Raw genomic sequence first — 50583 nt, forward strand, 5'->3', positions numbered from 1 at the left:
GCGTGGGGGTTGTGGCGGGCCACCTCGCCCAGCGCCATGGCCATGCTGTGCGCCGAGAACCCGCGTCCGGTCGGCGGCGGCGAGGGCGTCGCCGACCCCGGCTCCCGTGCCGAGGCGTGGCAGTATCGCACCCTGATGCGCGACCAGTGGCGCACCACGCCGGGGGCGCTTGACTGGCTGCAGGCGCGGCTGGACGGCTGAGCGGCGATCAGGCGCCCTCGGGCGCCGGCACCAGCTCGCGGTCGCGGCTGATCCAGATCGCCAGCAGCACGGCCGGCAGCCCCAGCAGCGTGGAGATCAGGAAGAAGGTGGCATAGCCCTCGCCGCTGACCACCAGGCCGCCGAACCCGCTGAGGAACTTGCCGGGCAGGGTCATCAGCGACGAGAAGAGGGCGTACTGGGTGGCCGTGTAGGCGCGCGAGGTGAGGCTCGACAGGAAGGCGATGAAGACGGCGCTGGCCAGGCCATTGGCCAGGTTGTCGCCGATGATCGCCATCACCAGCATCGGCAGGCTCTGGCCGGCCAGCGCCAGGGCCGCGAACAGCAGGTTGGTCAGCGCCGCGGCCACCGCCCCCAGCACCAGGATCGGCCCGATGCCGTAGCGGGCCACCAGCAGCCCCCCCAGGATCCCGCCGCCGATGCTCATGGCGATGCCGAAGACGTTGGTGACATTGGCGATGGTGGCCAGCGTGAAGCCGAGGTCGATGTAGAGCGGGTTGGCCATGGAGGCCATGGCCAGATCGCTGATCCGGAACACCGCCACGAACAGCAGCAGCCACAGCGCCTTGCGGCGGTGGCGGGTGAAGAAGTCGGTGAAGGGACAGACGATCGCCCCTATCACCCAGGCGCCGAGCCGCCGCAGCGGCTTCGCCCGACCGCGGGAGGCGCGCAGGAAGGCGCGCACCCGGGGCTCGTGGATCAGCTGGGTGGTCAGCGAGAGTCGCTCGGGTTCCGGACGCAGCAGCACCGTGATCACGCCGATGCCCACCAGCGCCGCCATGGTCAGGTAGGCCGCCTCCCAGGAGGCCAGCGAGGCGACGTAGAGGGCGCCTGCCCCGGCCGCCAGCAGCCCGCCGCGATAGCCGATGATGTAGGTCGAGGCCATGGCGGCCTGGACATCATCCGGGGCGGACTCGATGCGGAAGGCATCGATGGCGATGTCCTGGGTCGCGCTGCCGAAGGCCACCAGCAGGGCGAAGGCGGCCACCAGGGGCAGGTGGCCCACCGGGTCGACCCCGGCCAGTCCCACCAGGCCGGCGGCGATCATGCCCTGGGCCAGCAGCATCCAGCCGCGGCGCTGGCCGAGGGTGCGGGTCAGCAGCGGCAGGGCCAGCCGGTCCACCACCGGGGCCCAGAAGAACTTGATCGAGTAGAGCATGCCGATCCAGGCGAAGAAGCCGATGGCCGCCACCTCGACCCCGCTGCTGCGCAGCCAGGCCGAGAGGGTCGAGAAGACCAGCAGGAAGGGCAGGCCGGCGGAGAAGCCCAGGAACAGCATGGTGATGACCGGTGCACGCAGGTAGATGGCCAGGGCGTCGCGCCAGCTGCGACGGGGGGTGGGAGACGGCATGTCGGGCAGCACTCCTTGCATGGGACTCGACGGGGCCACGCAGGCCTCGACCATCGATGGTAAAATCCTGGATCGGCAGCCGGGCAGCGTCCGATCCCAGTCATCCGAGCCGTGCCAGCCGGGCTGGCATGCGGTGGGATTGTTGCAGAGCCCCGGCAGTGATACCAGGCGCCTGTCGGACTTGTCACCGATCTGCTGCGAGATCCGTCACCTCCGACAGGCGCCTTGCAGGAACCCTTATCAGGAGCGACATGAGCGATTCCGAGATTCGCCAGGCCGAGGCCGACGATGCCGTGCCCCGCTGGTACGTGATCCAGTGCAAGGGAGGAGAGTCCTTCCGCGCCGCCGAGCACCTGGCCAACCAGGGCTACGAGATCTTCCACCCCGTGCTCCAGGTCCAGAAGAAGCGCCGCGGCAAGCTCGAGTGGATCAGCGAGCCGCTGTTCCCCTACTACCTGTTCATCCGGCTAGACCGCCTGGCCAGCAACTGGCGGCCCATCCGCTCGACCCGCGGCGTGCTGAAGATCGTCACCTTCGGCCTGGACATGCCGGTGCCGGTCAGCGACGAGCTGGTCGAGACGCTGCTCACCCACGGCAGCGGGGAGGAGGACGCGACCTCGAACGTCTACTTCCGCGCCGGCGAGGCGGTGGAGATCACCGAGGGTCCCTTCAAGGACCTCCAGGCCGTGTTCGCCAGCCACAAGGGCGAGGAGCGCGCCATCGTGCTGCTCAACATGCTGCACAAGCAGCAGCGCCTGGAGATGCCCGTCGGCCAGCTGCGTCGCCGCGACTAGGCGGCGCGCCTCTCTCACTCAGCCACTCGCCTCAGGAGACCCCATGACCATCGCCCCGCAACGGGTCGTGACCCTGCACTATGTGCTCAGCGACCGGGACGGCAGTGTCCTCGACGACTCCCGTGCCCGCCGGCAGCCCCTCGAGTACCTGCATGGTCACGGCAACATCATGGCCGGCCTGGAGAACGCCCTGGCGGGCCAGGACGCCGGCGCCCAGCTCTCCGTCACCCTGATGCCGGCCGAGGCCTATGGCCTGCGCGACGAGGCGCTGGTGCGCGAGGTCGGCCGCCATGCCTTCCCGGTGGAGGAGGTCGCGCCGGGCATGCGCTTCCAGACCCCGGGTGACGACGGCCCCGAGATCGTCACCGTGCTCGAGGTGCGCGATGACGCCGTGGTCATCGACACCAACCACCCGCTGGCCGGGCAGGTCCTGCGCTACCGCCTCGAGGTGCTGGAGGTGCGCGACGCCACCCGTGCCGAGCTCGCCAAGGGCCATCCGCTGCCCCCGGGCACCGATCCCGGCGAGGTCGAGGACAAGAAGATGCCGTGAAAACTGACCTGGATCAACGGATTTCCCGCGACTCGGCGAGGCCGCGGAGAAACTTGATGCAGGTCAGCTTTCCTCCCCACGTGACGGGCTACAGTTCACTCATCACATCGGGACGGGAGGACACCACCATGTATCTGGATGACGCCGTAATCTTCGGGCTGGTAACCGTCGCGATGATGGTCGCTTTCATGGGGGGCTGGGTCGCGTTCATCGTCCGCGACCACCATCGCAAGAAGAAGCACTGATCCAGCCGCTTCAAGAGTCGTCAGGGGAGGGGGGAGCTTTCCCCCCAGTAGCCGGCCCGCTTGGGTCGGCTTTTTTTCGTCTGCATGGTGCACCTGCCTGTCCGCAAGGCCAGCCGATGTCCGGGAAGGAGCGATGCGCGAGTGGCCGGCCGAGGCCGAGCCGGTCGCCCCGGCCCGAGGTCAGCGCTCGGCGGTGGTGCGCACCGGGGCGGGACTCGCCGGCGACCAGTGGCGGGCCAGGGCCCGCATCACCCGCTCCGGGTACCAGGTCTTGCCCAGGCTGCCGTTGTAGCGAGCCAGCGCCCGGGTCAGGTCGCCGTCCTCCACGGCCAGGTAGTGGGCGAGGATCGTGCAGCCATAGCGCAGGTTGCGACGCGGGTCCTTGAGGTCGTCGGCGGGAAGGCCCAGCTCGCGGATCCAGAACGGCATGATCTGCATCAGGCCCACGGCGCCGGCCGAGGAGACGGCCTCGGCCTGGAAGGCGCTCTCCACCTGGATCACCGCCAGCACCAGCTCCGGTGCCAGGCCGGCCAGGCGCGCCTCATGGTGGATGCGCCCCAGCAGCTCGCGGCGCCGCGCCGGGTCCGGCAGGTAGCGGGCAAGGCGCGGCTCCATGTCATTGAGCCACTGGCGGGCGGCCCAGATCTCGGCGGGCGCCACGGGTGCGCCGCGAATGCTGTCGAGGGTGCCGCGCAGGCTGGCGGGGGCCTCCGGCAGGGCCCGCACGACGGGTGCGGGCCGCTCGGGCGCGAGCGAGGCGGGCAGGGCGGCGATGAAGTCCCCGTCGCCCTGGGCCAGCGCGGCGGTGGTGAAGAGGGAGCAGGCCACTGCCAGGGCGGCGGCCCGGCCGCCCTCAGCGAGCGACCTTCTCGCCCAGGAAGTCGAGGATCTGCTCGGCCGGTACCATGGTAGCGTCACTGTCACGGCGTCCCTTGTACTCCAATTCCCCCTTGTCCAGGCCGCGGTCGCCGACCACCAGGCGGTGGGGAATGCCCATCAGCTCGTGGTCGGCGAACCGCACGCCGGGGCGCAGGTCGCGGTCATCCAGCAGCACCTCGAAGCCGGCGGCGGTGAGGGCCTGATACAGCCGCTCGGACTCCTCGCGCACCCGCTGCGACTTGTGGGCGTTCATCGGTACCATCGCGATCTGGAAGGGGGCGATGGCATCCGGCCAGATGATCCCGGCGTCGTCGTGGTTCTGCTCGATGGCGGCGGCCACCACGCGGGTCACCCCGATACCATAGCAGCCCATCCAGGGATGCACGGCACGACCTTCGTCGCCGAGCACGGTGGCGTTCATCGCCTCGCTGTACTTGCGTCCCAGCTGGAAGACGTGGCCCACCTCGATGCCGCGCTTGATGGAAAGCGTGCCCTTGCCGTCTGGTGAGGGGTCGCCCTCCACCACGTTGCGGATGTCGTACGCCGGGGGCAGCGCCACGTCGCGCTCCCAGTTGATCCCGAAGTAGTGCTTGCCATCGACGTTGGCACCGGCGCCGAAGTCGCTCATCAGGGCGACCGAGCGGTCAACGATGATCGGCATGTCCAGATTCACCGGGCCGAGCGAGCCGGGGCCGGCGCCCACCGCAGCGCGGATCTCCTCCTCGCTTGCCATGGTCAGCGGGGTGGCCACCTCGGGGAGGTTCTCGGCCTTGACCTCGTTGAGCTCGTGGTCACCGCGCACCAGCAGGGCGATCAGGCCACCCTCGGCGGCGTGGACCATCAGTGTCTTGAGGGTCTTCTCGATGGGCAGGCCATGCTGCTCCACCAGGGCGGCGATGGTGCGGGCATTGGGGGTATCGACCAGCCGCAGCTCCTCGCCGGGGGCCGGGCGCTGGAGGTCGCTGCCCAGCGGGGCGGGCAGCGCATCGGCCTTCTCCATGTTGGCGGCGTAGTCGGACTCGGTGGAGAAGACGATGTCATCCTCGCCGGAGTCGGCCAGCACGTGGAACTCGTGGGAGCCGGTGCCGCCGATGGCGCCGTTGTCGGCGATCACCGGGCGGAAGTCCAGGCCCAGGCGGGTGAAGATGCGCACATAGGCGTCATACATCACCTGGTAGGTCTCCATCAGCGAGGCCTCGTCCACGTGGAAGGAGTAGGCGTCCTTCATGATGAACTCGCGGGAGCGCATCACCCCGAAGCGGGGCCGGATCTCGTCGCGGAACTTGGTCTGGATCTGGTAGAAGTTGGCCGGCAGCTGCTTGTAGCTGGCGATCTCCTTGCGCACCAGGTCGGTGATCACCTCCTCGTGGGTGGGGCCGACGCAGTAGTCGCGCTCGTGACGGTCCTTGAGGCGCAGCAGCTCCGGGCCATACTGCTCCCAGCGGCCCGACTCCTGCCACAGCTCGGCGGGCTGCACCGCCGGCATCAGCACCTCCTGGGCGCCGGCGCGATCCATCTCCTCGCGCACGATGCGCTCCACCTTGCGCAGGGTCTTGAGGCCCAGCGGCAGCCAGGTGTAGAGACCGGAGGTGAGGCGGCGGATCATCCCCGAACGCAGCATCAGCTGATGGCTGACGACCTCGGCGTCGGCGGGGGTTTCCTTCAGGGTGGCGATCAACAGTTGGCTAGCGCGCATGGGTCCGGCGGTTCCTCGAGCGTGTTCGTGCGGGTGACGGAAGCGGGGCCGCGCAGGTCGGCGGCAATGACCGAGCATTGTACGGCCCGCCGTCCGGGGCGGCAAAAGCTTGTGTCTTCCCGGTGCGGCGGCCGGGGCCGTCGGCCCGTTCAGCCTTCGAGCAGCAGCAGGCGCACCAGCATGCCCAGCACCAGGGTGGTGGAGACGCTGAGCAGGGTGCCGAGCAGCACGTACTCGGTGAGCTTGCGGTCGCGGGAGTCGCGCAGGTCACCGAAGCGCAGCACCGACTTCGCGGCGAGCAGGAAGCCGACCGCGGTGAGCTGGTCGAGCAGCACCAGGGTCAGCACCAGCAGCCGTTCCAGCACGCCGATGCGCGCCCCGGCGCTGGCCAGGGTGCCGGTCTCCTCGAGCTGCTCGCTCCAGCGCTGCATGACCAGGGCGATGGCGATCGACAGCGGACGCGTCACCAGCAGGTAGGCGGCCGCCATCCCCAGCACCGTGGGCGAGGCGAGCCAGGCGGCGAACTCCCGCAGCGGGGCCAGGCTGCCGAGCCAGGCCAGCCAGAGCCCCAGCAGCACCAGCAGGTGGGCGGCCTGGTCGAGCAGGAACCAGCGCAGCTCGCCGGCCGGCAGCCGGGCCTTGGCCAGGTCGATCAGCCAGTGGCTGGCGGCCACCGCCAGGGCGCCGAGCAGCACCGCGGCCAGGCCCCGGGGCATGGTCGCACTCGCCACCAGCAGCACGCCCCCGGCGAGCAGGCCGTGCAGGCCGGCATGCTGGAGCAGGTGCTTCGAGCGGTGGCGCAGCCGGTAGCGCTCCTCCACCCAGTGCCGCGGCTGCAGCAGGAAGTCGCCGATCAGGTGGGTAAGGACCAGGCCCATCAGCAGCGACAGGGCATCGGCGCTCATGGCGTGCCCTCCTCGTCGGCGAGGCGCTCTCGCAGGTAGTCGAGGGTGTCGGAGAGCAGGGACCAGCGGGCGGCGCGCAGGCGCTTGTGCACGCTGGGCTGACGGATGCCGAGACGCTCGGCCAGGGCCTGCTGGGAGGCGTCATGGCGCAGGCTCAGGCCGACGACCTCGGCGGAGTAGGGCGACCAGCCGTCGAGCAGGTCGTCGATGAAGCGCACCAGCAGGGCGAGGCCGGGGTCCTCGGGTGCCTCGAGCCGGGTCAGCGACAGGTGGGCGCTGGTATCGGCCAGGGCATCCAGGGCGCGCCCCGAGGCCACGAAGGTGGCGCCGTCGGCTGCCGCGACGCCGCGCTCCGCCTGCCCGACCGCCACGGCGATCCGGGCATCCCAGCGCTGGTCAGGCTCGGAGTGCTCGATCAGCCCCGCTCGCAGGGCCACGGCCGCCTCCATGGCCGGCGCCGCCCGGGGCAGGGCGAGCTGGAAGCCGTCGCCCCGGAAGCGTTCGCCGTGGCCGCCATGCCGGGAGGCCAGCTCGGCCAGGCTCTCGTCCAGTAGCCGGTAGAGACGAGCTCGGTCCTCGACCTTGCGCGAGTCGATCACGTCGCCGGTCAGCACCGCGATGCGCTGTGGCATGGGGTTCCTTCCTCCTCCGGTGGCGTGCCTCGAGTATAGCCCTTAAGGGCTATTTGTCACCTCGATAGCCTTTAATGGCTATATTTGTGATAAATAGCCCATAAGGGCTATTTCTTGCTACCGGGCCAGCTCCCGCATGGCATTCTCCAGCCCCTCGAGGGTCATGGGGTACATGCGCTCACTGATCAGCTCGCGGATCAGCCGGGTGGAGTGGGTGAACTCCCAGGCGCGCGGCGGCATGGGGTTGAGCCACGCCAGGCGCGGGAACTTCTCCACCAGGCGCCTGAGCCACACGGCCCCGGCCTCGTCGTTGAAGTGCTCCACGCTGCCGCCGGGGTGGGTCACCTCAAACGGCGACATGGCGGCGTCGCCGACGATCACCACCTGGTAGTCGTCGCCATAGGTGTGCAGCACGTCCATCGTCGGGATGCGCTCATGATGGCGACGGGAATTGTCGCGCCACAGCCCCTCGTAGAGGCAGTTGTGGAAGTAGTAGGCCTCCAGGTGCTTGAACTCCGAGCGCGCTGCCGAGAAGAGCTCCTCGCAGGTGCGGATGTGGTCGTCCATGGAGCCGCCCACGTCGAGCAGCAGCAGCACCTTCACCGCGTTGTGGCGCTCCGGGCGCATCTGCACGTTGAGCAGGCCGGCATCCCGGGCGGTCTCGCGGATGGTGGCGTCCACGTCGAACTCCTCCGCGGCCCCCTGGCGAGCGAACTTCCTGAGCCGGCGCAGCGCCATCTTGATGTTGCGGGTGCCCAGCTCCAGGGAGTCGTCGTAGTCGCGGAAGCGGCGCTCGTCCCACACCTTCACCGCCCGGCGATGGCGGGAGCCCTCCTGGCCGATGCGAATCCCCTCGGGATTGTAGCCGTAGGCGCCGAAGGGGCTGGTGCCGCCGGTGCCGATCCACTTGTTGCCGCCGGCGTGGCGCTCCTTCTGCTCCTCGAGGCGCTGCTTGAAGGTCTCGATCAGCGCCTCGAGCCCGCCCAGGGACTCGATACGGGCCTTCTCCTCCTCGGAGAGCTGCTTCTCGAATTCCCGGCGCAGCCAATCGTCGGGGATCAGCGCCTCGATGGCGGCATCCATGTCCTCCAGCCCCTCGAACCAGGCGGCGAAGGCGCGATCGAAGCGGTCGAAGTGGCGCTCATCCTTGACCATCACGGTGCGGGCGATGCGGTAGAAGGCTTCCATGTCGGCGAACACCACGCCACGCTCCACCACCGCGTGGAGGTCGAGCAGCTCGCGCAGCGACACCGGCACCCCGGCGCGCCTCAGGGTCTCGAACAGGCCGATGAACATGCGTCAGCGCCTCGCGTTGCCCTGGCGGCGCATCATGAAGGCCAGCCGTTCCAGTAACTGCGTATCCTGCTCGTTCTTGACGAGTGCCCCGGCCAGCGGCGGGATCGCCCTGGCCGGGTCGCGCTGGTAGAGCGCCTCCCGGGCCAGGTCGTCGGCCATCAAGAGTTTCAGCCAGTCCACCAGCTCCGAGGTGGAGGGCTTCTTCTTCAGGCCCGGGGCCTGGCGCAGGTCGAAGAACACCTCCAGCGCCTCGCCGACCAGCTGCGGGGCGATCTCGGGGAAGTGCACGTCGACGATGGCCTGCATGGTCGCGCGGTCGGGAAACTCGATGTAGTGGAAGAAGCAGCGACGCAGGAAGGCGTCGGGGAGCTCCTTCTCGTTGTTGGAGGTGATGACGATGATCGGGCGGTGCCTGGCGCGGATGGTCTCGCCGGTCTCGTAGACATGGAACTCCATGCGATCCAGCTCCTGGAGCAGGTCGTTGGGAAATTCGATGTCCGCCTTGTCGATCTCGTCGATCAACAGCACCACCCGCTCGTCCGCGGTGAAGGCCTCCCACAGCTTGCCGGGCCGGATGTAGTTGGCGACGTTCTCCACCCCTTCGACGCCCAGCTGGGAGTCGCGCAGGCGGCTCACCGCATCGTACTCGTAGAGCCCCTGGGCGGCCTTGGTGGAGGACTTGATGTGCCAGGTGTGCAGTCGCGTGCCCAGAGAGGCCGCCAGCTCCTCGGCGAGCAGGGTCTTGCCGGTGCCCGGCTCGCCCTTGATCAGCAGCGGGCGCTCCAGGGTCACGGCGGCGTTGACCGCCTGCTTGAGGGCCTCGGTGGCCACGTAGGTGGAAGTGGAATCAAATGCCATGGGGCTTGCCTCGGCTGGGGAAACACTGCACAAATGTCTGCACGGGCGAATCGCTTCGTTGCGCGCTGCTGGTTCGCCAGCCCGGTCGACATCCTCACCTAGTACCGCATAGGCTCCGGCGTCTGCGCTGCGGGCGCCTTGCGCTTCATTCGGGGACGCCTAGTCCGCTCGCCGATTTGTTCAGCGTTTCCCTGAATCGTCGGGAAATGTTCGTAATCAAACGAGTGTACGGAAGGGGGCAAGAGGCGACAAATCCTGGCGTCTCACTCCGCGTAGATCATTCGCCGGGTCATGCCGCCGTCCACCACCAGGTTCTGGCCGGTGATGAAGCCCGCCTGGTCGGAGAGCAGGAAGGCTGCCATGGCGGCGATATCCTCGGGGCGGCCGACGCGCCCGACCGGGTGCTGGTCGCGGTCGATCTCGCGATGCTCGACCGGCGTGCGACTGGCGGCCTTCTGCCAGTCGCCGACCTCGATCCACCCCGGGCTGATGGCGTTGACACGGATCTCGGGGCCGAGGCTCACCGCCAGGGCATGGGTGAGCGCGACCACGCCGCCCTTGCTGGCGGCATAGGCCTCGGTATCGGGCTCCGACTGAAGGGCTCGGGTGGAGGCCATCAGCACCATGGCGCCGCAGCTCTCGCGCAGGTGGGGCGCGGCATGCTTGGCGCAGAGCATCGCGCCGGTGAGGTTGGTGTCCAGATAGGCCTGCCAGGTGGCGAGCGGCAGCGATTCCACCGGACCCTGAAAGGGGTCGGCCAGGCCGGCATTGTGGATGACCCCGTCGAGCCGGCCGAAGCGTGCCACCGTCGCCTCGAGGCTCTCCGCGACCCGAGCCTCGTCGCGCACGTCCGAGACCATGGCCAGCAGGCGTTCGGCATGACCCAGGTGCTCGCGGCACTCGGCCAGCGCCTCGTCGTCGATGTCGGTCAGCGCCACGCAGTCACCGCGGGCCAGCAGGTGCTCGGCGATGCCCAGGCCGATCCCCTGGGCGCCGCCGGTGAGGTAGACCACCCTGGGCGCGCTCATGCCTCATCCCCCTCGCCGACGGGGCGGTAGGCCTCCACCAGGATCGCCGGGTCGTGCCCGGCGTGGCCGCGCCCGGCATGGGCGCGCATCAGCTGGGCGGCCAGGCCGCTCATGGGGGTGGCGCTGTGGCTGCGCTGGCTCTGGGCCACCGCCATGTCCAGGTCCTTGAGCAGGGTACGCAGGTGCCAGGACGGGTCGGCGAAGTCGCTCGCCGCCATGCGCGGGGTGAGGATCCGGAAGGGGGTCGAGTCGGCGAAGCCGCCGGAGAGCGCCTCGACGAGCCGGGTGGCGTCCACGCCGCTCGCCTCGGCGAGGGCCACCATCTCGGCCAGCACCGCCGCCTGGCAGCCGACCACCATCTGGTTGCAGACCTTGGTCACCTGGCCGCTGCCCACCGGGCCCATATGGGTCACCCGGGCGGAGAGGGGCGCCAGCACCGGCCGGAGCGCCTCGATATCCTCGGCGTCGCCGCCGCACATGATGGCCAGGCTGCCTGCCTCGGCGCCGGCGACGCCACCGGAGACCGGCGCATCCACCCAGTGCATGCCGCATTCGCTCTCGAGCCAGTCGGCGAAGTCACGCGTCGCGGCGGGGTCGCTGCTGGAGAGGTCGACCAGCCGCTGGCCGGCACGGCCGTGCTGGGCCACGCCCCCGTCGCCGAACACCACGTCCTCCACCACGGCGGTGTTGGCCAGGCAGAGCAGTACCACGTCGACTCCCTCCACCAGTTCGGCGATGGAGCCGGCCACCCGGGCGCCGGCCTCGCCCAGGGGGGCAGCCTTGGCGGGGGTGCGGTTCCATACGGTCACGTCGAATCCCGCGGCCAGCAGTCGGCGCGTCATGGGGTTGCCCATCAGGCCGATGCCGATGAAGCCGAGGCGAGGCTGGGTCATGGAGGGTCTCCTGGCGAAGTGGACTGGAGAGGCAGCATGCGCGATGGACGGGTTTTTCAGCAACTCGGCTTGTCGGGCGCGGCGGGAATGTGCGAGAAGCGAAGGGGGCCGGCGGCAGGGCCGGGGAAGGCAAGACCTCGACAGGGAGAGGTGCCATGCAGCGACGGCGGTGCCAGAGGCCATCGGAGAAGCGCACCAGCACGCGCCTGGAGCCCTCGCCATGAGCGGGGAACCTCGCCGCGAGCCCGCCTGGTACAGCCAGGCGCCCGCCGCGGTCCTCGCCGGGCTCGAGGCCTCGGAACGGGGCCTGACCGCCGAACAGGCAGCGGATCGGCTGTCGCGCCACGGCCACAATCGCCTGCCGACGCCACACCGCAGCGGCCCGTTGCGTCGCTTTCTGCGGCAGTTCCACAACGTGCTCATCTATGTGCTGCTGGCCGCCGCGCTGGGCACGGCCCTGCTGCAGCACTGGGTCGACACCGGGGTGATCCTGGGGGTGGTACTGATCAACGCCATCGTCGGCTTCCTCCAGGAGGGCAAGGCGGAGCAGGCCCTGGCGGCGATCCGTGGCATGCTCTCGCCCCGGGCCCAGGTGCTGCGCGACGGGCAGCGACGCACGGTTCCCGCCGAGGAGCTGGTCCCCGGCGACCTGGTGTTCCTCCAGGCCGGGGACCGGGTGCCGGCCGACCTGCGCCTGCTGAAAAGCCACAACCTGCGCATCGACGAGGCCATGCTCACCGGCGAGTCGGTGGCCGTGGACAAGCAGACCGCGGCCGTGGAGGCGAAGGCCGACCTGGGCGACCGGCGCTGCATGGCCTTCTCCGGCACCCTGGTGGCCTTCGGCCAGGGACGGGGCGTGGTGGTGGAGACCGGCGCGGACACCGAGATCGGACGTATCTCGGCGCTGCTCGGCGAGGTGGAGACCCTGACCACGCCGCTGCTGCGCGATATTGCCACCTTCGGGCGCTGGCTGTCGGGGGCCATCGTGGTGCTGGCCCTCATCACCTTTGCCATCGGCTACGGGCTGCGCGACTACGACCTCGTGGAGACCTTCCTGGCCGCCGTCAGCCTGGCAGTGGCGGCCATCCCCGAGGGCCTGCCGGCGATCATGACCATCACCCTGGCCATCGGCGTGCAGCGCATGGCGGTGCGCAACGCCATCATCCGCCGCCTGCCGGCGGTGGAGACCCTGGGCTCGGTCACCACCATCTGCACCGACAAGACCGGCACCCTGACCCGCAACGAGATGACCGTGAAGACCCTGCTCACCGCCGAGGAGCAGTTCGAGGTCAGCGGGGTCGGCTACGAGCCCCGGGGTGGCTTCAGTCGCGCCGGCGAGGCGGTGGAGGTCGCGCACTACCCGGTGCTGGCCGAGGCGCTTGAGGGCATCCTGCTGTGCAACGATGCCGAGCTCCAGCAACGGGACGGTGCCTGGCAGCTGGAAGGCGACCCCACGGAAGGGGCGCTGGTGGTCGCCGGGCTCAAGGCGGGGCTGGATGCCCGGGAGGTCGCCAGGCGCTATCCCCGTACCGACGTGATCCCCTTCGAGTCCCTCTACAAGTTCATGGTCACCCTCCACCAGCACCACGAGGGCGATCATGGCCTGCTGTTCCTCAAAGGGGCACCCGAACGCGTGCTGGCCGTCTGCGACCATGAACGCACGCGGGAGGGCGACCGCCCGCTCGACCGGCCCTCCTGGGAGCGACGCATGGAGGCGATCGCCTCCCACGGGCAGCGGCTGCTGGCGGTGGCGGTCAAGCGGGTGGATGCGGATCAGCGCACCCTGACCTTCCCCGACGTCGAGCAGGGTGGCCTGAGCCTGGTGGCGGTCTGCGGCCTCATCGACCCGCCCCGTGAGGAAGCGATCGCCGCGGTGAAGCAGTGCCAGCAGGCCGGCATCTTGGTGAAGATGATCACCGGCGACCATGCGGTCACCGCCCGGGCCATCGCCGACGAGCTCGGCATTGCCACCGCGGGCGGGGTGATCCCGGGGCACGCCCTGGAGCAGGCCTCCGATGCAGACCTCGAGCGCCTGGTGCGCGAGGTGGACGTCTTCGCCCGCGCCACGCCGGAGCACAAGCTGCGCCTGGTGCGCGCGCTCCAGGCGGGCGGCCAGGTGGTGGCCATGACCGGCGACGGCGTCAACGACGCCCCGGCCCTCAAGCGCGCCGACGTGGGGGTCGCCATGGGCATCAAGGGCTCCGAGGCCGCCCGGGAAGCCGCCGCCATGGTGCTGGCCGACGACAATTTCGCCTCCATCGCCCATGCCGTGGAGGAGGGGCGCACCGTCTACGACAACCTGCGCAAGGCCATTCTCTATATCCTGCCCACCAGCGGCGGCGAGGCCCTGACGATCCTGGCCGCCGTGCTGCTGGGCATGACCCTGCCGCTGCTGCCGGCCCAGGTGCTGTGGGTGAACATGGTCACGGCCGTGACCCTGAGCCTGGCCCTGGCCTTCGAACCCGCCGAGCCCGGCGTCATGCGCCGTCGCCCGCGGGACCCCGGCACGCCGATCCTCTCCGGCTTCCTGATCTGGCGGGTCCTCTTCGTCTCGCTGCTGCTGCTGGCGGGAACCTTCGGTCACTTCCTGTGGATGGAGCAGCGGGGCGTGGAGATCGAGCTCGCCCGAACCGTGGCCATCAACGCCCTGGTGATGGGGGAGGTCGCCTACCTCTTCAACAGCCGCTACATCCTCGAGCCCGCCTGCAACCGCACCGGCCTGCTGGGCAGCCGAGCGGTGCTGGTGGCCGTGGGCGTGCTGGTCATCCTGCAGGCGCTCTTCACCTATGCCCCACCACTGCAGTTCCTGTTCGGCACCGCCCCCCTCGGCGCGATGGAGTGGGCCAGCATCCTGGCCTTCGGCGTGGTGCTCTTTGCTCTGGTAGAGCTCGAGAAGGCCCTCTTCAGGCGTCGTGAGCGAGGCGCTCCCGTGGCGTGAAGGGGCGAGGCCGGCGAGGGAGGCATTGCCCATGGCACCGGCCAGGATTCCGGGCTAATTTCATGAGAACTAGAAAAGTGCGTGGCAAGTCTTGATGCCACTCAAGGCCTGCCGCCAACGCCATGGCGCGGCCAGATCCCGCTGATACGCCATGCCCGCCAGTCGAGGCGGCACCGACCGGCCACCCAGACAAGGAATTCCTCATGCCGCCTGACATTCGCCCCTTGCCGCCACTTGCGCCTGTGAGTCATCACGCCCACGGCCCCTGCGGCTGCGGCTCACCGCTGCTGCAGCGTTTCCATGAGCGCATGATGGCGGAGATCAGCCGCCGTCACTTCCTGGGCGGGACGGCCGCCCTCATGGCGCTCTTCGCCGGCCTTCACGCCCCCTTCGCGGTGGGGGAGCAGCCACGGGAGCGCGAGGGGCCGCTGCTGCTGACCCACCTGCGCCTGTTCGACGGCAGCGGCTCCTCGCTGCGCGATGACGTGGCGGTGAGGGTGGAGGAGGGGCGCATCGCGGCCCTCCTGCCCGGTGATGCCGACGCCGATGGGGCCGAGGTGATCGACTGCGGCGGGCGGGTGCTGATGCCGGGGCTGATCGATGCCCACTGGCACACCACCCTGGCCGCCATCACCCAGGTGGCGGCGATGACCGCCGATGTAGGCTATGTGCACCTGGTGGCGGCCCGGGAGACGGAGCGCACCCTGATGCGCGGGGTGACCAGCGTGCGCGACGTGGGCGGGCCATCCTTCGCGCTCAAGCGCGCCATCGACGAAGGCATCGTGGCCGGCCCCCGGATCTTTCCCGCCGGCGCCATGATCTCCCAGACGTCGGGCCATGGCGATTTTCGCATGCGCCACGAGGTGCCCCGCGGCACCGCCACGCCGCTCAGCGAGCAGGAGCGTCAGGGGGTGGCGGCGATTGCCGACGGCGAGGCCGAGGTGCTGCGGCGCACCCGGGAGCAGCTGATGCTCGGCGCCTCCCAGATCAAGCTGATGGCCGGCGGCGGGGTCGCCTCCATCTACGATCCCCTGGACAGCACCCAGTTTACCGAGCGCGAGCTGCGCGCCGCGGTGGAGGCCGCAGACGACTGGGGCACCTACGTGACGGTGCACGTCTACACGCCGCGGGGGATCCAGCGCGCCCTGCGGGCCGGGGTGCGCTGCATCGAGCATGGCCAGCTGGCCGACGAGGAGAGCGTGCGCATGATGGCCGGGCAGGGCGCCTGGTGGAGCCTGCAGCCCTTCCTGCAGGACGAGGATGCCAATGTCTATCCCGACGAGGCGCGTCGTGAGACCCAGCGCCAGGTCACCGAGGGCACGGTGCGTGCCTACGAGCTGGCGCAGCGTTTCGACGTCCAGACGGCCTGGGGCACCGACATCCTCTTCAGCCCCCAGAACACGCCGAACCAGCTGCGCCACCTGGCCAAGCTCACCCGCTTCTACGACCCGCTGACGGTGCTGGCCATGGCCACCGGGCGCAACGGCGAGCTGCTTGCCCTCTCTGGCCCGCGCAACCCCTATCCCGGCACGCTCGGTCGCATCGAGCCCGGCGCCCTGGCGGACCTGCTGGTGGTGGATGGCGACCCGAGCCGTGACCTCGATTTCCTGCACGACCCGGAGCGCAACTTGCGGCTGATCATGAAGGGCGGTCGCATTCACAAGGACCGCCTGGAAGAAGGCTCATGACGACTCGACATGTTCCACTGGCCCTTGGCCTGGTGCTTGCGGTACAGGGCATGGCATCCGAGGCTCGCGCTGCCGACGATGGCTGGCGCTACCAGCTGACTCCCTATGCCTGGATGGCTGGCGTGTCGGGTGACGTCCGTCCCCTGGCGGGCGCTCCCACCGTCAGCACCTCGCGCTCCTTTGGCGATGTGCTGGACGACCTGGAGGGCGCCTTCTTCCTGGCCGGCAGCGCGCGGCGCGATCGCTGGGTACTGTTCGGCGACCTCACCTGGGCCTCGCTGAGCCACGAGAGCACGCTGGCGCCTGGGGTCGCCGTCCAGGGCAAGCTGCGCCAGCGCTCGCTCACGGCGGCGGCGGGTTACCAGGTGGTCAGCGAGCCCGACCATCGCCTGGACCTGCTGGCGGGCGCACGGGCCTGGCGGATCGAGGCCGAGGTGGGCGTACCGGCCCTGGCGCTCGGTGCCCGCGACACCGAGCGCTGGGTCGACCCGATCCTCGCCGCGCGGCTGCGATCCAGCTGGCGCCCGGCCTGGACCACGCTGCTGCACGCCGATGTCGGCGGCTTTGGTGTCGGCGCCGACAGCACCTGGCAGCTGGTGGCTACCGGCAACTACGCGGTGAACGAGACCCTCTATCTCTCCGCGGGCTATCGCCACCTGGCGGTGGATCGTGACGAGGCGGGCACGCGGCTTGATGTGGCGATGAGCGGCCCGCTGTTGGGGGCCACCTGGCGCTTCTAGCGCGAAGCGCCTGCCTCGCCATGGCGCATCCATCTGCCGGAAGGTGCTCGTATGGTGCAGTGCCGCATGGCTGTCGCCGGGTGCAGGAGAGGCTAAACACCTCGATGATTCCATAACCCTTTGTATTTTAAATAACTATCAAATTGGTGGCCTGATCTTCGCAAGTAGTCAGGCATGATCGCCGAATCAGGTGGCGATTCACCGAGTGAGCTGGCGTGCTCCAACTGGTCCCCTTCGGGGGGCCTTTTTTATGTGTCCCCTCTTAAGATAATCCCATAGGGTGGCGTGCGATAATTGCGGGTCTGCGTGGGATTGCACGGGTTCTCATGGGATCAGAAACGAAATGACGGTTTCAGTTTTGCGGGGTGCGATGAGGGGCCGCAGATATAGCCTCAAGCAGCTGGCCAGGCGGTCAACTCGCTCGACCCTTCCAGCGGCGCTTGAGCGCCTGCCACCTCACTGAGCACCGGGCGCGAAGCCCGCACCACCCTCCCCAGGCTGCGACTGCAGCAAAGCCACACACGGCCAGGGCGTCCAGGAAGTCGAGTGAGGTTCGGCTACTGGTGGCTGCGGCCGTCATAACGACCGCTGAACACGCGATGATCAAGCCCAGCACGAAGCGCTCGTATTGCCGCCGATCTCGTTCGGCTGCGATGGCGCGTTCCAGGGCGTAATTGTACCCGCACTTCCCGCACTGAGGGGCATTCACCGCCACACCGTGCCAGCCGCAGGCCTTGCAGGGCTGGAGGTAAGGGCTATCGGCCGGCGGTGTGTACTCCTCGCGGGTATGGTTATGGATGTCGTTGCCGGCGATCTGATGCCCCTCGCCCTGGATAACCTGATGGGCGCCAGCCTTTGGCCGCTCCTCTCTGGTCACTCCTTGAATCTCATGCCGATGCTCACGCCGCAGTTGTTCTCGATGTTGCCGCCAGCAATCTGGTGCCCCTCACCACCGATCTCCTGGTGGGCTCTTTCTCCGCCCGCCCCCGAAGAGCTCTTTTGATCATCAGGAACTTGTTGATTCCCGGAACCCTTGCTGGGCCTATTCTCCCCCTGGGCGGCGGCACCCCCGCTACCATTCTCGGAGTCGGCATCCCGGCGCAGCGAGGGGGTTAGCTGCCTTTCATAATCAAGCTTAACGATCTCAATAATGTGCTCAATCTCTCTATCGAGCGCGGGAGTCCAGATGTGGCCAGGAGGAAACTGGTCGATAGTGCGATTATAAACTATTGCTGCATAAGCAAAAATCTGCGGACCCTTCATGAACCCCTCGTAATCGGGGCCATTTTCTGCCTTGACCTGATTCACAGCATCCAGCAGAGCGTCACCAATCACCTCTAGTTTCTGTGCGCTAACGCGATTGCCTTCGACGGGAGTCTCTATCGAGCGCGGCTCCTCCCCCCAAAGCAAGTAATTGAGAGACACGTCCTCTGAGCTCTGCGCGAATTCTACGAGCTTCTCGTATGGGATGGTGCCCCGCTTGCGCCAGCCAGAAAGCACCTGTCTAGAGGTGCCAAGCACGTCCGCTAGCGCGGCATCCGTCTGGGCTCCGGTTAGGCGAGCCAGGCGATCCAGCACCGCAATGATATCCACGCCTTGGCGTTGCGGGTCAGCGCAATGTGTTGACATGAGTAATCACCATGCTTACATTAAGTACGCACGGCGCTTACGTACGCCATGCAGTTACACCAAAGGATACCGGAGAGACCGCGATGAATGACAGCAGGTATGCCCCAGGGCCCGAGCTGTACCTCAGCGTCAGGGCAGGCTTCGTCACTCAAGGCACATCCCTGACCAGCTGGTGCCGCAAGCGAGGAATCAATGCCTCAAACGCACGTGCAGCGCTAGCAGGTGCCTGGAATGGCCCTAAGGGCTCCAGGCTTCGCAGGGAGCTGCTCGAAGCTTCTGGGGTCATCGAACCCAGTACCGCCGATCTGGCCCAGTAACAACAGGCTAGACGGCGGGCTGGATAGCGCATAGAGCCAAGGCAGTTCTTTGTTTGGATGGCATGGTTAAGGGGATAGGGCAATGACGAGGCGAAGTTGGAAGCACCGGCAGCCAGGCTCATTGCGACAAGCAATGGAATGGAACCTGGAGCACGCCCGAGTGAAGCATCAGCGTTCAGTGGACCGCGTCGCCGACCTGATGGGCCTGCCCAGCAAATGGGCGCTTTACAAGTGGCTGGAGAATGGCCGGATGCCGGCGATCCTGATCCGTCCCTTCGAGCAGGCCTGTGGGATCGATTACGTGACGCGCTTCATCGGCCACTCCGGCCACAAGCTGTTGATCGGTATTCCGACTGGCAAGAAAGCCAGCGGCACCGATATCAATGCGCTGCAGTCGAGCTTCACCGAGGCGGTGGGCCTGCTGCTGCGCTACTACGACGGCCAGGCGGAGGCCGAGGACACGCTGGGGGCGCTTTACACCACCATGGAGCAGCTGGCCTGGCACCAGGGAACGATCCAGCGGCACCGCCAGCCGGAGCTCGATTTTGGCACAGAGATGGGAGGCGCGGTGTGATGTTGAACGCAGCGGAGCTGACCCGGCGGCGTAACCGGGTGCTAGGAGCCATCGACAAGCTGACAGTCGCCGACGCATTGGCGGTGATGAGCGCGGCGATGCATGAGCTAGCAGAGAAGGAGGCGACCGATCGGCCCGTAGCAGCCAACGACGCCGAGCCTTTCAGCGTGGACCTGATCCTGGAGGGAGAGGGAGAGGCGCGCCGCCTCAAGGTCGATCGCGACTCCGAAGTACGGGACTTCATTCATGGACTACGTGGCCTGCTCTCGATTAGTCAGATCCAGATCAAGTGCCAAGAGCGATTCGGCGATAGGGCTCCCAGCAGCAGTAGCCTGTATCGCTATTTCGACAGCCTGAAGTACCGCCGTGGAGACGGAGGTAAGCGGGATGAATGAGGCACTGAATCAGTCCGTCGACAAGGCATTGACGCTGTTCGAGGCACTGCTTGCCGATGGCTTCCAGGGCAAGCCGCTGCTGGACGTGGCCGCCGGCGCCGGCGTCAGCCCGACCACAGCATGGCGGCTGCTGAAAACGTTAGAGGCCCATGGCTGGGTCGTCGAGGTGCCGGTGGCCGGCAGCAAGCGGTCGCAGTGGCGCGTGGCGACTCGCCTGGCTGGAGTGGCCCATGCCTATCAGCGGGATGCGCTCAACCGCTTGCAGGCGGTGCGCCAGGAGTATCGAGACGTGACAGGAGAGGAGTTGGTGCATGGGTAAGCAACCACAGACGCACGAAGAGCTGCAGGATCAGCTGGAGCAGGCCGACCTGACCGAGCGGCAGTTGGAGGAGCGCGCTCTGACCGAAGGTGCCGAGAAAGCCGAGCTCGCGCGTTATACCGTAGCTCGGGATCAGGCCAATCAGCTGTTGGGTCAGGCTCGGACGGCGCAGTCGTTCGCAAAACTGGCGACCGTCGTCACTTTGCGCACCCTGGCCGAAGTAAAGGAAACCAAGGCATATCGCGAACTTAAGGGCGTGCCCGGCGTTGATCCTCAAGGCAACAAAATAGACGACGTCGGCACTTGGGATGGTTACTGCCGAGCGATTGGACGCTCTAAGACATCTGTGGATGAGGATCTCCGCAACCTCGCCACCTTCGGCGAGGAGGCACTGGAAAGCCTTCAGGCTGTCGGCGCCGGGTACCGCGAGCTGCGCAAACTCCGACAGCTACCGGAAGAAGAGCGCGAGCTGATCATTCAGGGCGAAGCGGTACAGATCGAAGACAAAGATGCCCTGGTCGAGCTGATCGAGGACATGGCCGCTCGGCACGCCAAGGAGAGGGAGGCGCTGAAACAGCAAGCCGAAGATAGTCGTCAAGAGCTGGAGGCTTCCCGACGGGTCACCCAGGACAAGTCCAGCAGGATCGTTGAGCTAGAAGAGCAGCTGCACCGCCGCCAGCATATGACGCCCGACCAGCGGGTGGAGGAGTTCTCGGATCGCCTCGAGGCCGAAGGGTTCAAGGCCCGCAGCCTGCTGTTGCCGCTGCGCGCAGTAATGGTCGAGATCCTAGATTGGGAAGATGCGCCCCGCGAGCTGAAGCACGCCTGCGCCCAGCAGGTGGCCCGGCTGCGCATCGAGCTCGACCAGCTGCAGATTGAGCTGGGATTGGAGGCGGTCGACCTGGACGTCGACGACAGCTGGATGCAGGAGGTCGCGCCGTCATGACCGCCTTCAGCGCCGACGAACTTCGCCATTTCGACCGCGTCGCCCAGGAGCTTCGCGAGGCACCGCGCGGCCAGAAAGGCCAGATCGTGGCGCGGGCCGCTCAGTTCCTGAGTTGCTCTAAGGACCGGGTCTATCGCGGCCTGAAGGCTGCTGGCTGGGACGCACAGCGGCAGCGCCGGCGCGACCGCGGGGCCAGCCAGGTCAGCCGGGAAGAGGCGGCCACGGTGGCCAGCATCATGCGCCAGAGCACCCGCGACAGCGGCAAGCGGCTGCTGTCGGTCGAAGTCGCCCTGGAGATCGCTCTGGCGAACCCCGCCAGCGGTGTCACTACGCGGGCTTCGGCAGATACCTATGCCCGGGTGATGCGCGAGCAAGGCCTGCACCCTGACCAGGTGAGCCGGGCCACGCCACATACCCAGATGCGCAGCCAGCACCCCAACCACGTGCATCAGTTCGACGTCTCGGTCTGCGTGCTCTACTACCTCGACAAAGGCGGCCTGGCGGTAATGGATGCTAAGCGCTTCTACAAGAACAAGCCGGAGAATGCTGCCAAGGTGGTCAATCAGCGGGTGCTGCGCTACCTGATCACCGACCATTACAGCGGCGCCTTCTACGTCGAGTACTTCCTGGCCGCTGGTGAGGACCAGGAGACGCTGTTCGAGTTCCTGATGCACGCCTGGCCGGAGCGCGACCACCCACACGACCCCTTCCATGGGGTGCCACAGATGATGGTGTGGGATGCCGGCAGCGCCAACCAGTCGCACCTGATCCGCAACCTGTTGGATCAGCTGCAGGTGACGCACTGGGCGCACACCCCTGGCCAGCCACGCAGCAAGGGTCAGGTAGAGCGGACCCACGACCTGGTCGAGCGCGACTTCGAGGGGCGCCTGTCGCTGATGAGGGTGGAGAGCCTGGAGGCCCTGAATGCGGCGGCCCACACATGGATGCGCCACTTCAGCGCCACCAAGCTCCACACCCGCACCCGCAGCACACGCTATGGCCTATGGCAGACCATCAGGCCTGAGCAGCTGCGACTGTGTCCACCGCGTGAGCTTTGCGAGCAGCTACTGCGCACCAAGCCCGAGTCGCGCAAGGTGCGGGGCGACCTGACCATCTCCTACGCCATCAAGGGCTTCGAATCGGCGACCTATTCCGTGGCGGATCTCCCCGGTGTACGCGTCGGCGAGATCGTGACCGTCACGGTGAACCCCTACCGGGCGCCGAACGTGTTCGTCGCCCTGGAGAACGGTGCCGAGCAGTTCGAGTGCGCCCCGCTGGAGCGCGATGCCGCCGGCTTCTACCTGGACAGCCCTGTATTCGGCGAAAGCTACGCCGCCAAGCCGGATACCGACGTGGACGCCAACCGCAAGGCGATGGACAAGGCGGCCTACGGCGTGGAGACCCAGCAGGAGGTCGACAAGGCCCGGGGCAAGCGGCAAACCCCCTTCAGCGGCGAATTCGATCCGATCAGTTACCTGGCGGCCGATACCCTACCGGCCTTCATGGCACGCCGCGGCACGCCGCTGGACGTGGCCAAGGCCACCTCCGTGACGCTCGCCCCGCTGTCGATGATCGAGGCGCTGAAGCGGCTGCGTGAGCGGCTTGGGCGGGCGCTGAGCCCCGACGAGAGTGACCTGGTGAGAAACCGATATCCCGAGGGGGTGCCGGAAGAGCAGCTCGATGCCCTGGTGGCCGAGCTGATCGAGCAGCCGCGGGCCGTGGCTTTGGCCCGCTGACGCAGGAGGAGACGCAATGCTTGCGACAACCCACGTCCCACCCCGCCCCGAGGCGGCACCGGTGGCCTACCGCCCCATTCGGCTGCGCCGGCTGCTTGCCGAGCTGGGGAAACGGCAGATGGACCTGGCGGCCAACGTCGTGCTGGCCAACGGCCGGCACCCGTCCAACGCCACCATCACGCATGTACTGAGGGGCAACGTCTGGCCGGCCCGCACGCCACGAGTATTTCTGGAGCGCCAGATAACCGACTACCTGCGCCGCTGTGGCGCAACTGAAAAGGAGATCACGGTGGCATTCGAGACCGATGACGAGAACCCCGGCCCGCTGCGCCCCGTCCGGCAAGATAGCGCGCAACGAGGCCGGGATTCCGCCCCGATCGCTGACGACGAATTCGACCAACTACCGGAGAAAGCCATGCTAACACAGAGCGCTCGCCGCCATTTCGGCCTGTTCCGCGACCCCTTCCTCGACGATGTGCAGGGCGTGGAGGACGTCTTCCTCGCGCCCGAACAGCGCTACATTCGCGAGCACATGCTCAGTACCGCCAAGCATGGCGGCTTCCTGGCGGTGATCGGCGAGTCCGGTGCCGGCAAGAGCGTGCTGCGCCGCGACCTCATCGACCGCATCCAGCGCGAGGAGCACCCCATCACGCCGATCCTGCCGCGCACCATCGACAAGGGTCAGCTGACCGCCGGGGCGCTGTGCGACGCCATCATCGAGGATGTCTCCCAGGAGCGTCCGAAGCAGAAGCTGGAGTCCAAGGCACGCCAGATCGAGCGGCTGCTGACCGGCTCGAGCCGCGGTGGCACCAGCCATGTGCTGATCATCGAGGAGGCTCACGACCTGACGGTACCGACGCTGAAGTACCTCAAGCGCTTCTGGGAGCTGGAGGACGGTTTCCGCCGGCTGCTGGGCATCATCCTGATCGGCCAGCCCGAGCTGAAGGGCATCCTGGACGAGCGCCGCAACTGGCAGGCCCGAGAGGTGATCCGACGCATCGAGGTGGCCGAGCTTTCTCCCCTCGAGGAGCACCTGGCACCCTACCTGGCGCTCAAGTTCAAGCGCCTGGGCAAGCCGCTGGAGGAGGTGTTCGAGGATGACGCCTACCTGGCCATGCGCGAGCGACTGACGCTGCACGGCCGCAACAGCCGGATGCCGATCTCGATGCTATATCCTCTGGTCGTCAACAACTTCGCCGTGAAGTGCATGAACCTGGCTGCCGAGCTCGGCCAGCGCAAAGTTAACGCCGATGTGGTCAAGGGAGCCTAATGCATGACTGATACTGCTGTAGCCGAACCGAAAGTGAACCGGCATGTGCGCGACGACCTGGCACAGATGGACCTGACGCAGGCAGTAGTCGAGCTGGGAGCGCTGATAGATGCCGTCTTGCGATCGGGTTATCTGGATGAAGTTGCGGCGAGCAGCCCGCAAGTCGAACGAGCCCTATTGATCCTCAATGTCTGTCAAACGCAAGCCGAACGAGCCATCGAGCTGAGCCGCCTCTGCGAAGAGCTCCAGGCGGGTGCGTCCAGCAGCCTCTAGGAGCGCCTCTAAGGCCCCCAAGGGTTTGGGGGCCTAACGGCCTAGCTGAAAATAGTTAAACAAGCCTGAGCAGTTTTAAACGGGGTTTGACCGGGGTGCCGCCATGAGACTCTACCCAACTAAGCTGAGATTGCTGCACGTGGCCCGGAAGCAGCTTGATCTCGATGATGGAGACTGGCGCGACCTGCTCGAGGATGTGGCGGGCTGTCGTAGTTCTAGCGAGCTGGATCTCCTGAATTCAAGCAATAAGAGCAGCACCTGCGGTATTCAGGGCTCCTGAGTATTCCCCCAGAAACACCTGTGCCGGTGTCCGATAGCCGAGCCGTTTCCGAGGGCGGTCATTCAGCTTCCCGACCAGGTGCGCCTGATCCACCGGCTGTGGCGTGAATACACCGGCGCCGATGACATCAAGGCGCTGGACCACTGGCTGGAAGGCAGCTTCGGCATCACCAGCCTGCGCTTCGCCAATACCGACACCACCGCCAAAGCCATCACTGCTCTGAAGGCCATGGCGGCCCGTCGCGTCAACATTCATGGGAACGGCGACTGAGGTTCCCGCCAGCGCTGTCCATCTTCCCTCTTGCCCGCCACTATCTGCGGCGGGTCATACCGCGCCCCCTTTCCCCCTCTCTACCGTGGTCCTGCCATATCCCCAATCATCCCCGATCAGTTTTTAAAGCGCCTTGAAACCCCCTAATACCCTTTAGGAACTTTAATGGGCTTTGCTCGTGAAAAGACACGAGCAGGGGTTCCTGGTTGATGGATCGATATCACTCAGGGGTGTGGCCATACATAAGACCGGAGATTGGCAACGATGGCACTCAACGGCAAAACAGAGTCTCTTCATGATCGGCTGAAGCGGAAGGATGCGTTGACTGCGGAGCTCAGCAGCAACAGGGCTGAGAAGGGGCGGTTGTCTACCGAGACCCACTATCACAGGACAAGACTTCGTGATGTGAGGGCCGAGCTCGATGCCCTTTCCCGAACGGCAGAGCAAGACGAGGGGAGGGGGGGGGCTCAATACCATCCACGGTTGAATGCAGTTCGCCAGGATCTTGAGGATCTTACTCAAACGATCTCGACCGCCGAGCATCGCGTTCAGGATTTGCAGGCAAGGGACGCTGAGCTGCAAGAGCAAATTGAAGCCCTCGATGCCGGGGCCAGCGCGAAAGAAGTGTTGGCCCACCAGGATGCGCTGGGCGAGGCTCAGGCTGAAGTGGAGCGCCTCGAGGCCTTGGTAGCGTCCGCTGAGCAGGCCAGCGAGCAAGCTGCCTCGGCATGTGGCGACGACGCGCGACTGGATCGGCTCCTGGGGCAGCGCGAAGACCTGCTGGCCGATATGGCCGCGGGCGAAGCAGATCAAGCAGCACTGGACTTGCTCGACGCGGAGATCAAGGAGATCGTCGATGACGAGGACAGCCAGCAAGCGCGAGCGCTTTCCACGTTGAGAGACAAGAACCAGGCGGTAAATGGTTTGCGGCGTCGCCTCGAGCGAGCTCAGCGTTACTGCGAGGATGTGAAGAGCCGTACGCCGGGAGTCCTGGAGCAGTTTCTGAGGCGTTGTGCCGAAGAGGTGGGGGACGACTATCTGGAGCATGCACAAGGCCTGCAACGAGCCTTCGAGCGACTCAGGGGCATTGATGCCCTGATGTCCGAGGTGCTGCCCGGCCGCACGGAATCCCTGATGCCAGGCCAATGGTATCGGATGCTGCTGCCGGCCTTTAATCTCCGTGCATTCGAGGGTGCGACGGCCCACGACCTACACGGCGGTGTGCTGTTCTCTGCCGATCATGCATTGCGGCTTGGACAGTTTGATCGACTGGCGGACCAGGAGCGCGAGCGATTGGAGGCTCAAGGGTTCGTCGAATTGGCTAAACACTCTGTTCGATAAGGAATCAACTCTTTGCCGTTAAGGAGGCGTCGAGTGCAACGTCCCATGAATTACCGCCGCAGCTGGCCTAAAGGCATGGTTGAGATGATGGATATCATTGAAAACGCCTTCCTACAGAAAGGTCTCAGAAAGGAGCAGGCCATTGGCCTTGCCCAAACGGCCGTGGAGGCACTGGCCTTTATGGCAGGGGGGCGCACCTTCTACCTGCCGAAAGGGGAAACCCTACTCAAAGCTATCAAGCATCGTCGGGTCTACAAAGAGTTCACAGAAGACGGGTTGTCTGTTGCAGAGCTGGCCAAGAGGCACGAGCTCACGGAAATGCAAATCTACAACATCATCAACAAGCAAACTGCCCTGAGAGAAGGCGACGAAAGGGGTGACGCTCAGTGATCATCAACCAAGCGACCCTACATGAAGTCTTCATGTCATTATCGTCGGAATTCGGTGCAGGATTCGACGCCGCCCCCTCGAGCTGGGAAAAGATCGCCATGAGGGTGACCTCGACCAGCGGCGAGAACCGCTATAAGTGGCTGGGCCGCTTCCCGCGCTTGCGCCGCTGGGCCGGCGAGAAGGTGGTTAAGCAGCTCGAAGGCCACGGCTACACCGTCGTCAACGACGACTTTGAGGCTACCGTCGAGGTCGATCGCAACGACATCGAGGACGACAGCCTCGGCGTGATCGGAACCGAAGCGCAGATGGCCGGGCACAGTTCTAAGCAGCTTCCCGACGAGATTGTCTACGAACTAGTCAACCGTGGTTTCTTCGACCCGTGCTACGACGGCCAGCCGTTCTTCGACACCGACCACCCGGTAGGCGACGGTCAGGGCGGTGCTGTCAGCGTATCCAATATGGGCACTGCGGTGCTGTCCATCTCTACCCTGGCCGCCGCCCAAGCGTCCTACGGCGCTGCGCGCGCTGCCATGCGCAAGTTCAAGGATGACGAAGGCCGCCCGCTGGGCGTGCGCCCCAACATCCTCCTGGTGCCGCCCGCCCTGGAGGACACCGGCCACGCGCTGCTTGCCAACGACCGCCTTGAGGACGGTAAGCCCAACCCCTACAAGGACACCGCCAAGCTGGTGGTGGGCGACTGGCTCACCAGCGACACCGCCTGGTTCCTGATTGACAGGACCAAGCCGGTCGCGCCCTTCATCTACCAGGAGCGCAAGGCCCCGGTGTTCGTGGCCATGCATGACATCAACGCTCCGGACGTCTTCTCGCGGCGCAAGTTCCTGTTCGGCGCCGAAGCACGAGGGGCCGGCGGCTACGCCTTCTGGCAGCTCGCCTATGGCTCAACCGGGAATGGTGCTTGATCGCACCGGCAACCATGGAGAGAAGCCCTCTCCTCACTCTCGAAGATAGGACCATCACTGATGTCTCAAACTACTGGAAAAGCCACTACTCGACTCACACTTACCCTGATTCATGGCCTCAGGCTCGGCGATGAAACCTACAAGGATGTGGTGTTGCGCGAAGCCACCGCCGGCGACGTGCTGGATGCCCAGGAGGCAGCAGAGCGCCTGGTATTCTCCCCTGCTCAAGACGGCGGCAGTGAACCTGTGCTGGTGGCCAGCCCCTCACGGGTCGGCGTCGAGGTGTTGCGCCGCCAGATCGTCAGCGTGGGCGATATCAGCGGCCCCCTGGAGCTCAAGCTGCTGCACAAGTTGCACCCCGAGGACCTCAACCTGCTGCTGGCACGCACCGAGCAGCTCGATGGTGCCGCCGTCGCCCAGGCCCAGTCAGAGGCCGAGTCGCGGGGGCGAAGTGATGGCGATCGCCAAGAGCCTGCCTAGGGCCATGTGGGCGGTCGCCACCTGGACGGGGTGGAGCGAAGCTGACCAACGGGTCCTGAGCCTGCGCCGACTGATCCGATACATGCAATACGCGAGGAGCCGAGATGAGTGAATTGCGCGCCAGTGTGGTAATGGACCTGCGTGGCAACCTCGACCGCCAGGCACGGCGCTACGAGGGCGCCATGCGCGGCATGGCCACCAATGGCCAGCGCCATATGGGGAGGTTGCAACGCGTCGCCGGAGGTCTCGGCAACACGCTGGACCGTGTTGGAAACCGCTGGGTAGCCCTCGCCACTGGCGCCGCTGGTGTAGGCACCGTGCGTTCCCTGGTCGCCCTCGAGGAGCGCTTCACCCGCCTGGGCATCCAGTCGGGCCGTAGTGCCGAGGAGATGGAGGAGCTGCGCCGTCAAATCTTCGAGACCGCTCGCGCACCGGACATCCGCGTCGACCCGGCGCAGATCACCGCCGCCATCGAGGGCATCGTCGAGAAGACCGGCGACCTGGAGTTCGCTCGGGAGAACCTGCGCAACATTGCCGCTGCCATCTCCGCCACCGGTGCCGAGGGCACCAACATCGGCCAGATCATGGCCGAGTTCCAGAAGATGGACCTGCGCGACATGGATGCCGTGCTGGGCTCCATCGACACCCTTAACCAGCAGGGCAAACAAGGGGCGTTCACGCTTCAGAATCTGGCCAAGCTCGGCCCTCGCGTAGTCACTGCCTACACCGCGATGGGTAGAACAGGGCCTGACGCAATCCGCGAAATGGGTGCGGCACTCCAGGTGATAAGCCGCGCTTCCGGTGGCCCCGAAGAGACAGCCACCCGCTTTGAGAACCTGCTGCGAACTTTTCAGAACGCCGACACGATCAGAGAGCTTCAGCGTGGCGGCATTCAGGTCATGGATCCTGAAGACCCTAAGCGAATGCGGGCCATCACTGACATCATGGTCGAGCTGGTAGAGCGGGTAGATGGCAGCGCCCAGCGCCTGTCAGAGGTGATCACCAACGAAACGGCACTGAGCGCATTCAACTCACTGTTCAGTGAGTTCAATGCAAACGGCGAGATCACCAGCTTTGAGCAATTCCTTCGTGTCCAGGGGGATGGCGCTGCAACCATGGCGGACTCTGCTAGAGCCGCTGAAACTGCTCGTGGGGCGTTGCAAAACCTTTCTACCACTTGGCAGAAATTTGCTGACGATAACCTGAGCCAGCATATCCAGTCCGCTGCCGACGCCCTCAATAGCCTTGACCAAGAGGCCGTCGATCGCTGGCTCAAGATCGGTGGCGCCGTTGCCGGCCTGACGGCAGCGGCTTATGCCGGGCGCTCCCTCTACAAGCTGGGGGGCTTTTATGGACGCCTGGGGCGCGGGGTGCAGGGAGGTAGCACCACCGGCGGCATCGCAGGCAGCTTGGGGGGTGCAGCGGGCAGCATGGCCCCCGTGCCTGTCTACGTCACCAATTGGGGTGCACGCGGTCCCGGAGGGCGCAACACCGGCACTCGCAAGGGCGGTGGATACTCGCCGCCCACCAACCGACCCACACCGAAATCCTCGCCGTCGGCGTCAACCGGCAGCAAGGTTTCGCCAAGCGCGCTGAGGGCGGCCTCAGCGTTGGGATCTAGAGCGATACCGGCTGCCGGGGTCGGCATGACAGCCCTCTCTCTCGGCGCCCTTCTCGAAAATGCCGTAGAAAGCACTAAGGTTGGGCGCTCCATTGGCGGCTACGCAGAACTGGCACGAGAGATTGCAAAGGAAGTGGTGTTGGAGTATGGCCGCAGCCAGGTCGAGACATTTCGCGAGGCGCTGCGTGACCGATCGGAAAGCGTATTGAAGATATCCGTCGATCAAGATGGAGTTGTGAGGCGTGTTGAGGCGGAGCGGGACAGTGATGGTCCCCAGGTTGACGTCGACCTGGGTGACTGGAGAACGATGCCGTGAGATCAGCCTTGGTAGAGATCATGCACAGGGACGAAGGTATCTCCGGAGCTATTGCCGTCTCGCTGGCAAGGCTCGAGGCCTTGGGCCTTCTGCGTGATCCAGCCAGGGCGATCCCCATCGCCGAGGTAGTACGTGAGGAGGTGCCCCGGGGCTACGGGGGCGTGGCTATCCATGCGCACCTCAAGAGCGACCTCTTGATGCCAGCCGTATCGCTCCTCGCGATACATCTCTACCCACTTGCCGTAAGCCGTGGCGCTCACGACATCGCCTGCATATCGGGTGAAGAGTGTCGGGCAGGTCTCTGCGAACCGGCGGACCGCGCGGAGGATCTGCTGTTCGTTCTCCTTCGAGTCCTCGCGTACCACCAAGCCAATCGACCTCACGACAGAATCAATGTCGGTGAAGTCCACCGTGCTGTCAGAGCTGTTGCGTGGCTGGTTGCCCCCGCTTTCCCCATCTGCAAACAGCCCGTAGGCCAAAAGCACCGCGAAAACACCGCCCACGGTGGCCACCAGAGTGCGCATCAGGCTCTTGTTCATGAGTCTCCCTCCCTGCGTTCTCGGAGCTTAGCCCGGTTGCTCCCTGCCATCACGCCCAACAGCAGCCTAACCTATAGGTAAGCAGCCTTCTATCCACCCCTCTGAAGCACCGCCAGGGGTGGGGCAGGTCGGCCGCCAGCATCCCCAAGCCGGCACCATTCTGGAACCGCCATTTCGATGCGTGAAAAATATCAATCCGGATTATCGTGCGGAATGGCGCTCATTTATCGCGCGCCGCTACATTTATGCGTGCTCGAAAGGCAAGGGCGCACTCATGGCAGTCAGGCTGCTAGGGTCATGGCAATGGTGCCAGGCATACCCCGATCATGCGTTGGCGCATGATCGCCCATCTCAAGGAGCGGCAGTCGATGGCGAACCTGTTCGAGGCGATACCCGAAGGCCTTCCCGAGGAGCTGTTCGATGAGATCGTGAGCGGCCGCGGGGTGACGGTGGAGCGCATCGTGTCGCGCGGCCACACCTCGCCCGACACCGGCTGGTACGACCAGGTGCGCCACGAGTGGGTGCTGGTGCTCCAGGGCAGGGGAGTGGTGGCCTTCGAGAACGGCGAGTCGGTGACGCTCGGCCCGGGCGACCACCTGACGATTCCCGCCCACCGCCGGCATCGTGTCGCCTGGACCGCCCCGGACGAGGAGACCATCTGGCTGGCGGTACACTTCGACTGAGGCCGGCGACAGCGAGGCCCGCGACCCTTGGCGGAGCCGCCGACAGGGCGCACGGAGCAGCCGCCAGGTGCCTTGCGGACGCTAGTGTTCGTCCGGTCCGTGCCTCACACTGGCGCGGATGGCTCGCTGCACAGGGAACCGACGATGCGCCTGAGGCTTCTCTCCGACCTGCACCTGGAACACTTCGACAGCCCACCGGAACTGCCGGAGGCCAGCGCCGATGCGGTGATCCTCGCCGGCGACATCCACGCCGGCCTCCAGGGGCTCGGCTGGGCAGCGGAGCGTTTCGCCGGCACCCCGATCCTCTATGTCCCCGGTAACCACGAGTTCTACGGCACCGGCATGCCCGAGCTGCGCCGGGAACTGGCCGCCGAGGCCGCACGGCTCGGGATCCACCTGCTGGACAACCGCTCGCTGACCCTGGACGGCGTGCGCTTTCACGGCACCACGCTGTGGACCGACTTCGCCCTCTATGCCGGCCAGTCGGAACACGACTGGTCACTCACCGAGGCCAGGGCGCTGGCCCTGATGCCGGATTTCCGTATCATCGAGCAGCCGGAGGGGGCGGTGTTCACCCCGGCGGAGAGCCGCCGCCTGCATGCCGAGGCCCTGGCCTGGCTGGACGCGGAGCTGGCCAGGCCGTTCAGCGGCCCGAGGGTGGTGATCAGCCACCATGCGCCCCTGGCCGAGTGTATCCCGGGGCGCTACCGCGGCGATGCGCTGTCTCCGGCCTTCGCCTCCCATCTGCCGCAGCTGATGGGCCGCATGGACCTCTGGCTCCATGGCCATGTCCACGAGCCGGTGGACCTCGCGTCCGGCGGCACCCGGGTCATCGCCAATCCCGGTGGCTATCCCGACGAGTTCGTCCCGCCACTCTTTGCCCCCGACCTGATCATCGAGGTGAACGCCCCATGACGCTGCTCATCGGTGCCTACCTGCTGGCGAGCCTGGCGGCGGTGGCCCTCTATGGCGTCGACAAGGCCGCGGCCCGGCGGGGCGCACGGCGCATCCGCGAGTCGACCCTGCAGCTTGTCGCCCTCGCCGGCGGCTGGCCGGGCGCCCTGCTGGCCCGGCGCTGGTTTCGCCACAAGACCCGCAAGCAGCCCTTCGGCATCATCCTGTGGGGCTGTGCGGCCTTGAACATTGGCCTGGTGGCGTGGCTTGCCACGGCGGATGCCGCCGCGGGCCTGCGCCAGCTGGCGCGCCTCGAGTAGCGCCCTTGTCGAGCCATCGCCTGACAGAACGGGGTGGCACCGCTCGCCACGGTTTCATCCTCACCCGACACTGGGAGGAGACGCCCCGGGGTACTGCGGTCACCCTGTGGCTTGCCACCGACGAGGGCACGCTCAGGGTGTGCCTGCCGCCGCAACCCTCGGTGGCCTTCCTGCCGGCCGAGCAGCGAGCGTCGGCCGAGGCGCTGCTGGCCGGCGAGCCGGGCGTCACGCTGCGCGAGCTTGCGCTGCGCGACTTCCATCACCGCCCGGTACTCGGCCTCTACTGCCGGCAGCATCGCCAGTTGGGTGCCCTCGAGCGCCGCCTCACCGAGGCCGGGCTTTCGCTCTACGAGGCCGATATCCGCCCGCCTGAGCGCTACCTGATGGAGCGCTTCATCACCGCGCCCGTGACGGTGACCGGCACGCCGGACGGGGAGGGCGGCCTGGCGGAGGCGCGCCTGCGGCCGGCGCCGGACTACCGCCCGCGGCTGCGCACGGTGTCGCTGGATATCGAGACCAGCGCCCGCGGCGAGCTCTATTCGATTGCCCTGGAGGGCTGCGGGGCGCGCCGGGTCTACATGCTGGGGCCGCCGAGGGGAGAGGCGCAGGGGCTCGACTTCGCGCTGGAGTACTGTGACAGCCGGGCCGGGCTGCTCCAGCGGCTCAACGCCTGGTTCGCCGAGTTCGATCCCGACGCCATCATCGGCTGGAACCTGGTGCAGTTCGACCTTCGCATCCTGCACGAGCATGCCCGCGAGCACGGCGTGCCGCTGCGGCTGGGGCGCGGCGGCGCCGAGATGGAGTGGCGAGCCCACGGCCACCAGCCCAGCCACTTCTTCGCCTCGGCCGCCGGGCGGCTGATCATCGACGGCATCGAGGCGCTGCGCTCGGCCACCTGGCACTTCCCCTCCTTCAGCCTGGAGAACGTCGCCCGTACGCTTCTCGGCGAGGGCAAGGCGATCGACAACCCCTACCAGCGCCTCGACGGCATCCTGCGCATGTTCGCCGAGGACAAGCCGGCGCTGGCCCGCTACAACCTCCGGGACTGCGAACTGGTGACGCGGATCTTCGCGGCGACCGAGCTGCTGGAGTTCCTGCTGGAACGCGCCGCGGTGACCGGCTTGCCCGCCGACCGCAGCGGCGGTTCGGTGGCGGCCTTCACCCACCTCTACCTGCCGCGGCTGCATCGGCTGGGCCTTGTGGCGCCCAACCTCGGCGAGGGGGAGAGCGCCGAGAGTCCCGGCGGCTTCGTCATGGACTCGCGCCCGGGCCTCTATGACTCGGTGCTGGTGCTCGACTTCAAGAGCCTCTATCCCTCGATCATCCGCAGCTTCCTGATCGACCCGGCGGGGCTGGTGGAAGGGCTCGCCGACCCCTCTGAGGCCGCCTCGGTGCCGGGCTTTCGCGGCGCGCGCTTCTCGCGCACTCGCCATGCGCTGCCGGCCATCGTCGAGCGGGTGTGGGAGGGGCGCGAGGCCGCCAAGCGTGCCGGCAACGCGCCGCTCTCCCAGGCACTGAAGATCATCATGAACAGCTTCTACGGGGTGCTCGGCTCCCGGGGCTGCCGCTTCCTCGACGCGCGGCTCGCCTCGTCGATCACCATGCGCGGCCACGCCATCATGCACCGCACCCGCGAGCTGATCGAGGCCGAGGGGGTTACCGTGATCTACGGCGATACCGACTCCACCTTCGTCTGGCTGGGCCGCCCCTTCGATGAAGCGGAGGCCGAGGCGATCGGCCGGCGGCTGGTGGCCAGGGTCAACGCCTGGTGGCGTGAGCACCTGGCCGAGGAGTACGGCCTCGAGAGTGCCCTGGAACTGCAGTTCGAGACCCACTACCGGCGCTTCCTGATGCCCACCATCCGTGGCGCCGAGGCGGGCAGCAAGAAGCGCTACGCGGGCCTGGTGCGGGACGCGGATGGCAGCGAGCGGCTGGTGTTCAAGGGGCTCGAGACGGTGCGCAGCGACTGGACGGAGCTCGCCAAGGAGTTCCAGCAGGCGCTCTACCGGCGGGTCTTCGTCGGCGAGCCCTGGCGGGACTACGTGCGCGACTATGTGCAGGCCTTCCTGCGGCGTGCCCGGGAGGGAGAGTTCGACGAGCGGCTGGTCTATCGCAAGCGGTTGCGGCGGCGCCTCGACGACTACCGCCGCAACGTGCCGCCCCACGTGCGCGCCGCCAGGCTGGCCGACGCGGAAAACGACCGGCAGGGCCGGCCGCGCCAGTACCAGAACGGTGGCTGGATCCACTACGTGATGACGGTGGCCGGCCCCGAACCCCTGGAGGCCCACTCGTCGCCCATCGACACCGACCACTACCTGAACCGGCAGCTGCTGCCGGTGGCCGACGCCATCCTGCCCTTCGTCGGCGACGACTTCGCCACCCTGATCGATCGCCAGCTGGGGCTGTTCTGAGCCGGCAGGTCGGGTCAGGAGGGCGAAGGCGCGTCGGTCATGGCCGCCGCGGGGTGGCGCCCGAACTGCAGCTCGGCCAGGTGGCGGTAGAGCGGGCTCGCTTCGAGCAGCTCCTCATGGCGGCCGCTGGCCACCAGCCGGCCCCGGTCCAGCACCAGCAGGCGGTCGGCGGCGACCACGGTGGCCAGGCGATGGGCGATCACCAGGCTGGTGCGGCCCACCATCAGCCGGTCCAGGGCCTGCTGCACCAGCCGCTCGCTCTCCGCGTCCAGGGCGCTGGTGGCCTCGTCGAGCAGCAGCACCCGGGGGGACTTGAGCAGCGCCCGGGCAATGGCCAGGCGCTGGCGCTGGCCGCCGGAGAGCTGCACGCCGCCGGGGCCGAGCGAGGTGTCGAACCCTCGGGGCAGCGCCTCGATGAAGCCCAGGGCATTGGCGTCCCCGGCGGCCCGGCGCAGTTCATCGAGGTTGGCCGTGGGTCGGCCGTAGCGCAGGTTCTCGGCCACGCTGCCGGTGAAGAGCACCGGCTCCTGGGCCACCAGGCCCAGCGCGTGGCGCAGCTCGCGCGGGTCCAGGTCGCGCAGGTCGATGCCGTCCAGGCGCAGGGTGCCGGAATCGGGATCATGGAAGCGCAGCAGCAGCGCGAGCAGTGTGCTCTTGCCGGCCCCGGAGGGGCCCACCAGCGCCACCCGCTCCCCCGGCCGGAGGGTGAGGTCCAGGGCATCCAGCGCCGGGGTCTCCCGGCCCGGATAGGTGAAGCTCACGGCCTCCAGGCGGATCTCGCCGGAGAGCGGCTCGGGCAGCGGCACCGGATGGGGCGGCGGGGCAATGTGCGGGCGGGTATCCAGCAGCTCCAGCAGGCGCTCCGCGGCCCCGGCGGCGCGCTGCACGTCGCCGGCTACCTCGGCCAGGGTCGCCACGGCGCCCGCCGCCAGCACCGCGTAGAAGACGAAGGCCGAGAGTTCGCCGGCGCTCATGCTGCCCGCCAGGACCGCCTGGCCGCCCTGCCACAGCATCACGCCGACCGCGGCGAAGACCGCCAGCATGGCAATGCCCGTCAGCCAGGCGCGCTGGCGGGTACGGGCCACGGCGGTGGCGAAGGCCTCCTCGACCCGAGCCCCGTAGGCCCGGCGATCCTGTGCCTCGTGGGTGAAGGCCTGGACGGTGCGGATGCCGGCCAGGGCCTCCCCGGCATAGCGGCCGAGTTCCGCCACCCGGTCCTGGCTGAAGCGCGAGAGGCGACGCACCCGGCGCCCGAACCAGAGGATCGGCAGCACCGTGGCGGGGATACCCAGCAGCACGATGGCCGAGAGCCATGGCTGGGTCACCAGCATCAGCGCCATCGACCCGACGAGCATCAGCAAGTTGCGAAGGGCCAGCGAGATCGACGAGCCGAACAGACTCTGCAGCACGCTGGTGTCCGCCGTCAGCCGCGAGGCGATCTCCCCGGCGCCGCCGTTCTCCCCGGCACTCCCCTCGAAGACGCCGGGCTCGAGGTCGAGCAGGTGGTCGAAGACTCGGCGCCGCAGGTCGGCCGCCAGCCGCTCGCCGATCCAGGTGACCAGGTAGTAGCGCAGTGCCGAGGCCATCGCCAGCACCGCCACCACCGCGAGCATCAGGGCGAGGGCCTGGTCCAGTCGTGCGCGGTCCTCGGCCAGAAATCCCTGGTCGATGACCAGGCGCAGCCCCTGGCCGAGCAGCAGCACGCTGGCCGCGGCGGCGAGCAGCGCCAGGGCGGCCAGCACCAGGCGCCAGCGATAGGGGCGCAGCAGGGTCAGCAGGCGCAGCAGCACGCGGGGGTCGGGTCGTGTGGACATGGCAGTCTCGGCGGCAGGGTCGGGGAGTGTTGCCGCGACGATAGCAGCCCGGGCATGCCACTGCATGGCGGGACGTAACAGCCTGCGACGCGATGCCGCTTGAAGCGCCCGCCGGGCGCCAGCATAGTGCGGAGAACCCTTACCGGATGGAGAGCGAGATGGCCGATTCCCTGACCCTGGGCTGCCCCCACTGCGGGGCCATCAATCGCGTGGCCAGGGCGCGCCTGGGCCACGGGCCGAAGTGCGGCAAGTGCAAGCAGGCGCTGTTCACCGGCGAGCCGGTGGCGCTCACCGCGGCCAACTTCCCTGCCCTGGTGGAGCGCAGCGAGCTGCCGGTGGTGGTGGACTTCTGGGCCAGCTGGTGTGGGCCCTGCAAGATGATGGCGCCGATCTTCGCCGAGGCCGCCCGGGAGCTCGAGCCCCGCCTGCGCTTCGCCAAGCTCGATACCGAGGCCGAACAGGCGCTGGCGGCGCGTTTCGGCATCCGCAGCATTCCCACCCTGATCGTGTTCAGGAACGGCCGGGAAGTCGCCCGCCAGCCGGGCGTGCTGCAGGGGCCGCAACTGAGGCAGTGGCTCGAACCGCACCTGGCGTGACACCCGCCGGCACGCCCGCGAGCAGGGTAAGCTCGGGGCCCTGGGGCGTCACCACCACGCAGTTGCGCCCGCTCTCCTTGCCGGCATACAGGGCCCGGTCGGCGCGCAGGAGGCCGGGGTCGAGGCTGGTCTCGCCATCGTCGACCCGGCTGATGCCGACCGTGACCGTCAGCTCCAGCGTCACGCCCTTGACCTCCAGGGGACGGTGACACACGGCCTCACGCAGCCGTTCGGCGATCTCCCTGGCGGTGGTCAGGTTGGCCAGGGGCAGGGCGATCACGAACTCCTCGCCGCCATAGCGGCCGATGATGTCGCTCTCGCGCAGCACGGACTGGCAGCGGGCAGCGACCACCGTCAGCGCCAGGTCGCCGATGGCATGGCCATGCACGTCGTTGATGGCCTTGAAGTAATCGATATCCACCATGCACAGCGACAGGGGGGTGCCGTCGCGGTGGGCCCGTCGGCGCTCCTGCTCGGCCAGCTCGAAGAAGCGCCGACGGTTGGTGATCCCCGTCAGCTCGTCGGTCCTGGCCATATGGCGCAGGCGCTGTTCCAGCTGATTGCGCTCCCCGATCTCCTCCTTCAACCGGCGGTTGACCGAGCGCTCCTCCAGCAGACTGGCGAACTGGGCGCGCTGCAGCCGGTGGATACGGGAGACCGTCAGCCAGCACAGCAGGTTGACGAAGCCCAGCAGCAGCAGGCTGTTCACCAGCACCCCGCCGGGCAGCGGTGACCATACGACCACCGAGGTGAGGAAGCCGCCGATCAGGTAGGCATTGCTGGCCAGCATCCAGGGCAGCCGGTTCGGAATGAATAGGTAGAGGGCCATGCTGGCGGCCACGATCGAGGCCAGGTTGGTCATGACGCCATCGGGTCGCAGGGGGATGGTGATCAGCAGGCCACTGACGGCTAGCAGGCAGACCAGGTTGGTGGGCAGTGGCGCCTGGGCCAGGGAGGGGCGCCGCCATACCGCCAGGGCCAGCAGCAGGAAGCTGGCGGTGACGATGACGCGCATGGCCAGCAGCACCATGAAGGCGTCGCTGGTGCCCAGCAGGCTGAAGTCCGTCAGGCTGAAGGCGAGGAAGAGCCCGGCGGCCACCACCAGCGCATGTCGCAGCTGGCAGGCGTCGTGGGCCTGCATGGTGCGGCGGAACAGGGCCTCCCGGGCGGCGTCCCGGAACTCGCCCCGCCAATCGAGCTTGTTCGCATCCGATGCGCTTGTGGCCATTCGCACTTCCTTGAGGGACGGCAACCCTCTTGATGACAACGGCCGCCCGTGTCCCTTGAGTGGGTTTTTTCTTATGGAAATCCTGCCGTCGGTGCCTGCGCATACGGCAGCGGTACCGGGGAAGCATGGCGTCAAATTGCGCATCCCGCCAGCCACCCCGTGCAAGTGTCAGAGTAGACTCACGACGCTTGTCTGCGATCGCTTACAGAACAAGTGCGAGTCACGTACTAGAGGGGTCTCAGCGGTTATTCTGCCTCGGCACCCAGCTTCTCCAGGCGGGTGAACCACTTGCGACACTCATCCGCGTCGAGGCCCTCCACCGAACCGATCAGCGTCTCGCGCACCGGCTTGAAGCCCACGAACCCCAGGATATTGCGTTCCAGCGACCTGACGCTGTGAGCGCGATAGAGATGGCGGTAGATCGCGGCGGGCATGCCCATGGTCACCACGACGCGCGCAGAGCGTCCCTTCAGCCCCTTGCGACCCAAGGGATTGCCGTCCTCGTACTCGAAGGCGAAGTGCGGCCGCATCACCTGCTCGAGGAACCCCTTCACCAGCGCCGGCATGTCGCCGAGCCACAGCGGGAAGAACAGCACCAGGTGCTCGCACCAGCGGATGGCGTCCGCTGCCTCGTCGAGCGAGGCGGGCATGCGCTCCTCCGTCCAGGCCTGCTGGCTGCGCAGCAGCGGGAAGTCCAGGTCGGCGACCCTCACCGTGCGCACCTCGTGCCCCGCCGTTTCCGCGCCCAGGCGGTAGTGCTCGGCCAGGACATGCAGCAGGTGGGGGGCGGAGGCATCGGGGTGGCCCTGAAGGATCAGGATGCGGCGCATGGCGACTCTCCCTAGGCAGTTTGGGTCAGGGCTTCAGCATAGCGGGATGTGCGCCCTGCGTGACACGGCCCGGTGGCCGTGTCCCGACCCGTGCTCAGCCCTGACGCTTGAGCTGCTCGCGCAGCTGCCTGGGCACCTGCTTGATGATCAGCCGGTCCTGGTCCTCGTCATACTCCACACCGGAGCCGAGCAGGTGGGAGTCGAAGCTGATCGACACCCCGCCGGCGCGGCCGGTGAAGCGGCGAAACTGGCTGAGGGTGCGCTTGTCCGGGGGGATCTCCGGGGAGAGGCCGTAGTCGGCGTTGCGGATATGGTCGTAGAAGGCTTTCGGTTGCTGCTCGTCGAGGACCTCCGAGAGCGCCTCCAGGGTCATCGGCTCGCCACGGCGTGCCTGGTCGCTGGCGTAGTCGATCAGCGCGTCGGTCTTCTCGCGGCTGGCCTCCTCGGGCAGGTCCTCCTGCTCGACGTAGTCGCTGAAGGCCTTGAGCAGGGTACGGGTCTCGCCGCTGGCGTCCACACCCTCCTCGGCGCCGAGCAGGGCGGCGAACCCCTCGGCGAGCTTCTTGCCGCCGCGGTCGCGGGTCCAGGCGAGGTACTGCCTCGAGTCGCCGGCCTGCCACTGGTTCAGGTTGAGGCGTGCCGCCAGGGTCATCTGTGCCAGGTTCAGCTGGCGCACCGGCACCACGGCGAGGTGGTCGTCGATGCCGAAGCCCTCGCGGTGGTGCAGCAGCGCGAGACTCAGGTAGCGGGTGTCGCCGACCTGGTGGTGGAGCACCAGCAGGTCGCCGGAGAGCGAGAGGTGGGCGCCGACCAGCTCGGCGATGCGGCCCGCCAGGTCGCGGGAGAAGGCAACGAAGTCGCGGCCCCCGTCGAGGTAGTCGGAAAGCTCGCTGGCGAAGGGCGAGCTCACCTCGCCCTCGGGCGTCGTCTCGGCGAAGTGGCCCCAGGCCTTGGGCTTGGCATTGAAGGCATCGTTGAAGCCGGCCAGCAGGTCGTCCAGAGCCGGGGAGGGGGGCAGCTCCGCCGTGGCGGGCACCAGGCTCATCGGTGCCTCGCCGGCGGCCTTGTCGATGCGATGGATGATGCTGTGCAGGATCGGCATGGGAACTCCGCGGTGAGGTGGCGAGGAGGGCGATGATACCCGCCCGGGGCGCACCTCGATAGCCGGCCCAGGGGCGCGGGGCAAGTCGAGGGTCGTGGCAGCGCAGCACCCGACTATGCTGATGAAAGGGGACGCACGCCTGCGCCTTGTCCGGGCCTCGTCCTGCCGCGTGACCCGACATCGAGGCCCCGAACCCACCCACGCCGGAGGCGGCTTGCATGCGAATCGTGGTAGCCCTGGGCGGCAATGCCCTGTTGCGGCGTGGCGAGCCCATGACCATCGACAACCAGCGCCACAACGTGCGGCGCGCGGCGGCCGCCCTGGCCGAGCTCGCCGGCCGCCACCAGCTGGTGGTGACCCATGGCAACGGTCCCCAGGTGGGCCTGCTGGCCCTCCAGGCGCAGGCCTACGCCGAGGTCGCCCCCTATCCACTGGACGTGCTGGACGCCGCGACCGAGGGCATCATCGGCTACCTGATCGAGGCCGAGCTGCTCAACGAGATGCCGCCCGGTGCCAGCTGTGCCAGCCTGCTGACCCGGGTCGAGGTGGATGCCGACGACCCCGCCTTCCTGACCCCGTCCAAGGCCATCGGCCCCGGCTACGACCGCGACACCATGCTGCGGCTCAAGGTCGAGAAGGGCTGGGCCTTCGTCGAGGAGGCCACCGGCCACTGGCGACGGGTGGTCGCCTCGCCGTTGCCGCGGCGCATCCTGCCCATCGACATCATCCGCCGCCTGATGGAGGCCGGGGTGGTGGTGATCTGCGCCGGGGGTGGCGGCATTCCCACGGTGCGCGGGGTCGGCGGGCGGCTGGAGGGCGTGGAGGCGGTCATCGACAAGGACCATGCCGCCGGGCTGCTGGCGGCGCGGCTGGACGCCGATGCCCTGCTGCTGCTGACCGACGTGGCGGCGGTCTACGACGGCTGGGGCGGCCCGGCGCCCCGGCCGCTGGGCCCGGTTACCCCGGGCGAGCTGGCCAGCCGGACCTTCGACCCCGCTTCCATGGGGTCCAAGGTGTCGGCCGCTTGCGAGTTCGTCCTCTCCAGGGGCGGTGTGGCCGGCATCGGGGCGCTGGAGGACGCCTGTCGCGTCCTGGAGGGCCAGGCCGGTACCCTGATCCGCGCGTGAGGGCTCAGGGCTTGAGGCGGTAGCCGCTCTTGAAGATCCAGCCCACCACCGCAAGCGCGGCGGCCAGGAACAGCAGGATCATGCCCAGGCTGACCAGCGGGCTGACGTCGCTGATGCCGTAGAAGCTCCAGCGGAAGCCGCTGATCAGGTAGACCACCGGGTTGGCCAGGGTCACCGTCTGCCAGAAGGGCGGCAACATGTCGATGGAGTAGAAGGTGCCGCCCAGGAAGGTCAGCGGGGTGATCACCAGCAGCGGTACCAGCTGCAGCTTCTCGAAGCCGTCGGCCCAGATGCCGATGATGAACCCCAGCAGGCTGAAGGTCACCGCGGTGAGCACCAGGAACACCACCATCATCAGCGGGTGGTCGATGGAGTAGGGCACGAACAGCCGCGCCGTGACCAGCACGATGGCGCCGAGGATCAGCGACTTGGTCGCCGCCGCCCCCACGTAGCCCAGCACCACCTCGACGTAGGACATCGGCGCCGAGAGGATCTCGTAGATCGAGCCCGAGAAGCGCGGGAAGAAGATGCCGAAGGAGGCGTTGGAGACGCTCTGGGTGAGCAGCATCAGCATGATCAGGCCCGGCACGATGAAGGCGCCGTAGCTGATGCCATCCACCTCGCTGATCCGGGTGCCGATGGCCGCGCCGAACACCACGAAGTAGAGCGAGGTGGAGATCACCGGTGAGACGATGCTCTGCAGCACGGTGCGCAGGCTGCGCGCCATCTCGGCCAGGTAGAGGGTCTTGACGGATTGCAGGTTGAAACGCTTCATGCTCAGTGACGCTCCTGGACCAGGCTGACGAAGATGTCCTCCAGCGAACTCTGGCGGGTGTGCAGGTCCTTGACCCGCAGCCCCACCGCCTCGAGGTCGGCCAGCAGCCCCGAGATCGTCGAGCCTCCCTCCTGGCGGGCGGCATCGTAGCTGTAGACCAGCGCATGGCCCTCGTCGGCGAGCGTCAGGCCGTGGCCCGCCAGCGACTCCGGCACCGCCTCCAGCGGCTGCTGCAGGTGCAGGGTCAGCTCCTTGCTGCCGAGCTTGCGCATCAGCGCATGGGTGTTCTCCACCAGCACGATCTCCCCGCGGCGGATCACCCCGATGCGGTCGGCCATCTCCTCGGCTTCCTCGATGTAGTGGGTGGTGAGGATGATGGTCACCCCCTGGTCGCGCAGCCCGCGCACCACCTCCCACATCTCGCGGCGCAGCTCCACGTCCACGCCGGCGGTAGGCTCGTCCAGGAACAGCACCTGGGGCTCGTGGGAGAGCGCCTTGGCGATCAGCACCCGGCGCTTCATGCCCCCGGAGAGCTCCAGCAGCCGGTTGTTGCGCTTCTCCCACAGCGTCAGCGAGCGCAGCACCTTCTCGATGTGCGCCGGGTCCTTGGGCTTGCCGAACAGCCCGCGGCTGAAGCTCACCGTGTCCCACACCGTGGTGAAGGCCTCGTTGGTCAGCTCCTGGGGCACCAGGCCAATCAGCGACCGCGCGGCGCGGTAGTCGCCGACGTTGTCGTGGCCATCCACCAGTACCCGGCCACGGCTGGCGTTGACCAGCCCGCAGATCACGCTGATCAGGGTGGTCTTGCCCGCGCCGTTGGGTCCGAGCAGGGCGAAGATCTCGCCCCGCTGGATGGTGAGGTCGACATCCACCAGCGCCTTGAAGCCATCGGCGAAGGTCTTCGAGAGCCCCTCGACCTGGATCATCGGCGCGTCACTCAAGGGTGATGTCCCCGTCGAAGTCGAGCGCCAGGCTCAGGCCGTCTACCTCCACGGTCACTCGCGCCGGCAGGCGCTCGTTGCCCTCGAGGTGCCCCTCGGCGAGCGCGCGCTGCACGGCCTTCTCGATCTCCTGCTGGGTGGTGACGCCCACGGTCTTCAGCAGCTTGCGGATGCTCTGTTGAAAGGCCTCGTCGTTCATTTGCGGCTCCTCCTGTGGTGATCGCTGGTGCCTCCCATCCTAGCGCGACTGGCCGGATGATACAGGGGTTGTACAAGAAAAAGCCGTGCATGGCGGCCATGCACGGCGTGGATCAGGTGCGATACGGGTTCAGCTGCGCTCGGTGACCTCCAGCAGGTGGTAGCCGAACTGGGTCTTTACCGGGCCCTGCACCTTGCCCACTTCCCCCTCGAAGACCGCCTTGTCGAACTCCGGCACCATCTGGCCCCGGCCGAAGGTGCCGAGCTCGCCGCCCTGCTTGCCGGACGGGCAGGAGGAGTGCTCGCGGGCGACCTCGGCGAAGTCGCGACCGCCCTCGATCTCGGCCTTGAGTTCGTTACACTTCGCTTCGCTGTCCACCAGGATATGACGTGCGCTTGCCTGAGCCATGTTGCTCTCCTCGATGATCGGCAGGGATGCCGGTTGATGTGCCCCCGAGCATATCACGCCACTTTCCGATTTTGGTTGGAGCCCCCAGGCATGACACCCGGCGGATCTTCGTGAGCGCGCTGCTGGCCGCGGGAATCCCTGTGGTTGCCAACGCGCTCATTCCCGGCACCCAACCGATCTTCGTGGCAGCGCTGCTTTCAGCGCGAACCCCTGTGGTTGCCAATGCGCTCATTTCCGGCACCCAACCGATCTTCGTGGGAGCGCTGCTTGCAGCGCGATTCGGACCCTCGGCAGTGAAGCTTGCAGCGCGAATCCCTTCGCCATGGGCAGTTGGCGCCTCCCGACGCCGCGGCGTAGCATTGCCCCCACGATTCTCATCGCAAGGACCCGCGAACCCCCATGTTCGAGCAGACCTTCAAGAACATCGACGATGTGCTGTGGAAAGAGGCCGGCTGCGCCACCGAGCTGGACTACACCGAGCAGACCTCCTGGCTACTGTTCCTCAAGTACCTGGACGACCTGGAGCAGAGCCGCGCCATCAACGCCACCCTGGCCGGGAAGTCCTTCGACTTCATCATCGACACGCCCTACCAGTGGTCCACCTGGGCCGCGCCCCGCGACCGCGACGGGAAGCTGGATCGAGACCGTGCCCTGACCGGCGACGACCTGCTGGACTTCGTCAATCGCGAGCTCTTCCCCTACCTGCAGGGCTTCCGCGAGGGCGCCAGCGGGCCGGATACCATCGAGTACAAGATCGGCGAGATCTTCGGCGAGGTGCGCAACAAGTTCCAGAGTGGCTACAGCCTACGCGACGCCCTGGAGCTGGTGGACAGCCTGCAGTTCCGCTCCCAGGCTGAGAAGCACGAGCTCTCGCACCTGTATGAAGCCAAGATCAAGAACATGGGCAACGCCGGGCGCAACGGCGGCGAGTACTACACCCCGCGCCCGCTGATCCGCGCCATGGTTCGGGTGATCGACCCCAGGATCGGCGAGCGGATCTATGACGGCGCGGCGGGCTCGGCGGGCTTCCTCTGCGAGGCCCATGATTACCTGCGCTATGGCTTCGGCAGCGACGAGCCGCGCCGGCTCACCACCGAGCAGCTCGACACCCTGCAGAACCACACCTTCTTCGGCAAGGAGAAGAAGAGCCTGCCGTATGTCATCGGCATCATGAACATGATCCTGCATGGCATCGAGGCGCCCAACCTGGTGCATACCAACACCCTGACCGAGAACCTCGCCGACCTGCAGGAGAAGGACCGCTTCGACGTGATCCTCGCCAACCCGCCCTTCGGCGGCAAGGAGCGCAAGGAGGTCCAGCAGAACTTCCCGATCAAGACCGGCGAGACCGCCTTCCTCTTCCTGCAGCACTTCATCAAGCGCCTCAAGGCCGGCGGCCGCGCCGCGGTGGTGATCAAGAACACCTTCCTCTCGAACGCCGACAACGCCTCCAAGGCGCTGCGCCAGGAGCTGCTGGAGAGCTGCAACCTGCACACCATCCTCGACTGCCCCAGCGGCACCTTCCTCGGCGCCGGCGTGAAGACGGTGGTGCTGTTCTTCGAGAAGGGCGCCCCCACCCGCGAGATCTGGTACTACCAGCTCGACCCCGGCCGCAGCCTGGGCAAGACCAATCCGCTCAACGACGACGACCTGGCCGAGTTCGTCGCGCTGCAGGCGACCTTCGCCGATTCCGATAATTCCTGGCGCGTCAGCGTAGACGACCTGGACCGCGAGACCTTCGACCTCTCGGTTAAGAACCCCAGCCGGGCCGAGGAAGCCCCGCTACGCGACCCCGAGGTGATCATCAACGAGATCGAGACGCTCGACCGCGAGGCCGAGGAGATCCTGGAAGGGATTCGGGGGATGTTATGAGGGAAGGGTGGAAGACATTGCGCCTGGGGGAGATCTGCACTATCGACAAGGTTAAGCATGATGGCGCCCCCTTGCCCTATGTAGGGCTCGAGCATGTCGAGAGTGATACAGGCAAGTATCTTGGTGACCTGACGCCGACTGAGGTCAAGAGCGCTACGTTCCGTTTCTCATCGGATCACGTCTTGTACGGTCGGCTGCGGCCGTATTTGAACAAGGTGTTGCTGCCGGATTTTGATGGTCATTGCTCTTCAGAAATATTCCCACTTAAGCCACGAGATGCCTTGGATCGTCGGTTTCTCTATTACTGGGTCACACAGCACTCGATCGTCAAGCAGATCGACAAGACGAGCACTGGTGCCCGGATGCCACGTGCCAATGTCAATCAGGTGATGGAATTTCAGCTTTCCTTGCCGCCTATGGTGGAGCAAAAGCGTATTGTCGCCATCCTTGATGAGGCCTTCGAGGGAATCGATACAGTCGTTGCCAATACCGAACAGAACCTCGCCAATGCACGAGAGCTTTTGGATAGCACATCGCTAAAATTATTCGAGGCGGTCGGTGACCGACAAAGGTTTACTCTGCATGAATTGCTGGAGCTTAGATGGATTACGGGTCACCTAGATGGGAATCACGGAAGTGACTATCCAAGAAAGTCAGAATTTGTAAGTGAAGGCGTTCCGTACATATCAGCGAACTGTATCAAGAGTGAGGCTGTGGATTTTTCCTTGGCCAAGTATCTTTCACATGATCGTGCGGCAGACTTGAGGAAAGGTGTGGCGAGAAATCGAGATGTGCTTTTTGCGCATAATGCTACGGTTGGTCCGGTAGCAATGCTATATACTGATCTTGATAAAGTGGTTCTGAGTACGTCGCTTACTTATTATAGATGTGACCTAAATCGTATCTTTCCTGAGTATCTCGCTAACTATATGAGGACGCCTTTTTTCAAGCGCCAGTATGAGACTGTGATGGCGCAGTCTACCAGGAATCAAGTTCCAATCACCAAGCAGAGAGAGTTCTATCATCTTATCCCATCCCTTGACGAGCAAAAGGCCATTGCTGGAAACCTTGATGCCCTCAGAGGAGATGTAGAACAGTTAACTCGTACTTATCGTCAAAAACTCACCGCCTTAGCCGAACTGAAGCAGTCCCTGCTGCAGAAGGTCTTCTCAGGCGAGCTGACGGCCAGGGAGGCCGAGGCGGCGGTGGAGGAGGCGACGGCATGAGTACCGAGAACCAGGCCCCCATCGTCATCTACCAGTAGGCCGAACAGGCGGTCGAGGTGCGGCTGGATGGTGGGCACGACAGTATGTGCAAAATTTGCACATTGCTTGAACAGCTTGCTCGTTAGTTGTTGCAAAAAATGCAACAGCTGACGCTGTTAAGGCTCAGCAGTGGCCGCCGGATGCTTGGCAACCGCCGAGGAATCCTCGGCTGTTCATCAGCAGCCTCGCTACCGGCCGGGCAACTTGTAAGGATTTCTGAGGAGTTGCCCATGGTTGGACAAGCCGCCGCCGAATCGAGATAGTGAGCCGAAGGGTACTCAAGGACGCAGGGAACGCACCACAGGGAAGCCGCTCATGAACGAAGCCGATACCCGCGCCGAGCTGATCGACCCCGCCCTGAAGGAGGCCGGCTGGGGCCTGGTGGCGGGCAGCCGGGTTCGCCGCGAGCTCATCACCCTGGGGCGGCTGCAGGGCGCCGGGCAGCGCACCCGCGGCGACATCGCCGACTACGTGCTCTTCTACCAGGGCCAGAAGCTGGCGGTGATCGAGGCCAAGAAGCGCGACCTTCCCGTCACCGAGGGCCTGGCCCAGGCCAAGCGCTACGCCGAACGGCTGCAGGCCCGCTTCGCCTATGCCACCAACGGGGTGGGGCTCTACCGTGTCGACATGCACACCGGCAAGGAAGGCCCGGTTGCCGGCTATCCCACGCCCCAGTCGCTGTGGGCCGAGACCTTCCCCGAGCCCAACCCCTGGCGCGAGCGCTTCGGCGAGGTGGCCTTCCACGACAACGGCGGCCAGTGGCAGGCGCGCTACTACCAGCACAACGCCATCAACCAGGCGCTGGAGGCGATCGCCGCCGGCCGCCAGCGCGTGCTGCTGACACTCGCCACCGGCACCGGCAAGACCGCCATCGCCTTCCAGCTCGCCTGGAAGCTGTTCCACAGCCGCTGGAATCTGGCCGCCTGGCAGGGTGACGACGCGACCCGGCGCCGGCCGCGCATCCTCTTCCTGGCCGACCGCAACATCCTCGCCGACCAGGCCTACAACAGCTTCTCCGCCTTCCCCGAGGATGCCCTGGTACGCATCGCTCCCGATGCGATTCGCAAGCAGGGTCGGGTGCCCAAGAACGGCAACCTCTTCTTCACCATCTTCCAGACCTTCATGAGCGGCCGCGACGGGGAGGGCAACCCGGCCCCCAGCTTCGGCGACTATCCGCCGGACTTCTTCGACCTGATCATCATCGACGAATGCCATCGCGGCGGCGCCAACGACGAGAGCAGCTGGCGCGCCATCCTCGAATACTTCGCGCCGGCGGTGCAGCTGGGCCTGACCGCCACCCCCAAGCGCACCACCAACACCGACACCTACGCCTACTTCGGCGAGCCGGCCTACGTCTACTCGCTGAAGGAGGGCATCAACGACGGCTTCCTGACGCCGTTCAAGGTGCGCCAGATCGCCACCACCCTGGACGACTATGTCTACACCCCGGATGACGAGGTGGTGCAGGGCGAGGTGGAGCAGGGCAGGCGCTATACCGAGGCCGACTTCAATCGCCTCATCAGGATCAAGGAGCGCGAGAAGTACCGGGTGCAGGTGTTCATGGAGATGATCGACCCGCGCGAGAAGACGCTGGTGTTCTGCGCCAACCAGGAGCACGCCCTGGTGGTGCGCGACCTGATCAACCAGGCCAAGACGCACCCCGACCCCAACTACTGCGTGCGGGTGACGGCGGATGACGGGGCCGAGGGCGAGCGCTTCCTGCGCCGCTTCCAGGACAACGAGAAGACCATTCCCACCATCCTGACCACCTCCCAGAAGCTCTCCACCGGCGTGGACGCGCGCAACATCCGCAATATCGTGCTGATGCGCCCGGTGAACTCGATGATCGAGTTCAAGCAGATCATCGGCCGCGGTACGCGCCTGTTCGACGGCAAGGACCATTTCACCATCCTCGACTTCGTGCGCGCCTACGAGCACTTCAACGACCCGGAGTGGGATGGCGAGCCCATGGCGCCCGAACCCTGTGGCCGTTGTGGCGAGAGCCCCTGCGTCTGCACGGTCACGCCGCCGGAACCATGCGAGGAATGCGGTAACCGCCCCTGTACCTGTGAGAAGGAACCGCCGGAGCCCTGCCCGGTGTGCGGTGAGGTGCCATGCCAGTGCGATGGCGGGGGCGAGCGCGTGGTGGAGATCGAATTGGCGCCGGGCAAGGTCCGGCAACTGCAGCACATGAGCGCGACCAGCTTCTGGAGCCCGGATGGCACGCCGATCAGCGCCGCCGACTTCATCCGCCGGCTCTACGGCGACCTGCCGTCCCTGTTCCAGGACGAGGACACGCTGCGTGAGCTTTGGAGCCAACCGGACACTCGCCAGGGGCTGCTGGATCGCCTGGCCGAGAAGGGCTATGGCAGCGAGCAGTTGCGCGATATTGCACGCCTGGTGGATGCCGAGAACAGCGACCTCTTCGACGTGCTGGCCTACATCGCCTTCGCACTGCCTCCGATCAGCCGCGAGGAGCGGGTCGCCACCCACCGCAGCCAGCTGTTCGCGGAGTACGACTACCGCCAGCGCGAGTTCCTGAGCTTTATCCTGGATCACTACGTGGAAAGCGGCGTCGCCGTGCTCGCCCAGGAACGGCTGCCGAACCTGATCCAGCTTAAATACCAGACACCCACCGACGCCATCGCCGAGCTCGGCAGCGTCGAGAATATCCGTGACGTCTTCATCGGGTTCCAGGCGAGGCTGTATGAATAGTTTACCTGGTCGTTATTAAGTACAACATATTATTACTTTAACCGAGATGCGTTCCTGACGTTTTTTGAGCTGGATGTTTTAGGAGGTGTTATGGAGTACGCCAAGGGGCAGCGCGTCAGACACCCGAAGATGGATGAGTGGGGTGTTGGCGAGGTTCTTGAGGATTCCCGGCATGGAAATGTGAGCATTTTCTTCGTGGGCGAAGGTGAGAAGACGCTAAGTCTGGATCATGTAAAGCCTGTTGTGGTTTCTGGTGAAGCAGCAGAAAGCGCTCTGCTGGATAATCTGAAACTTATTCCTTCCAAGTCGCCGGTAAGGTACACGACCCTTGACGAGTCAGTTGAGTATTTCCTTTCGCAGTTTCCTGGAGGTTTTTACGGTGAAAAATTCCATGAACAGGAGCGCGATTACAAGGAAAAGGCCAGCCAGCTGGCCATAAGCCTTCTGGCCAAGGACGTCATCCAGAGAGCGATTGATAATGATGACGCCGCCTCAGTGTGTCAAAGTGCAATGAAGGTGATGGGTGCAACGAATCTGGTATTCCCCAACGAGAAAATGGCGCTGAAGGATGGGTTGCGTGACCCGGGGAATCAGGTGCATTTTTCTGTCAGCCTTCATGACCTTCTCTATGGTGAGGAAAGCCTCGAAACAAGATTCAATAGCTTTCCTGATTACGCATAACAGTCAGCCATCTTCAGGAACCGATACGGCATTGGCGGTGTTCTCGCCGCCACCGTGAGAAAGCGCGGGATCATGGCCTTGAGGTCATAGCGTCGATTGAATCGGTACTCGAACTCGGCCAGGTAGCGTGGGGCATGCTGCCCGCGGATGGCATGGTAAGTGCCGGTGATCGCGTTCTTGACGTTGCCCAGCAGGGTGTTGACCCAGTTGAACTCGGGGTTCTCCACACTGGCACGCCCACCCCCGGTGATGTGGCAGTCATGGACGTAGAGGGGTGTGTCGAAGGCTCGGAAACACCCGAGGCCGTCGCTGATGACATGGCTCCCAGGGGCAATGGCCTGGTGGGCGTAGCGACGGATCTCGGTGAGGGTGAAGCCGCTCACGCGGCGAAGCT

General features: G+C 66.4%; 48 protein-coding genes and 2 pseudogenes. 30 read left to right on the forward strand and 20 right to left on the reverse strand.

The window, feature by feature from the left end; genetic code table 11:
• A pseudogene (locus tag SCI24_RS04425) lies at positions 1 to 201 on the forward strand (zinc chelation protein SecC); the annotation flags it as partial.
• A gap of 7 nt (positions 202 to 208) precedes the next feature.
• On the opposite strand, the gene SCI24_RS04430 reads toward SCI24_RS04425, so the two are convergent.
• A complete protein-coding gene (locus SCI24_RS04430; RefSeq protein ID WP_318724223.1) occupies positions 209 to 1570 on the reverse strand; it encodes an AmpG family muropeptide MFS transporter in 1362 nt (453 codons plus the stop codon).
• 251 nt (positions 1571 to 1821) lie between these two features.
• Between SCI24_RS04430 and rfaH the strand changes: the two genes are divergently transcribed.
• From rfaH to ccoM, 3 genes are read left to right on the forward strand one after another with little or no spacing between them, the layout of a single operon-like run.
• Positions 1822 to 2364, forward strand: coding sequence for a transcription/translation regulatory transformer protein RfaH (gene rfaH / locus SCI24_RS04435; protein ID WP_318724224.1), 543 nt, complete (start codon positions 1822 to 1824; stop codon positions 2362 to 2364).
• A gap of 43 nt (positions 2365 to 2407) precedes the next feature.
• Positions 2408 to 2914 (forward strand): FKBP-type peptidyl-prolyl cis-trans isomerase, encoded by a 507-nt coding sequence (locus tag SCI24_RS04440; protein WP_133636270.1) that lies wholly within the window; start codon positions 2408 to 2410, stop codon positions 2912 to 2914.
• Between the two features lie 56 nt (positions 2915 to 2970).
• Positions 2971 to 3159 (forward strand): cytochrome c oxidase subunit CcoM, encoded by a 189-nt coding sequence (ccoM, locus tag SCI24_RS04445; protein ID WP_318724225.1) that lies wholly within the window; start codon positions 2971 to 2973, stop codon positions 3157 to 3159.
• 180 nt (positions 3160 to 3339) lie between these two features.
• On the opposite strand, the gene SCI24_RS04450 is transcribed toward ccoM, so the two are convergent.
• The 8 genes from SCI24_RS04450 to SCI24_RS04485 form a co-directional block, all read right to left on the reverse strand.
• Positions 3340 to 3924, reverse strand: a complete 585-nt coding sequence (locus SCI24_RS04450; RefSeq protein WP_412929035.1) for a lytic transglycosylase domain-containing protein — start codon at positions 3922 to 3924, stop codon at positions 3340 to 3342.
• Positions 3925 to 4012: 88 nt separating this feature from the next.
• The gene (locus tag SCI24_RS04455) at positions 4013 to 5734 is read right to left on the reverse strand and encodes a proline--tRNA ligase (protein WP_318724227.1); all 1722 of its coding nucleotides are present in this window, start codon (positions 5732 to 5734) and stop codon (positions 4013 to 4015) included.
• 149 nt (positions 5735 to 5883) lie between these two features.
• A complete protein-coding gene (locus SCI24_RS04460; protein WP_318724228.1) occupies positions 5884 to 6639 on the reverse strand; it encodes a DUF3307 domain-containing protein in 756 nt (251 codons plus the stop codon).
• Complete coding sequence (locus SCI24_RS04465; RefSeq protein ID WP_318724229.1) at positions 6636 to 7271, reverse strand: hypothetical protein; 636 nt, start codon at positions 7269 to 7271, stop codon at positions 6636 to 6638. The genes SCI24_RS04460 and SCI24_RS04465 overlap by 4 nt, the downstream gene beginning before the upstream one ends.
• Positions 7272 to 7388: 117 nt before the next feature.
• Positions 7389 to 8567, reverse strand: coding sequence for a VWA domain-containing protein (locus tag SCI24_RS04470; protein WP_318724230.1), 1179 nt, complete (start codon positions 8565 to 8567; stop codon positions 7389 to 7391).
• A gap of 3 nt (positions 8568 to 8570) precedes the next feature.
• Positions 8571 to 9425 carry a MoxR family ATPase gene (locus SCI24_RS04475; RefSeq protein WP_318724231.1) on the reverse strand — a complete coding sequence of 285 codons (855 nt, stop codon included), beginning with the start codon at positions 9423 to 9425 and terminating at the stop codon, positions 8571 to 8573.
• A 263-nt stretch (positions 9426 to 9688) separates the two neighbouring features.
• The gene (locus tag SCI24_RS04480; RefSeq protein WP_318724232.1) at positions 9689 to 10453 is read right to left on the reverse strand and encodes an SDR family oxidoreductase; all 765 of its coding nucleotides are present in this window, start codon (positions 10451 to 10453) and stop codon (positions 9689 to 9691) included.
• The gene (locus SCI24_RS04485; RefSeq protein ID WP_318724233.1) at positions 10450 to 11346 is read right to left on the reverse strand and encodes an NAD(P)-dependent oxidoreductase; all 897 of its coding nucleotides are present in this window, start codon (positions 11344 to 11346) and stop codon (positions 10450 to 10452) included. The genes SCI24_RS04480 and SCI24_RS04485 overlap by 4 nt, the downstream gene beginning before the upstream one ends.
• A gap of 220 nt (positions 11347 to 11566) precedes the next feature.
• Between SCI24_RS04485 and SCI24_RS04490 the strand changes: the two genes are divergently transcribed.
• The 3 genes from SCI24_RS04490 to SCI24_RS04500 all read left to right on the forward strand — a co-directional run bounded on the left by SCI24_RS04490 (position 11567) and on the right by SCI24_RS04500 (position 16712).
• Positions 11567 to 14284 (forward strand): cation-transporting P-type ATPase, encoded by a 2718-nt coding sequence (locus SCI24_RS04490; RefSeq protein WP_318724234.1) that lies wholly within the window; start codon positions 11567 to 11569, stop codon positions 14282 to 14284.
• Between the two features lie 203 nt (positions 14285 to 14487).
• Entirely contained in the window at positions 14488 to 15972 is a 1485-nt protein-coding gene (locus SCI24_RS04495) for an amidohydrolase family protein (RefSeq protein WP_318724236.1), read from the forward strand.
• Complete coding sequence (locus SCI24_RS04500) at positions 15969 to 16712, forward strand: hypothetical protein (protein WP_318724237.1); 744 nt, start codon at positions 15969 to 15971, stop codon at positions 16710 to 16712. The genes SCI24_RS04495 and SCI24_RS04500 overlap by 4 nt, the downstream gene beginning before the upstream one ends.
• An 873-nt stretch (positions 16713 to 17585) precedes the next feature.
• Here the strand turns inward: SCI24_RS04500 and SCI24_RS04505 are convergent.
• Complete coding sequence (locus SCI24_RS04505) at positions 17586 to 18341, reverse strand: helix-turn-helix domain-containing protein (RefSeq protein WP_318724238.1); 756 nt, start codon at positions 18339 to 18341, stop codon at positions 17586 to 17588.
• A 477-nt stretch (positions 18342 to 18818) separates the two neighbouring features.
• Here SCI24_RS04505 and SCI24_RS04510 point away from each other — a divergent pair, with 477 nt between their 5' ends.
• The 13 genes from SCI24_RS04510 to SCI24_RS04570 all read left to right on the forward strand — a co-directional run bounded on the left by SCI24_RS04510 (position 18819) and on the right by SCI24_RS04570 (position 29789).
• Positions 18819 to 19232, forward strand: a complete 414-nt coding sequence (locus tag SCI24_RS04510) for a hypothetical protein (protein ID WP_318724239.1) — start codon at positions 18819 to 18821, stop codon at positions 19230 to 19232.
• Entirely contained in the window at positions 19232 to 19627 is a 396-nt protein-coding gene (locus SCI24_RS04515; RefSeq protein ID WP_318724240.1) for a hypothetical protein, read from the forward strand. The genes SCI24_RS04510 and SCI24_RS04515 overlap by 1 nt, the downstream gene beginning before the upstream one ends.
• Positions 19620 to 19946 carry a helix-turn-helix domain-containing protein gene (locus tag SCI24_RS04520; RefSeq protein ID WP_318724241.1) on the forward strand — a complete coding sequence of 109 codons (327 nt, stop codon included), beginning with the start codon at positions 19620 to 19622 and terminating at the stop codon, positions 19944 to 19946. Before SCI24_RS04515 ends, SCI24_RS04520 begins: the two co-directional genes overlap by 8 nt.
• Complete coding sequence (locus tag SCI24_RS04525) at positions 19939 to 20892, forward strand: hypothetical protein (protein WP_318724242.1); 954 nt, start codon at positions 19939 to 19941, stop codon at positions 20890 to 20892. Before SCI24_RS04520 ends, SCI24_RS04525 begins: the two co-directional genes overlap by 8 nt.
• Positions 20889 to 22628 carry a transposase gene (locus tag SCI24_RS04530; protein WP_318724243.1) on the forward strand — a complete coding sequence of 580 codons (1740 nt, stop codon included), beginning with the start codon at positions 20889 to 20891 and terminating at the stop codon, positions 22626 to 22628. The genes SCI24_RS04525 and SCI24_RS04530 overlap by 4 nt, the downstream gene beginning before the upstream one ends.
• A gap of 16 nt (positions 22629 to 22644) precedes the next feature.
• The gene (locus tag SCI24_RS04535; RefSeq protein WP_318724244.1) at positions 22645 to 23898 is read left to right on the forward strand and encodes an ExeA family protein; all 1254 of its coding nucleotides are present in this window, start codon (positions 22645 to 22647) and stop codon (positions 23896 to 23898) included.
• Positions 23899 to 23901: 3 nt separating this feature from the next.
• Complete coding sequence (locus SCI24_RS04540) at positions 23902 to 24171, forward strand: hypothetical protein (protein ID WP_318724245.1); 270 nt, start codon at positions 23902 to 23904, stop codon at positions 24169 to 24171.
• A 358-nt stretch (positions 24172 to 24529) separates the two neighbouring features.
• On the forward strand, positions 24530 to 24721 hold the full coding sequence (locus SCI24_RS04545) for a phage protein GemA/Gp16 family protein (RefSeq protein ID WP_318724246.1): 192 nt from the start codon (positions 24530 to 24532) through the stop codon (positions 24719 to 24721).
• A 264-nt stretch (positions 24722 to 24985) separates the two neighbouring features.
• Positions 24986 to 26062 carry a hypothetical protein gene (locus SCI24_RS04550; RefSeq protein WP_318724247.1) on the forward strand — a complete coding sequence of 359 codons (1077 nt, stop codon included), beginning with the start codon at positions 24986 to 24988 and terminating at the stop codon, positions 26060 to 26062.
• A gap of 33 nt (positions 26063 to 26095) precedes the next feature.
• Positions 26096 to 26452 (forward strand): Mor transcription activator family protein, encoded by a 357-nt coding sequence (locus tag SCI24_RS04555; protein WP_318724248.1) that lies wholly within the window; start codon positions 26096 to 26098, stop codon positions 26450 to 26452.
• On the forward strand, positions 26449 to 27372 hold the full coding sequence (locus tag SCI24_RS04560; RefSeq protein ID WP_318724249.1) for a Mu-like prophage major head subunit gpT family protein: 924 nt from the start codon (positions 26449 to 26451) through the stop codon (positions 27370 to 27372). The genes SCI24_RS04555 and SCI24_RS04560 overlap by 4 nt, the downstream gene beginning before the upstream one ends.
• Before the next feature lie 60 nt (positions 27373 to 27432).
• Positions 27433 to 27852 (forward strand): phage tail assembly protein, encoded by a 420-nt coding sequence (locus SCI24_RS04565; RefSeq protein WP_318724250.1) that lies wholly within the window; start codon positions 27433 to 27435, stop codon positions 27850 to 27852.
• Between the two features lie 104 nt (positions 27853 to 27956).
• Positions 27957 to 29789 (forward strand): hypothetical protein, encoded by a 1833-nt coding sequence (locus SCI24_RS04570; RefSeq protein ID WP_318724251.1) that lies wholly within the window; start codon positions 27957 to 27959, stop codon positions 29787 to 29789.
• A 2-nt stretch (positions 29790 to 29791) separates the two neighbouring features.
• Here SCI24_RS04570 and SCI24_RS04575 read toward each other — a convergent pair whose 3' ends face one another.
• Complete coding sequence (locus SCI24_RS04575; RefSeq protein ID WP_318724252.1) at positions 29792 to 30328, reverse strand: hypothetical protein; 537 nt, start codon at positions 30326 to 30328, stop codon at positions 29792 to 29794.
• A 368-nt stretch (positions 30329 to 30696) separates the two neighbouring features.
• On the opposite strand from SCI24_RS04575, the gene SCI24_RS04580 reads away from it, so the two are divergent.
• From SCI24_RS04580 to SCI24_RS04595, 4 genes are all read left to right on the forward strand, one after another.
• Complete coding sequence (locus SCI24_RS04580; RefSeq protein ID WP_318724253.1) at positions 30697 to 31011, forward strand: cupin domain-containing protein; 315 nt, start codon at positions 30697 to 30699, stop codon at positions 31009 to 31011.
• A 144-nt stretch (positions 31012 to 31155) separates the two neighbouring features.
• Positions 31156 to 31926 carry a metallophosphoesterase gene (locus SCI24_RS04585; protein ID WP_318724254.1) on the forward strand — a complete coding sequence of 257 codons (771 nt, stop codon included), beginning with the start codon at positions 31156 to 31158 and terminating at the stop codon, positions 31924 to 31926.
• The gene (locus SCI24_RS04590; RefSeq protein WP_318724255.1) at positions 31923 to 32225 is read left to right on the forward strand and encodes a DUF1294 domain-containing protein; all 303 of its coding nucleotides are present in this window, start codon (positions 31923 to 31925) and stop codon (positions 32223 to 32225) included. The genes SCI24_RS04585 and SCI24_RS04590 overlap by 4 nt, the downstream gene beginning before the upstream one ends.
• A gap of 5 nt (positions 32226 to 32230) precedes the next feature.
• Positions 32231 to 34636, forward strand: coding sequence for a DNA polymerase II (locus tag SCI24_RS04595; protein WP_318724256.1), 2406 nt, complete (start codon positions 32231 to 32233; stop codon positions 34634 to 34636).
• Between the two features lie 14 nt (positions 34637 to 34650).
• Here SCI24_RS04595 and SCI24_RS04600 read toward each other — a convergent pair whose 3' ends face one another.
• Positions 34651 to 36450: an ABC transporter transmembrane domain-containing protein gene (locus SCI24_RS04600; RefSeq protein ID WP_318724257.1), complete on the reverse strand. Its 1800-nt coding sequence runs from the start codon at positions 36448 to 36450 to the stop codon at positions 34651 to 34653.
• Between the two features lie 158 nt (positions 36451 to 36608).
• Between SCI24_RS04600 and trxC the strand changes: the two genes are divergently transcribed.
• Positions 36609 to 37046, forward strand: coding sequence for a thioredoxin TrxC (gene trxC / locus SCI24_RS04605; protein WP_318724258.1), 438 nt, complete (start codon positions 36609 to 36611; stop codon positions 37044 to 37046).
• Here the strand turns inward: trxC and SCI24_RS04610 are convergent.
• The 3 genes from SCI24_RS04610 to yejK all read right to left on the reverse strand — a co-directional run bounded on the left by SCI24_RS04610 (position 36961) and on the right by yejK (position 40206).
• Positions 36961 to 38274, reverse strand: a complete 1314-nt coding sequence (locus SCI24_RS04610; RefSeq protein ID WP_318724259.1) for a diguanylate cyclase — start codon at positions 38272 to 38274, stop codon at positions 36961 to 36963. The genes trxC and SCI24_RS04610 overlap by 86 nt on opposite strands.
• 245 nt (positions 38275 to 38519) lie before the next feature.
• On the reverse strand, positions 38520 to 39104 hold the full coding sequence (locus tag SCI24_RS04615) for an NAD(P)H-dependent oxidoreductase (protein WP_318724260.1): 585 nt from the start codon (positions 39102 to 39104) through the stop codon (positions 38520 to 38522).
• Between the two features lie 94 nt (positions 39105 to 39198).
• A complete protein-coding gene (yejK, locus tag SCI24_RS04620) occupies positions 39199 to 40206 on the reverse strand; it encodes a nucleoid-associated protein YejK (RefSeq protein WP_318724261.1) in 1008 nt (335 codons plus the stop codon).
• Positions 40207 to 40424: 218 nt separating this feature from the next.
• Here yejK and SCI24_RS04625 point away from each other — a divergent pair, with 218 nt between their 5' ends.
• Entirely contained in the window at positions 40425 to 41333 is a 909-nt protein-coding gene (locus tag SCI24_RS04625; RefSeq protein ID WP_318724262.1) for a carbamate kinase, read from the forward strand.
• Between the two features lie 4 nt (positions 41334 to 41337).
• Here the strand turns inward: SCI24_RS04625 and SCI24_RS04630 are convergent, their stop codons facing one another.
• The 4 genes from SCI24_RS04630 to SCI24_RS04645 form a co-directional block, all read right to left on the reverse strand.
• On the reverse strand, positions 41338 to 42108 hold the full coding sequence (locus tag SCI24_RS04630) for an ABC transporter permease (protein ID WP_106229282.1): 771 nt from the start codon (positions 42106 to 42108) through the stop codon (positions 41338 to 41340).
• A gap of 2 nt (positions 42109 to 42110) precedes the next feature.
• Positions 42111 to 43034: an ABC transporter ATP-binding protein gene (locus SCI24_RS04635; RefSeq protein WP_318724269.1), complete on the reverse strand. Its 924-nt coding sequence runs from the start codon at positions 43032 to 43034 to the stop codon at positions 42111 to 42113.
• A gap of 7 nt (positions 43035 to 43041) precedes the next feature.
• Positions 43042 to 43248, reverse strand: a complete 207-nt coding sequence (locus SCI24_RS04640; RefSeq protein WP_106229284.1) for a DUF6494 family protein — start codon at positions 43246 to 43248, stop codon at positions 43042 to 43044.
• Positions 43249 to 43377: 129 nt separating this feature from the next.
• Positions 43378 to 43656: a peptidylprolyl isomerase gene (locus tag SCI24_RS04645; protein WP_318724263.1), complete on the reverse strand. Its 279-nt coding sequence runs from the start codon at positions 43654 to 43656 to the stop codon at positions 43378 to 43380.
• Positions 43657 to 44055: 399 nt separating this feature from the next.
• Here SCI24_RS04645 and SCI24_RS04650 point away from each other — a divergent pair, with 399 nt between their 5' ends.
• The 4 genes from SCI24_RS04650 (at position 44056) to SCI24_RS04665 (ending at position 50189) form a co-directional block, all read left to right on the forward strand.
• Positions 44056 to 45528 carry an N-6 DNA methylase gene (locus tag SCI24_RS04650; protein ID WP_318724264.1) on the forward strand — a complete coding sequence of 491 codons (1473 nt, stop codon included), beginning with the start codon at positions 44056 to 44058 and terminating at the stop codon, positions 45526 to 45528.
• Positions 45525 to 46754, forward strand: coding sequence for a restriction endonuclease subunit S (locus tag SCI24_RS04655; protein WP_318724265.1), 1230 nt, complete (start codon positions 45525 to 45527; stop codon positions 46752 to 46754). Before SCI24_RS04650 ends, SCI24_RS04655 begins: the two co-directional genes overlap by 4 nt.
• Before the next feature lie 354 nt (positions 46755 to 47108).
• Positions 47109 to 49508, forward strand: a complete 2400-nt coding sequence (hsdR, locus tag SCI24_RS04660) for an EcoAI/FtnUII family type I restriction enzme subunit R (protein ID WP_318724266.1) — start codon at positions 47109 to 47111, stop codon at positions 49506 to 49508.
• A gap of 90 nt (positions 49509 to 49598) precedes the next feature.
• A complete protein-coding gene (locus SCI24_RS04665; protein ID WP_318724267.1) occupies positions 49599 to 50189 on the forward strand; it encodes a DUF3553 domain-containing protein in 591 nt (196 codons plus the stop codon).
• Here SCI24_RS04665 and SCI24_RS04670 read toward each other — a convergent pair.
• Positions 50180 to 50583: pseudogene (locus SCI24_RS04670) on the reverse strand (IS1595-like element ISHzi1 family transposase); the annotation flags it as partial. The gene SCI24_RS04665 and the pseudogene SCI24_RS04670 overlap by 10 nt on opposite strands.

Origin of the sequence: Halomonas sp. (genome assembly GCF_033549285.1) — a bacterium.
GTDB lineage: Bacteria > Pseudomonadota > Gammaproteobacteria > Pseudomonadales > Halomonadaceae > Halomonas.

What these genes read in the sequence shown, in the direction of transcription:
- SCI24_RS04655 (WP_318724265.1), top strand. Translation starts at nt 45,525, where the DNA reads ATGAGGGAAGGGTGGAAGACATTGCGCCTGGGGGAGATCTGCACTATC.
- SCI24_RS04630 (WP_106229282.1), bottom strand. Translation starts at nt 42,108, where the DNA reads ATGAAGCGTTTCAACCTGCAATCCGTCAAGACCCTCTACCTGGCCGAG.
- SCI24_RS04530 (WP_318724243.1), top strand. Translation starts at nt 20,889, where the DNA reads ATGACCGCCTTCAGCGCCGACGAACTTCGCCATTTCGACCGCGTCGCC.
- SCI24_RS04565 (WP_318724250.1), top strand. Translation starts at nt 27,433, where the DNA reads ATGTCTCAAACTACTGGAAAAGCCACTACTCGACTCACACTTACCCTG.
- SCI24_RS04615 (WP_318724260.1), bottom strand. Translation starts at nt 39,104, where the DNA reads ATGCGCCGCATCCTGATCCTTCAGGGCCACCCCGATGCCTCCGCCCCC.
- SCI24_RS04650 (WP_318724264.1), top strand. Translation starts at nt 44,056, where the DNA reads ATGTTCGAGCAGACCTTCAAGAACATCGACGATGTGCTGTGGAAAGAG.
- SCI24_RS04485 (WP_318724233.1), bottom strand. Translation starts at nt 11,346, where the DNA reads ATGACCCAGCCTCGCCTCGGCTTCATCGGCATCGGCCTGATGGGCAAC.
- SCI24_RS04550 (WP_318724247.1), top strand. Translation starts at nt 24,986, where the DNA reads ATGGCACTCAACGGCAAAACAGAGTCTCTTCATGATCGGCTGAAGCGG.
- trxC (WP_318724258.1), top strand. Translation starts at nt 36,609, where the DNA reads ATGGCCGATTCCCTGACCCTGGGCTGCCCCCACTGCGGGGCCATCAAT.
- SCI24_RS04455 (WP_318724227.1), bottom strand. Translation starts at nt 5,734, where the DNA reads ATGCGCGCTAGCCAACTGTTGATCGCCACCCTGAAGGAAACCCCCGCC.
- SCI24_RS04575 (WP_318724252.1), bottom strand. Translation starts at nt 30,328, where the DNA reads ATGAACAAGAGCCTGATGCGCACTCTGGTGGCCACCGTGGGCGGTGTT.
- SCI24_RS04665 (WP_318724267.1), top strand. Translation starts at nt 49,599, where the DNA reads ATGGAGTACGCCAAGGGGCAGCGCGTCAGACACCCGAAGATGGATGAG.
- SCI24_RS04540 (WP_318724245.1), top strand. Translation starts at nt 23,902, where the DNA reads ATGACTGATACTGCTGTAGCCGAACCGAAAGTGAACCGGCATGTGCGC.
- SCI24_RS04570 (WP_318724251.1), top strand. Translation starts at nt 27,957, where the DNA reads ATGAGTGAATTGCGCGCCAGTGTGGTAATGGACCTGCGTGGCAACCTC.
- SCI24_RS04640 (WP_106229284.1), bottom strand. Translation starts at nt 43,248, where the DNA reads ATGAACGACGAGGCCTTTCAACAGAGCATCCGCAAGCTGCTGAAGACC.
- SCI24_RS04590 (WP_318724255.1), top strand. Translation starts at nt 31,923, where the DNA reads ATGACGCTGCTCATCGGTGCCTACCTGCTGGCGAGCCTGGCGGCGGTG.
- SCI24_RS04535 (WP_318724244.1), top strand. Translation starts at nt 22,645, where the DNA reads ATGCTTGCGACAACCCACGTCCCACCCCGCCCCGAGGCGGCACCGGTG.
- ccoM (WP_318724225.1), top strand. Translation starts at nt 2,971, where the DNA reads ATGCAGGTCAGCTTTCCTCCCCACGTGACGGGCTACAGTTCACTCATC.
- SCI24_RS04515 (WP_318724240.1), top strand. Translation starts at nt 19,232, where the DNA reads ATGTTGAACGCAGCGGAGCTGACCCGGCGGCGTAACCGGGTGCTAGGA.
- SCI24_RS04585 (WP_318724254.1), top strand. Translation starts at nt 31,156, where the DNA reads ATGCGCCTGAGGCTTCTCTCCGACCTGCACCTGGAACACTTCGACAGC.
- SCI24_RS04480 (WP_318724232.1), bottom strand. Translation starts at nt 10,453, where the DNA reads ATGAGCGCGCCCAGGGTGGTCTACCTCACCGGCGGCGCCCAGGGGATC.
- SCI24_RS04635 (WP_318724269.1), bottom strand. Translation starts at nt 43,034, where the DNA reads ATGATCCAGGTCGAGGGGCTCTCGAAGACCTTCGCCGATGGCTTCAAG.
- SCI24_RS04475 (WP_318724231.1), bottom strand. Translation starts at nt 9,425, where the DNA reads ATGGCATTTGATTCCACTTCCACCTACGTGGCCACCGAGGCCCTCAAG.
- SCI24_RS04520 (WP_318724241.1), top strand. Translation starts at nt 19,620, where the DNA reads ATGAATGAGGCACTGAATCAGTCCGTCGACAAGGCATTGACGCTGTTC.
- hsdR (WP_318724266.1), top strand. Translation starts at nt 47,109, where the DNA reads ATGAACGAAGCCGATACCCGCGCCGAGCTGATCGACCCCGCCCTGAAG.
- SCI24_RS04580 (WP_318724253.1), top strand. Translation starts at nt 30,697, where the DNA reads ATGGCGAACCTGTTCGAGGCGATACCCGAAGGCCTTCCCGAGGAGCTG.
- SCI24_RS04600 (WP_318724257.1), bottom strand. Translation starts at nt 36,450, where the DNA reads ATGTCCACACGACCCGACCCCCGCGTGCTGCTGCGCCTGCTGACCCTG.
- SCI24_RS04440 (WP_133636270.1), top strand. Translation starts at nt 2,408, where the DNA reads ATGACCATCGCCCCGCAACGGGTCGTGACCCTGCACTATGTGCTCAGC.
- SCI24_RS04430 (WP_318724223.1), bottom strand. Translation starts at nt 1,570, where the DNA reads ATGCCGTCTCCCACCCCCCGTCGCAGCTGGCGCGACGCCCTGGCCATC.
- SCI24_RS04505 (WP_318724238.1), bottom strand. Translation starts at nt 18,341, where the DNA reads ATGTCAACACATTGCGCTGACCCGCAACGCCAAGGCGTGGATATCATT.
- SCI24_RS04610 (WP_318724259.1), bottom strand. Translation starts at nt 38,274, where the DNA reads ATGGCCACAAGCGCATCGGATGCGAACAAGCTCGATTGGCGGGGCGAG.
- SCI24_RS04645 (WP_318724263.1), bottom strand. Translation starts at nt 43,656, where the DNA reads ATGGCTCAGGCAAGCGCACGTCATATCCTGGTGGACAGCGAAGCGAAG.
- rfaH (WP_318724224.1), top strand. Translation starts at nt 1,822, where the DNA reads ATGAGCGATTCCGAGATTCGCCAGGCCGAGGCCGACGATGCCGTGCCC.
- SCI24_RS04460 (WP_318724228.1), bottom strand. Translation starts at nt 6,639, where the DNA reads ATGAGCGCCGATGCCCTGTCGCTGCTGATGGGCCTGGTCCTTACCCAC.
- yejK (WP_318724261.1), bottom strand. Translation starts at nt 40,206, where the DNA reads ATGCCGATCCTGCACAGCATCATCCATCGCATCGACAAGGCCGCCGGC.
- SCI24_RS04465 (WP_318724229.1), bottom strand. Translation starts at nt 7,271, where the DNA reads ATGCCACAGCGCATCGCGGTGCTGACCGGCGACGTGATCGACTCGCGC.
- SCI24_RS04625 (WP_318724262.1), top strand. Translation starts at nt 40,425, where the DNA reads ATGCGAATCGTGGTAGCCCTGGGCGGCAATGCCCTGTTGCGGCGTGGC.
- SCI24_RS04500 (WP_318724237.1), top strand. Translation starts at nt 15,969, where the DNA reads ATGACGACTCGACATGTTCCACTGGCCCTTGGCCTGGTGCTTGCGGTA.
- SCI24_RS04495 (WP_318724236.1), top strand. Translation starts at nt 14,488, where the DNA reads ATGCCGCCTGACATTCGCCCCTTGCCGCCACTTGCGCCTGTGAGTCAT.
- SCI24_RS04525 (WP_318724242.1), top strand. Translation starts at nt 19,939, where the DNA reads ATGGGTAAGCAACCACAGACGCACGAAGAGCTGCAGGATCAGCTGGAG.
- SCI24_RS04470 (WP_318724230.1), bottom strand. Translation starts at nt 8,567, where the DNA reads ATGTTCATCGGCCTGTTCGAGACCCTGAGGCGCGCCGGGGTGCCGGTG.
- SCI24_RS04490 (WP_318724234.1), top strand. Translation starts at nt 11,567, where the DNA reads ATGAGCGGGGAACCTCGCCGCGAGCCCGCCTGGTACAGCCAGGCGCCC.